At 64.1% G+C, this 57,671-nt stretch carries 51 protein-coding genes (1 of these 51 running past the window's edge); 32 read left to right on the forward strand and 19 right to left on the reverse strand.

What is annotated here, in order from left to right:
- Positions 1–122: 122 nt before the first annotated feature.
- Positions 123–1,769, reverse strand: a complete 1,647-nt coding sequence (locus tag ABFE16_04315) for a thiamine pyrophosphate-binding protein (protein MEN6344504.1) — start codon at positions 1,767–1,769, stop codon at positions 123–125.
- A gap of 276 nt (positions 1,770–2,045) precedes the next feature.
- On the opposite strand from ABFE16_04315, the gene ABFE16_04320 reads away from it, so the two are divergent.
- Together ABFE16_04320 and ABFE16_04325 are read left to right on the forward strand one after the other, a co-directional pair.
- On the forward strand, positions 2,046–3,038 hold the full coding sequence (locus tag ABFE16_04320; GenBank protein MEN6344505.1) for a zinc-binding dehydrogenase: 993 nt from the start codon (positions 2,046–2,048) through the stop codon (positions 3,036–3,038).
- 97 nt (positions 3,039–3,135) lie between these two features.
- Positions 3,136–4,101, forward strand: a complete 966-nt coding sequence (locus tag ABFE16_04325; protein MEN6344506.1) for an FAD-dependent oxidoreductase — start codon at positions 3,136–3,138, stop codon at positions 4,099–4,101.
- A gap of 84 nt (positions 4,102–4,185) precedes the next feature.
- Here the strand turns inward: ABFE16_04325 and ABFE16_04330 are convergent, their stop codons facing one another.
- On the reverse strand, positions 4,186–5,004 hold the full coding sequence (locus tag ABFE16_04330) for a sugar phosphate isomerase/epimerase family protein (GenBank protein MEN6344507.1): 819 nt from the start codon (positions 5,002–5,004) through the stop codon (positions 4,186–4,188).
- 485 nt (positions 5,005–5,489) lie between these two features.
- Between ABFE16_04330 and ABFE16_04335 the strand changes: the two genes are divergently transcribed.
- Positions 5,490–7,928: a right-handed parallel beta-helix repeat-containing protein gene (locus ABFE16_04335; GenBank protein ID MEN6344508.1), complete on the forward strand. Its 2,439-nt coding sequence runs from the start codon at positions 5,490–5,492 to the stop codon at positions 7,926–7,928.
- 94 nt (positions 7,929–8,022) lie between these two features.
- On the opposite strand, the gene ABFE16_04340 is transcribed toward ABFE16_04335, so the two are convergent.
- Positions 8,023–8,667 (reverse strand): DUF1559 domain-containing protein, encoded by a 645-nt coding sequence (locus ABFE16_04340; protein ID MEN6344509.1) that lies wholly within the window; start codon positions 8,665–8,667, stop codon positions 8,023–8,025.
- A 250-nt stretch (positions 8,668–8,917) separates the two neighbouring features.
- Between ABFE16_04340 and ABFE16_04345 the strand changes: the two genes are divergently transcribed.
- Positions 8,918–10,852 carry a DUF6785 family protein gene (locus ABFE16_04345; protein ID MEN6344510.1) on the forward strand — a complete coding sequence of 645 codons (1,935 nt, stop codon included), beginning with the start codon at positions 8,918–8,920 and terminating at the stop codon, positions 10,850–10,852.
- A gap of 77 nt (positions 10,853–10,929) precedes the next feature.
- Here the strand turns inward: ABFE16_04345 and mscL are convergent, their stop codons facing one another.
- The 4 genes from mscL to ABFE16_04365 form a co-directional block, all read right to left on the reverse strand.
- Positions 10,930–11,370: a large conductance mechanosensitive channel protein MscL gene (gene mscL / locus ABFE16_04350; protein MEN6344511.1), complete on the reverse strand. Its 441-nt coding sequence runs from the start codon at positions 11,368–11,370 to the stop codon at positions 10,930–10,932.
- A 73-nt stretch (positions 11,371–11,443) separates the two neighbouring features.
- Positions 11,444–12,511 carry a Gfo/Idh/MocA family oxidoreductase gene (locus ABFE16_04355; protein MEN6344512.1) on the reverse strand — a complete coding sequence of 356 codons (1,068 nt, stop codon included), beginning with the start codon at positions 12,509–12,511 and terminating at the stop codon, positions 11,444–11,446.
- Between the two features lie 435 nt (positions 12,512–12,946).
- Positions 12,947–14,815, reverse strand: coding sequence for a right-handed parallel beta-helix repeat-containing protein (locus tag ABFE16_04360; protein ID MEN6344513.1), 1,869 nt, complete (start codon positions 14,813–14,815; stop codon positions 12,947–12,949).
- A gap of 239 nt (positions 14,816–15,054) precedes the next feature.
- Positions 15,055–16,506, reverse strand: a complete 1,452-nt coding sequence (locus ABFE16_04365; protein ID MEN6344514.1) for a serine protease — start codon at positions 16,504–16,506, stop codon at positions 15,055–15,057.
- 257 nt (positions 16,507–16,763) lie between these two features.
- Between ABFE16_04365 and ABFE16_04370 the strand changes: the two genes are divergently transcribed.
- From ABFE16_04370 to ABFE16_04385, 4 genes are all read left to right on the forward strand, one after another.
- On the forward strand, positions 16,764–17,639 hold the full coding sequence (locus ABFE16_04370; protein MEN6344515.1) for a homocysteine S-methyltransferase family protein: 876 nt from the start codon (positions 16,764–16,766) through the stop codon (positions 17,637–17,639).
- 162 nt (positions 17,640–17,801) lie between these two features.
- A complete protein-coding gene (gene gcvH / locus ABFE16_04375) occupies positions 17,802–18,257 on the forward strand; it encodes a glycine cleavage system protein GcvH (GenBank protein ID MEN6344516.1) in 456 nt (151 codons plus the stop codon).
- A gap of 102 nt (positions 18,258–18,359) precedes the next feature.
- Positions 18,360–19,217 (forward strand): biotin/lipoate A/B protein ligase family protein, encoded by an 858-nt coding sequence (locus ABFE16_04380; GenBank protein MEN6344517.1) that lies wholly within the window; start codon positions 18,360–18,362, stop codon positions 19,215–19,217.
- A gap of 36 nt (positions 19,218–19,253) precedes the next feature.
- Positions 19,254–19,841: a thioredoxin family protein gene (locus tag ABFE16_04385; protein ID MEN6344518.1), complete on the forward strand. Its 588-nt coding sequence runs from the start codon at positions 19,254–19,256 to the stop codon at positions 19,839–19,841.
- 3 nt (positions 19,842–19,844) lie between these two features.
- Here ABFE16_04385 and ABFE16_04390 read toward each other — a convergent pair whose 3' ends face one another.
- Positions 19,845–21,203, reverse strand: a complete 1,359-nt coding sequence (locus tag ABFE16_04390) for a sn-glycerol-1-phosphate dehydrogenase (protein ID MEN6344519.1) — start codon at positions 21,201–21,203, stop codon at positions 19,845–19,847.
- A complete protein-coding gene (locus tag ABFE16_04395) occupies positions 21,200–22,294 on the reverse strand; it encodes a hypothetical protein (protein ID MEN6344520.1) in 1,095 nt (364 codons plus the stop codon). Before ABFE16_04395 ends, ABFE16_04390 begins: the two co-directional genes overlap by 4 nt.
- Before the next feature lie 114 nt (positions 22,295–22,408).
- Between ABFE16_04395 and ABFE16_04400 the strand changes: the two genes are divergently transcribed.
- Positions 22,409–22,930 (forward strand): nitroreductase family protein, encoded by a 522-nt coding sequence (locus ABFE16_04400; protein ID MEN6344521.1) that lies wholly within the window; start codon positions 22,409–22,411, stop codon positions 22,928–22,930.
- A 34-nt stretch (positions 22,931–22,964) separates the two neighbouring features.
- Here the strand turns inward: ABFE16_04400 and ABFE16_04405 are convergent, their stop codons facing one another.
- Positions 22,965–24,284: an ABC transporter substrate-binding protein gene (locus tag ABFE16_04405; protein MEN6344522.1), complete on the reverse strand. Its 1,320-nt coding sequence runs from the start codon at positions 24,282–24,284 to the stop codon at positions 22,965–22,967.
- A 234-nt stretch (positions 24,285–24,518) separates the two neighbouring features.
- On the opposite strand from ABFE16_04405, the gene ABFE16_04410 reads away from it, so the two are divergent.
- Positions 24,519–25,166: a cyclase family protein gene (locus ABFE16_04410; GenBank protein MEN6344523.1), complete on the forward strand. Its 648-nt coding sequence runs from the start codon at positions 24,519–24,521 to the stop codon at positions 25,164–25,166.
- A gap of 6 nt (positions 25,167–25,172) precedes the next feature.
- A complete protein-coding gene (locus ABFE16_04415) occupies positions 25,173–25,904 on the forward strand; it encodes a hypothetical protein (protein ID MEN6344524.1) in 732 nt (243 codons plus the stop codon).
- A gap of 19 nt (positions 25,905–25,923) precedes the next feature.
- On the opposite strand, the gene ABFE16_04420 is transcribed toward ABFE16_04415, so the two are convergent.
- The 4 genes from ABFE16_04420 to msrA all read right to left on the reverse strand — a co-directional run bounded on the left by ABFE16_04420 (position 25,924) and on the right by msrA (position 30,193).
- A complete protein-coding gene (locus ABFE16_04420) occupies positions 25,924–27,147 on the reverse strand; it encodes a hypothetical protein (protein MEN6344525.1) in 1,224 nt (407 codons plus the stop codon).
- Between the two features lie 40 nt (positions 27,148–27,187).
- Entirely contained in the window at positions 27,188–28,372 is a 1,185-nt protein-coding gene (locus ABFE16_04425; protein MEN6344526.1) for an enolase C-terminal domain-like protein, read from the reverse strand.
- Between the two features lie 46 nt (positions 28,373–28,418).
- Positions 28,419–29,618 carry a Gfo/Idh/MocA family oxidoreductase gene (locus ABFE16_04430; protein ID MEN6344527.1) on the reverse strand — a complete coding sequence of 400 codons (1,200 nt, stop codon included), beginning with the start codon at positions 29,616–29,618 and terminating at the stop codon, positions 28,419–28,421.
- Between the two features lie 104 nt (positions 29,619–29,722).
- Entirely contained in the window at positions 29,723–30,193 is a 471-nt protein-coding gene (gene msrA, locus ABFE16_04435; GenBank protein MEN6344528.1) for a peptide-methionine (S)-S-oxide reductase MsrA, read from the reverse strand.
- 188 nt (positions 30,194–30,381) lie between these two features.
- Between msrA and ABFE16_04440 the strand changes: the two genes are divergently transcribed.
- The 8 genes from ABFE16_04440 (at position 30,382) to ABFE16_04475 (ending at position 37,296) form a co-directional block, all read left to right on the forward strand.
- Positions 30,382–31,083, forward strand: coding sequence for a DUF1559 domain-containing protein (locus ABFE16_04440; protein MEN6344529.1), 702 nt, complete (start codon positions 30,382–30,384; stop codon positions 31,081–31,083).
- Positions 31,084–31,262: 179 nt separating this feature from the next.
- Positions 31,263–31,964, forward strand: a complete 702-nt coding sequence (locus ABFE16_04445) for a prepilin-type N-terminal cleavage/methylation domain-containing protein (protein MEN6344530.1) — start codon at positions 31,263–31,265, stop codon at positions 31,962–31,964.
- 171 nt (positions 31,965–32,135) lie between these two features.
- Positions 32,136–32,846 (forward strand): DUF1559 domain-containing protein, encoded by a 711-nt coding sequence (locus ABFE16_04450; protein MEN6344531.1) that lies wholly within the window; start codon positions 32,136–32,138, stop codon positions 32,844–32,846.
- A 168-nt stretch (positions 32,847–33,014) separates the two neighbouring features.
- Positions 33,015–33,719, forward strand: coding sequence for a DUF1559 domain-containing protein (locus tag ABFE16_04455; GenBank protein MEN6344532.1), 705 nt, complete (start codon positions 33,015–33,017; stop codon positions 33,717–33,719).
- A 200-nt stretch (positions 33,720–33,919) separates the two neighbouring features.
- Entirely contained in the window at positions 33,920–34,627 is a 708-nt protein-coding gene (locus ABFE16_04460) for a DUF1559 domain-containing protein (GenBank protein ID MEN6344533.1), read from the forward strand.
- A gap of 187 nt (positions 34,628–34,814) precedes the next feature.
- A complete protein-coding gene (locus ABFE16_04465) occupies positions 34,815–35,522 on the forward strand; it encodes a DUF1559 domain-containing protein (GenBank protein ID MEN6344534.1) in 708 nt (235 codons plus the stop codon).
- Between the two features lie 186 nt (positions 35,523–35,708).
- Positions 35,709–36,413, forward strand: a complete 705-nt coding sequence (locus ABFE16_04470) for a DUF1559 domain-containing protein (protein MEN6344535.1) — start codon at positions 35,709–35,711, stop codon at positions 36,411–36,413.
- Between the two features lie 181 nt (positions 36,414–36,594).
- Positions 36,595–37,296 carry a DUF1559 domain-containing protein gene (locus ABFE16_04475; protein ID MEN6344536.1) on the forward strand — a complete coding sequence of 234 codons (702 nt, stop codon included), beginning with the start codon at positions 36,595–36,597 and terminating at the stop codon, positions 37,294–37,296.
- A 113-nt stretch (positions 37,297–37,409) separates the two neighbouring features.
- Here ABFE16_04475 and ABFE16_04480 read toward each other — a convergent pair whose 3' ends face one another.
- From ABFE16_04480 to ABFE16_04490, 3 genes are all read right to left on the reverse strand, one after another.
- Positions 37,410–38,264, reverse strand: a complete 855-nt coding sequence (locus ABFE16_04480; protein ID MEN6344537.1) for a carbohydrate ABC transporter permease — start codon at positions 38,262–38,264, stop codon at positions 37,410–37,412.
- Between the two features lie 88 nt (positions 38,265–38,352).
- On the reverse strand, positions 38,353–39,255 hold the full coding sequence (locus tag ABFE16_04485) for a sugar ABC transporter permease (protein ID MEN6344538.1): 903 nt from the start codon (positions 39,253–39,255) through the stop codon (positions 38,353–38,355).
- A 60-nt stretch (positions 39,256–39,315) separates the two neighbouring features.
- Positions 39,316–39,831 carry a hypothetical protein gene (locus ABFE16_04490; protein ID MEN6344539.1) on the reverse strand — a complete coding sequence of 172 codons (516 nt, stop codon included), beginning with the start codon at positions 39,829–39,831 and terminating at the stop codon, positions 39,316–39,318.
- Between the two features lie 274 nt (positions 39,832–40,105).
- On the opposite strand from ABFE16_04490, the gene ABFE16_04495 reads away from it, so the two are divergent.
- The 11 genes from ABFE16_04495 (at position 40,106) to ABFE16_04545 (ending at position 53,251) form a co-directional block, all read left to right on the forward strand.
- Positions 40,106–40,864, forward strand: a complete 759-nt coding sequence (locus tag ABFE16_04495) for an enoyl-ACP reductase (GenBank protein ID MEN6344540.1) — start codon at positions 40,106–40,108, stop codon at positions 40,862–40,864.
- A gap of 176 nt (positions 40,865–41,040) precedes the next feature.
- A complete protein-coding gene (locus tag ABFE16_04500; protein ID MEN6344541.1) occupies positions 41,041–42,111 on the forward strand; it encodes an AAA family ATPase in 1,071 nt (356 codons plus the stop codon).
- A gap of 36 nt (positions 42,112–42,147) precedes the next feature.
- Positions 42,148–43,032 (forward strand): DUF58 domain-containing protein, encoded by an 885-nt coding sequence (locus tag ABFE16_04505; GenBank protein ID MEN6344542.1) that lies wholly within the window; start codon positions 42,148–42,150, stop codon positions 43,030–43,032.
- 193 nt (positions 43,033–43,225) lie between these two features.
- Positions 43,226–44,143, forward strand: coding sequence for a hypothetical protein (locus tag ABFE16_04510; GenBank protein MEN6344543.1), 918 nt, complete (start codon positions 43,226–43,228; stop codon positions 44,141–44,143).
- Positions 44,144–44,168: 25 nt separating this feature from the next.
- Positions 44,169–45,155: a VWA domain-containing protein gene (locus tag ABFE16_04515; protein ID MEN6344544.1), complete on the forward strand. Its 987-nt coding sequence runs from the start codon at positions 44,169–44,171 to the stop codon at positions 45,153–45,155.
- A 64-nt stretch (positions 45,156–45,219) separates the two neighbouring features.
- Entirely contained in the window at positions 45,220–46,341 is a 1,122-nt protein-coding gene (locus ABFE16_04520; protein MEN6344545.1) for a VWA domain-containing protein, read from the forward strand.
- Entirely contained in the window at positions 46,316–47,089 is a 774-nt protein-coding gene (locus tag ABFE16_04525; protein ID MEN6344546.1) for a tetratricopeptide repeat protein, read from the forward strand. Before ABFE16_04520 ends, ABFE16_04525 begins: the two co-directional genes overlap by 26 nt.
- 2 nt (positions 47,090–47,091) lie before the next feature.
- Positions 47,092–48,867, forward strand: coding sequence for a BatD family protein (locus ABFE16_04530; GenBank protein ID MEN6344547.1), 1,776 nt, complete (start codon positions 47,092–47,094; stop codon positions 48,865–48,867).
- The gene (locus tag ABFE16_04535; protein ID MEN6344548.1) at positions 48,864–49,649 is read left to right on the forward strand and encodes a tetratricopeptide repeat protein; all 786 of its coding nucleotides are present in this window, start codon (positions 48,864–48,866) and stop codon (positions 49,647–49,649) included. Before ABFE16_04530 ends, ABFE16_04535 begins: the two co-directional genes overlap by 4 nt.
- A gap of 84 nt (positions 49,650–49,733) precedes the next feature.
- Positions 49,734–52,055: an EamA family transporter gene (locus tag ABFE16_04540; GenBank protein MEN6344549.1), complete on the forward strand. Its 2,322-nt coding sequence runs from the start codon at positions 49,734–49,736 to the stop codon at positions 52,053–52,055.
- 83 nt (positions 52,056–52,138) lie between these two features.
- Complete coding sequence (locus tag ABFE16_04545) at positions 52,139–53,251, forward strand: extracellular solute-binding protein (GenBank protein ID MEN6344550.1); 1,113 nt, start codon at positions 52,139–52,141, stop codon at positions 53,249–53,251.
- A gap of 1,155 nt (positions 53,252–54,406) precedes the next feature.
- Here the strand turns inward: ABFE16_04545 and nifU are convergent.
- On the reverse strand, positions 54,407–54,862 hold the full coding sequence (gene nifU, locus ABFE16_04550; protein ID MEN6344551.1) for a Fe-S cluster assembly scaffold protein NifU: 456 nt from the start codon (positions 54,860–54,862) through the stop codon (positions 54,407–54,409).
- An 86-nt stretch (positions 54,863–54,948) separates the two neighbouring features.
- Complete coding sequence (locus ABFE16_04555; protein ID MEN6344552.1) at positions 54,949–55,878, reverse strand: sugar phosphate isomerase/epimerase family protein; 930 nt, start codon at positions 55,876–55,878, stop codon at positions 54,949–54,951.
- Between the two features lie 181 nt (positions 55,879–56,059).
- On the opposite strand from ABFE16_04555, the gene ABFE16_04560 reads away from it, so the two are divergent.
- Together ABFE16_04560 and ABFE16_04565 are read left to right on the forward strand one after the other, a co-directional pair.
- Entirely contained in the window at positions 56,060–57,166 is a 1,107-nt protein-coding gene (locus ABFE16_04560) for a hypothetical protein (GenBank protein MEN6344553.1), read from the forward strand.
- Positions 57,167–57,271: 105 nt separating this feature from the next.
- Positions 57,272–57,671, forward strand: the 5' portion of a protein-coding gene (locus ABFE16_04565; protein ID MEN6344554.1) for a Gfo/Idh/MocA family oxidoreductase. The gene runs 674 nt beyond the window's last position; the window shows 400 of its 1,074 coding nt (coding positions 1–400); its start codon is at positions 57,272–57,274; the stop codon falls past the right edge of the window.

The raw sequence follows: 57,671 nt of genomic DNA on the forward strand, positions 1-57,671 counted from the left end.
GCAGTTGGCCAAGACACTGTGTCATACCGGAGAGACCTCCCGAAAGGGCCTTCTGTTGGCGCAGAACCCCATTTCGACGTCTCTCCGGTTTCACTTCCTCAGTAACTCATGAATAATGCGGGCTAGAGCTCGAGGGCCTTGGCCCAGTAGTCGATTCCGCCCAGCCTGACGGGGACATGGAGGAAGGTCACCGTGTCCGAGGCCAGTCCCTCCTCGATCGCCGGGCCAAGCTGCGAGCCGTTCTCGATGTAGATTCCACGAGCGCCGAGTGACTCAGCGACCTTGTCGAAGCGGATCTGTCCCAGGGCGCTTCCGCTGCGGCACTCCTCCGGGAAGCACTCCGCGACAATTCCCCAGGCGCAGTCGCTGGCCACCACGGCGACATAGGGCGTGCCGAAGCGCAGGGCGGTCTCGATGTCGCCGAGGGTGAACCCGGCTGAGCCGTCGCCGCTGAGAAGAAGGAGCGGCTGATCGGGCCGAGCGAGCTTTGCGGAGACGGCCCCCGGAATGCCCCAGCCAACTACACCGCTGGTCCCGCAGGTGTGCCAGAAAGAGGGATGGCGGTCCCACATCATCATGTGCGCCCACCGGCCGATGTTGCCGCCATCGAGCAGGAAGGTGATGTCGCGTTCGAGGAAGGGCTTGATCGTGCGCATGATGCACGGAGCCGGGAGCGGTGCGTCCAGCTCGCAGAGCTTGTCGTCCCAGCGGGTCACGAAGTCCGCGCGTGCCAACTGCAGCTCTCCCAGCCAGTCGGCCCACTGGACATCCGTGCCGGCCATGAGCACCGATAGGGTGCTGACGAAGGACCGCGGATCGGCCGCGATTCGCAGGTCTCCAGGGCCGCGATAGGCCTCCTGAGGCTCCACGTCGACGCGGAGGAAGGTCGCGTTGGGTGAGCAGACGGGCGGGCGACCATAGCCCAGGCGGAAGTCGACCCTCGCACCCAGGGTCAGGACCACATCGGCCTCCGCCAGCAGCGGGAAGGCACCGTTGCACTCCGCGGTGGTTGGTCCAACGTACTGGGGCCAGTACTCGTTGATGCAGCCGCGGTCCCACATGAGCGAGAACACCGGCAGGTCGGTCGCGGCGGCGAAGTCGCGCAGGACGTCACCGGCTCCCGCATAGAAGCAGCCACTTCCGGTCACTACCACCGGCCGCTGCGCTTTGGCCAGGATCTCGGCTGCCTGCAGCACCAGTTCTGCGTCGGCTGCCGACCGTGCTTCGACCCGACCAACAGGTGCACGGTCTGCCGACAGCGGAAGGTCGGGGACCGGCCCGGCCATCACATCACCGGTGATCGTCAGATGCGTCGGCCCTGGGCGGCCGCTCAGCGCCAGGTGGATCGCCTTCTGCACCTCAGAGCCCAGTTGTTCGGGGCGCTCCACCAGACGGGCATACTTGGCGGCCGGAGCTGCCATGGCCACCTGGTCCAGTTCCTGGAAGTGCCCCAGTCCACGGTCGGAGCCCTCGCTGCAGCCACTGAGGAGAAGCAGCGGACGCCCGTCCCACCAGGCGTTCGCGAGACCGGTGAGCGCGTTCGTGTGTCCCGGCCCGGCGCTCACGGCCACAACTCCCAGACGCCCGGTCATCGCTCCCCAGGTGTCGGCCATGTAGGAGGCCGCCTGCTCGTTACGGACATCGACAAGGCGCAGACCGGCCTCATTGCAGGCCAGCAGGAAGGGGTTCAGTCCATTCCCGCACAGCACGAAGACCTGCTCCACACCGTGTCGCTTCAGCATCTGCACAAGCTGCTCGGCACCGTTCATCGTCGTGACTCCTCAGTTCGGGGTCGCCTGCTCTGCAGACCATCGTTCCACGTGCGGGTGCCTTTGGCCTTCCAGTCCGGCGGGTCGGCCACCGAAGCCTGATCGCGTGGAGTGACGGCAAGAGCGAAGGATTCGTGAGGGCGTGAAGGGAAGACTCGCGCATCGCCTCTGGTGTGTCGTGGAGGTCTTGCGTGCGAAGGCGGCTGGACACAACCAAAGAAGGCCGAGGGGCACACCCCTCTATCCCGCAGGATAGCGAAAGGAAGTTAGGTGCACATGAAAGCCGTTCATCTGGCTGGCAAGGGCAAGATTGAGATAGTCGAATTCCCGATGCCGGAGTTGAAGGAAGACCAGGTGCTCGTCAAAGTGACCGCCAGTGGCGTCTGTGGCAGTGAGATGGGCGCGGTACGCAGCGACTCAGGACATCCCATGAACCCCGGGCACGAGGTCACGGGCATCATTGCCGACCCGAACGGTCACCCACAGTGGCAGGAGGGCGACCGGGTCATCATCTTCACCCTTCAGGGCTGCGGGGACTGCGCCTGGTGCCGGTCCGGTAGGGACACCTTCTGCGCACAGCTCAAGAACCCGTCCGCTGCCCATTCCGAGTACTGCTCCTCGCGAGCGCACGCCATGGTGAAGGTTCCCGAGGACATCTCCGACGGGATGGCCGTGCTCCTCGGCGGCGATGGTCTCGGCGTTCCCTATGGCGCCTCCACCAGGGCGGGCGTCAAGGCCGGCGACATCACCTGCGTCTTCGGCTGCGGGCCGGTTGGTCTGGGCAACGTCCTCGTCCACGCTTATCTGGGCGCCTTCGTGATTGCCGTCGAACCCAGTGAGGCGCGCCGCAAACTCGCGCTGAAGATGGGTGCCTGGAAGGCCATCGACCCGACGGCTTGCGATGACCTGCGCGGCACCCTCAGGGCGCTGGCTGATGGCCTTGGTCCGGACAAGTGCTTTGAGTGCTCCGGTCGCCAGGACACTCTGGACACCGCCATGGACGTAACGCGCCCCGAGGGCACGATCATGCTGATCGGCCACGGCAAGCAGAGCATCGACCCGCAGAAGCTCATCATCAAGCACAACCACACCATGATGGGCAACTGGGTCGCGCATCCGGGCTGGTATCCCGGAATGCTGCAGATGGTGCGCGACGGCCTTGACCTCGGGCGTCTCATCACCGCGGTCTACCCCTACCAGGAGGCCCAGAAGGCCTACGACGAGATGCTCGCAGGCACCTGCGGCAAGATCATCCTCAAGTGGGCGTAGGCAAGGGTGGTCCTGAACCGGACTGAGCTGTGGGCACCGCCTGCGGGCGGTGCCCAGCCGCCTGAATCCCAGCACGACGAGATCTAGGAGGCCGACAATGGACGGAGAAGACCTGAGCTGTGAGGTGCTGATCCTCGGAGCCGGTCCTGCGGGATGCACTGCAGCGCTGTATGCGGCCCGGGCCGGACTCAGGACGGTCATCCTTAGCCCCAGCGAAGTGGGCGGGATGATGGCGAGTGCGCCCATCGTCGGCAACTTTCCGGGCCAGATCGAGCCAGTGCCCGGCCGCGAGATACTGACGAGGATCCGGCAGCAGGCTCTGAAGGCCGGCGCGGAACACGTGCTTGAAGCCGTCGTCGGCGCGAACCTCGGTGGGGAGATGAAGGAAGTCTACGCGGGTCCGAAGGTTCGCACAGCACCGGTGGTGATCATCGCGACGGGCGCCATGGCTCCCGCCAAGAAGGCGCCGGGCGAGCAGGAACTCCTCGGGCGTGGCGTCTGCTACTGCGCCGCCTGCGACGGTCCCCTGTACCGAGACCAGCGCATCCTTGTCATCGGCCAAGATGACCAGGCTGCCGAGGAGGCGCTGGGGCTCTCCGCCGTGGGTGCCACCGTGTGTCTGGCGACTCCTGCCCCCGAGCTGGCCGTTTCTGAGAGCCTGCGTGAGGCGGTCGAGGCCCGCAGCAATCTCACGGTTCGCGGTGGGTTGCGCCTTGAGCAGATCCTTGGCGAGGACTGCGTGACGGGTGCCCGCTTCCGAACTCGTGATGGAGGGGAAGAGGTGATCGAGGCCGACGGGATCTTCATGTACCTGCGTGGCACGGCACCGGTCACCGAGTTCCTCTACGGCCAGCTTGAGACGGACGAGAAGGGCTTCCTCAAGACGGATGAGATGTGCCAGACGAGCCTTCCCGGTGTCTTCGCTGTGGGTGACGTGCGCAGCAAACAGGTGCGGCAGATGGTTGTTGCCTGTGCCGAAGGCTGCACGGCCGCCCTGACCGCCGAACGGCTGGTCCGCAAGCGCACCTCGGTCAAACTCGACAGGGGAGAGGGCAGGTCCTGACGGCCCCTGTTTTGGCAGCGCAGAAAGAGACGGCGCCCCAAAGATCGGGGCGCCGTCTTTGGCAAAGGAACTCGGACTGGCGGTCTAGCGTGTAGCCGCTGCCCGGTACTCGCGCATGACTCGGGCGTCGTGGGGCAAGACCTCGTCCGGAGGCAGGAAGTTGATCCACTCGCCGGAGAGCGCACCGGTGTAGCCAATCCCAGCCAGCAGCTTGAAGGGCTCCTGGTGCGGGATGTCGCCCTCGCCCATCAGCGCCATCTCCCAGCCACCCGCGCCACCGTCAGCCGGCTTCACGCCATCATGAACGTGGCAATGGCGAACGTAGTCCTTGACGTTGGCGAAGGTCTCCTCGAAGCTCTCTCCCACCCGGAAGGGGTGCATGACGTCCCAGCAGATCGCGGCCTGGGGGTGATCTGCGCCGCGAACAACCTCCAGGGCATCCGCTGAGTGGCAGTAGGAGTCGTGGGTCTCAAAGCACAGCGAGACCCCGCTCTTGGCGGCGTGCTCGCAGCACTCTCGGAAGGCCTCGGTCACGTACTTCTTGACCTCGGCGAAGTCGGCGTCCTTCGGGGTCGGGCCACCGAAGACCCGCAGGTTCGGGCAGTCGATGTCCCTGGCAAGGTCCACGTAGCGCTTCGTGAGCTCGACGCTCTCGCGCCGCTTCTCAGGGTCTTCCATGGAGAAGGTGCGTGAGGTCGCGAGGCAGCAGCATCGGACACCCGTGTCGGCGAAGCTGGCCTTGATCTCCTTGCGCACCTTCTTGGTGGTGTCCAGATCGATGCCGTGCTTCTGCTTGGCCTCAACACGCGGCTCGACGCTGTCATAGCCATACTTGATGGCTCCGGTCAGCACTTCTGTGAGCGTCCAATCCGGACAAGCCCAGGTCATGAAACTGATCTGCATTGGCGGGACTCCTTTCGGCGCCGTCGAAGGTCGCAGCGGAGACATGCCCAAGGCTGCGGACCTCAAGCCGGCGGTTACGACGCTTGTATGGGAGTTCCCCGGCTGCGGGCCCTCCACCTGCGAGGGCCGATGACTATGTCGCTGCGCCGGCGTGGGCACTATTCGTTCTGAGGTGAAGATTCTGCAGGCGCTTCCTTGTTTGACGCCAGTGCCCTGGGTATACTGATAGTGCGTGGATGTCCTCACCGGTGTCATGCACGCACAGATAGTTCCGATTCAGTAAGCGTCCCCGGGGTCTGTTCCCGGAGGACATCCGCGCCCGAGCTTTTCCCCTGGGACCGAGGTGACCCTCGGTCCCGCTGCGTTCTGCATTACCCCCGGCCGCTCACACACTGTCAGACGCCTCGCGCTCCGGTAGCCCAGGAAGGGGTTCTCTTCCCGGCGCAGAAGGGGGCGTTACCATCAACACACGGAGGAGCTAGCACATGCATGGCGCAACCAGATTGTTTCTAGGCATCCTGGCGACGGCGATGGCCTGCGCCGTCGGGCTCTGCGAGCCGGTTTCGATCCCGATCATCAACGGGGACTTCGAGCAGGGCTTGCAGGGATGGACACTGGCAGCGGGGGAGAAGATCTCCTCGCTCTCACAAGATCAGGCCGCGAGCGGCAAGTTCTCGCTGCATATCCGCGACGTGGACCCCAAAAGCGGCTCGGACATCAAGGCGACCAGGGTTCACGTTGCGAAGGCCGGTGAGTACGAGATCCGGGGCAACCATTTCCCGGTTTCCGGTGACGGCCTCGGCATCTACGTGCGGGTCATCGACCGCGCCGGCCAGACAATCAGCAGTGATGACAGCCACGTGGTAGGGCTTTCGGGGTCAAGTCGCAAGTGGACGCCCTTCGCCAACAGCTTCCTGGTCACCGCTGACGACGTCGACCTCGAGCTGTGGATCCATAGCTATGCGGCTGCCCAGGTGGAGGCCTACCTCGACGACTTCAGCTTCGTCTCTCTTGGTCCCGTCAGGACAGACCCCCTGTGGGAGCCTCAATACAAGATCAGGCCCGGTGAGACCAGCCGCCTGACTGCAGCGGACGTGGTCGGCCCCGACGGCATCGTCTACCCGAACTGGACCAAGTGCGGTGTCCAGGGCGGCATCCCCACGGTCAAGGCGGTCTGCACCGTGGAGCAGTTCGGCGCCAAGGCCGATGACGAGGGCGACGACAGCGCCGCCATCGCCGCTGCCTGCGAGAGTGCGGGCAAGGCCGGAGGAGGCGCCGTGATGCTGGGCGCCGGCACCTACTACCTGGACCGCCAGATCCTGGTGCCCTACAGTGGAGTGGTTCTCCGCGGCCAGGGGGCAGACAAGACCCGCGTCATCTTCCGCTACGCCTTGCCCGAGTCCGGCGTCACCTTCTTCAGCCCTGCGCCGGGGGCGAAGGTCGGCCGGAACACACGGGTGGAGATGCACGCGAAGCCGACCGATCTGATGAAGATGCGCATCCTGGTCGACGGGACGCTGATCACGGCCTGGGAGCGGAGCCTTCACTCTGGGAACACCTTCAACTTCGGGTTCTCGGGCAGTTCCGTGATCTCCAAAGCCAAGGATGGGCCGCACAAGCTTACCGCAGTGGCCGAATACAAGGACGGCTCGCTGCGCCAGACTGAGATTAGCGTCGTCGTGGACTCCACCTATGATGACAAGACCGTGCTGCCCCTGCCGACCGCAGCGATCTGCTTCACCGGCCAGGGAAACGTCGGTCAGAGGCTGCTGCTGGCCAAGGACGGGAAGCGCGGGGATATGACCCTCACCTTGCAGAGCGTTGAGGGTCTGAAGGTGGGTGACGCCGTCTTCATCGACGGCCCGGCGACAGAGCGGTGGAAGACCCTCACCAAGAACAAGTGCCTGTGGGGCAACTACCGCAACTACATTACCTACATCGAGGGCCTTGAGGGTAACGTGGTCCGCCTCAACCAGCCGCTGCGGATCGAGTTCCCCGTGATCGACGGCTCCTATGCCCAGCGGTTCCTCGCCACCGAGCGCTGCGGTGCAGAGGACTTCTACTTCGAGCAGACTCAGGACCTGTGGATCACCAGCATCCAGTTCCGGAACGCCGTCAACTGCTGGGGTCGGGGAATCCGCATCTACAAGCACGGCCGGTTCCCCGTCTACGGCTCACGTGCGAAGTGGTGCGAGGTTCGCGACTGCGTCTTTGATGACGCCTGGTTCAAGGGTGGTGGCGGGACTGCCTACTCCGGCTGGGAGAACAGCTGGGACTGCCTCATGGACAACGTGGAGACCTACAAGCTGCGCCATGGCCCGCTCTTCCAGTGGGCTGCGAGCGGTTGCGTAATCCGCAACAGTCGCTTCCATGAGAGCGACGGTCAGTGGCACTCCGGGTGGACGAACGAGAACCTGATGGAGAACTGCCTCATCGAGTCCACGACGCAGGCGAACGGCGGCTACGGATATGGCCTCTGGGCCTCGCCGCCGGAAGACGCTGCGCATGGTCCGAATGGCCCGCGTAATGTGGTCTACAACTGCGATGTGGTCTCGCTGAGGGCCGGCCTGTGGATGGGTGGCATGAACGAGAACTGGCTCATCCTCTACAACCGGTTTGTGGTCGGAAGTGGTCCCGGCGTGTTCGCCAAGACCTTCAGCTTCGACCACCTCCTCAAGGGGAATGTCTTCACCCTCAAGGACGGCAAGTCGCCGATGGTTCAGCTTGCTACGGCCGACTGCATCGGGGTCGAGATCACCGGTAACCAGCTCTTCGGCGGGAATGGGCAGTTCGTCGGCGGTGCTGCGAAGCCGGCTGAGCTCGAGGGCAACACTGCTGCTGCGGTCCCGGCGACACCGGCAGACCGCCCGAAGCCGCCGGTAGCCTCCATCTACGAATGGGAGCTGGCCCACGTCGGCAAGTAAGCCGGACCACTGAGGAGCAGAGCTAACGCAAGCGGCCACCGGGATTCCGGTGGCCGCTCTGTTGGTGGCTGTGTGTCAGAGACGAAGCGATAGCCTACGGATGGTAGGACAGGTGCATGTAGGCGTCGCGGGTGGCGAACTGGGTGGCCGGGTTGATCTTCATCCACTTGACGTGGCCATCGACGAAGGCGTAGTTGCAGCCGTCGTTGTGCCGGTTCCAGGACCAACCGTAGTTGCTGCCCTCGGAGGCCTTGCACCAAAGGCGCATGTAGTTGTTGACACCGTCGGCCATGATGATGCAGTTCGCGGGCTCGATGATGTCGGCCATGGCGGTGCGGTCGATGAAGAGGTTCCGGGAGTAGGCCACACCATACCCCAGAGCGGTGCTGTCGACGCCACCGGTCTGGAAGGCAGTGCGTGCTGCCGACGGGCAGTTGAAGATCTGGGTGTTCTTGATGTAGGGGGCAAGTTCCAGGAACCACTCGGCATAGTTGCCCGGGGAGAGGAGAGTGGTCGGGGCTACGTAGCCGGAGCCACGCGGCATCTTCTCATCGTAGTCCTGCGCGTACATGGTGAAGGCGAGACCGATCTGCTTGAGGTTGCTCTGGCAACTGGACTGACGAGCCTTCTCCCGAGCTCGCGCGAAGACCGGGAACAGGATCGCAGCCAGGATCGCAATGATTGCGATAACAACCAACAACTCAATGAGGGTAAAACCACGTCGCGACCTCTTACTCATGGTGAACCGAGTCCCTCCGTTCAGGATATGGTCCGGCACAACAGGTGGCATTCTGCCCCACCAGGCATCGCATGTCAAGGCATTGGGGGGTAAAAGCTGATTGCGTTATCAGAGCCTGACGCCCACATCTTCTGGAGGCAGGGAGGGAACTGGGCACAAAGCGGGGAAAAGACCCGACAGCGGCATCTGCGCTCCGGAGCACGGCTGGTGTTCTTCCTTTACAGCGATCTTGCACTACGGGAACCACGCAATGACGCGACGCGCCCTTGTGATCGGTTTTGTGCTTGTGCTCGTGATCGGCCTCGGGACCCCCTACAGTGACCTCGTCATGCAGGGCACGTGGGTGGGTCTCACGTCTTTCCCCATCAGCTCGTTCTTCCTGCTCTTGGTACTGGTCACGGTGGTCAACGTCGTGCCTCGGCGGTTGGGGAAGGGCCTGGAGCGGTCCGAGCTGTTGGTGATCTACTGCATGATGCTGGTCGCGGCCGGCATCCCCTCCTTTGGGCTGACGGGGCTGCTGATTCCCTACCTGGCGGGTCCCTTCTACTTCGCCCGACCCGAGAACAAGTGGGAGGACGTCCTGTGGCCCAATCTCCCCGACTGGCTGCACGTTCCCGCGGGGCCGGTCTCGACCGGTCTGTATGAGGGGCTGAAGCCGGGAGCGCCGATCCCCTGGGGCGCATGGGTAGGGCCTCTTCTTGCGTGGACCGTCCTGGCTTTCAGCGTGTACGTGGTGTTTTTCGGTCTCTCCGCGCTGCTACGCCGGCGTTGGGTGGATGACGAGAAGCTCGTGTTTCCTCTCGTGCATCTGCCGCTGGCGGTGACCCACTACGAGGACCCGGCGGAACTCCTCCCGGCCTTCTTCCGCAACACAACGATGTGGGTTTTCTTCGCGATCCCCTTCCTGCTCCATGCGGTCAACGGGCTGCATCACTACTACCCGGCCATCCCCGGCATCAACGTCCATCGTATCCCCCTGGACCCGTACATAACGGAGCGTCCCTGGACGGCACTGTCGCCCTTGTGGCTGCGCTTCCTGTTCAGCATCATTGGACTGGCCTATCTGCTGCCTTCCGAGTTGAGCTTCAGTCTGTGGTTCTTCTACTTCTTCTTCCTGATCCAGCAGGTGATCGGCTCGGCCGCAGGCTTCCCCATGCCTGCGGTTCAGGCCTACGGCACCCGACGATTCGTGGCCCATCAGATGATCGGCGGGATCCTGCTCAGCTTTGTTCTGGGGATGGTCGCAGCCAGGCCACGGCTGAAGGAGATCTGGCAGCGTGTCAGCGGCTCCGCACGGCAGGATCCACCTGTTGACGCCGGCGAGGCGATGCCGTACCCCGTGGCCTGCTGGGGTGGCCTGATCGGCCTCCTGGCCGTCTGCATCTGGGGCGCGGCGGCAGGTGCGGGCTTCGGCTCGACGCTTCTCCTATTCGTGCTCTACTTCGCGGTGCACATCGTCGCTGTGCGCTTGGTATGTGAGGGCGGGATGCTGTACGTCCAGCACCCCTTCCGTCCGCTGAACCTGATTCTCGCAGCGGTCGGCAGCAGACCCCTCGGCGGCCCTCGTATCGCCGTTCTTGCTCTCTTCGATCACCTGTTCATGGTCGATAACCGCAGTCCCCTCATGCCTGGCCTGATGCAGAGTCTGCGCATTGCCGATGAGGGCGCGATCCCGCGCGGACGGCTCTTCGGTGCCTTGGCGCTGGCTGTTCTTGCGGCCACCTTCACCTCCTACGGCTCCTACCTATCTCTGATGTACCTCCACGGCGGCACGAAGCTCAACACCTGGTTCACCACGCACTACAGCCGTAACCTGTATGGCACCTGGACGAGCTACCTGATCAGCGCCGGAGAGCCGGCCAGTCCGGCCTCCTTCCTGACCATCGGGGCAGGTGCGCTGACCATGTGGGCGCTCACCTTCCTGCACCGCACCTACCTGTGGTGGCCACTACATCCCATCGGGTACCTGATGGGCGCCTCGTGGCCGATGATCAACTTTTGGTTCCCAATCTTCCTGGGCTGGCTCATCAAGACAGCGGTCATGAACCTGGGCGGTCACAAGGCCTACCAGAAGCTGCTGCCGGGATTCCTGGGGCTGATCCTCGGGGAGTTCACCAGTGCGGGAGTGTGGATCATCATCGACCTGCTGGCCGGCGCACGGGGTCACGAGATCTTCTCCTTCTAGCAACAGTGATGCCCCCTCAAGACGCGCGAGGGGGCATCACTGTGCCTGGTGAGTACTGGTTGTCCTGGACCCTGACCTTAGGGGACGGGCTCCACGGTGGAGGTGCAGTGCGCGCACCGTGTGGCCTTGACCGGGATGGTGCTCAGGCAGTAGGGGCACTCCCGAGTGTCCGGCTCAGCCGGAGCGGGCTCACGCTTGAGGCGGTTGACCTGCTTCACGATCAGGAACATGACGAAGGCCACGATCACGAAGGTAATCACGGCATTCAGGAACAGCCCATAGCGGATCACGGCAGCCCCCGCCTTCTTGGCGGCGTCCAGGGACTCCCACTGCTGACCGGAGAGGTTGATATACAGGTTGGCGAAGTCGACCTTCCCGAGCAGCAGACCGATTGGCGGCATGAGGACGTCGTCAACCAGCGAGGTCACGATCTTGCCGAAGGCCCCGCCGATGATGACGGCGATGGCCAAGTCCAGTACGCTGCCTTTGAGCGCGAACTCCTTGAACTCTTTGATCACTTGTACACCTCCCAAGTTGTGTATGAGGCCCCTCTGCGGGATCCGTGCTGCACTCCGAAGGCCTTCTGCGGGCTTAGGCGCGTGGCTTGAGTTCCTTGTGCTGAGCGGCGGACTTGTACATCATCTCGGTGATCTGAGCGACCTTGACACCGATCAGGTCTGTCCTGATCTGCGGGACCCTCCCGAGCACCGCCCATACCCAGTGGTGCTGCGAGCTGGAGTAGCCGATCCAGTTCGGGTCATAGGCGTTCTGGCGGTATTCGAAGCCGTCCAGTTGGAAGGTGGTGTCCGCGTCGATGCCGTGCAGGTGGCTGAAGAGCGCGAAGGGCTCCAGTCGCAGGCCGCCTTGCGAGCCCATGATGCGGTCGCCGGTTCCCTGGTCCATGTGAGCTGCCCAGCTCTCCTCAAAGAACAGGGTCAGGTCGCCCTTGAAGCGCACCAGGCCGACAGCCATCTCCTCCACGTCGTAGTTGCTCGACTTGCGGCGCTGCTCGTTCATGTCCAGCTCCTGGAAGGTGCTGGCGGTGACCGTCTCAATGTCGGGGTTGCCCAGCAGGTGGACCATGAGCCCGAGGTGGTACACGCCCATGTCCGGCAAGGCGCCACCGCCGGCGTGCTTCTTCTGGACAAAGATCGGCGTGGCGTAGCCGTCGACGAAGGGCCGCCCACGGCGCCGGTAGTGACTGGTCTTGGCGTAGTAGAGGCGGCCGAGCATCCCCTTGTCGATCAGGTGCTTCGCGGCGCGTGCTTCCTTGGAGAAGAGCGTACCCAACTGCATGGCCAGCTTCAGCCCGCAGTCCTGGGCGGTCTTCAGCATCTTCTGGGCCTCGGCGGCGTTGTTTGCGAAGGGTTTCTCGCAGTACACGTGCTTGCCCGCCTTGAGAGCATCGCAGGTGACGGGGCAGTGGAGGACGTTCGGCAGGCACACATCCACCGCCTGGATCTCCTCCATCGCCAGAAGCTTGTGGTAGTCGGTCAGAACCTGCGGGACCTCGTACTCCTGGGCGACTCGCTGGGCCTCGGCCTCGTTGATGTCGCAGACGGCGACGACCTCAGCGTCAGCGATCTCACGGTACTTGCGCAGGTGGGACTTGCCGATGAGCCCGGTGCCTATGATGCCGATCTTGAGCTTGCCTGACATGGATTGCCTCCTGGACTGTGCTGGGATGTTGGTGCAGAGAGCGGAGGGAAGGGCGGTCCGACCCCGGCGCGTCCACCTTCTCCAATACACAAATATACCATCATCTACTGACGGCAGGATGGGCTACAGAGATCATTTGGCTTCTGACATATCCATTGACAGCACACAACACCGTGCTATTATTGGTTGACGCTAAGTCGCGTCCCGGGGAGAAGGGCCGCCCGTTCGTGCGACCACCAGCCGGCGGGCCATCAGGTCCGCCGGTTGTTTTTGCTCGCCCCTCTGACGGCCGGCGCACCCAAGCTCGAGGGCCAAGGTCGCCACTCGTTCCCTTCCGCCACACCAGCCTGCAACAGACCCTGTCCGACCAGCCTGGTTCTGGACGCCTCAGCCGCAAGTTCTCTCCTCTCAGCTTGCTCCCGTCGACCAGCTGGATCACCGATACGGGGGCAGGAAGCCGTCGAGCCATGCCGCGATGCTCGTCGGTGGCGTCAACCAACCGGCCTGGGCAGCCCAGGCGGCGCCCTCACGCTTCAGGGAGTAGTCGCCGCCCGCCGCGTCGACAAAGCCCGGGTCGGCGACCTGGCTGCGGGCATCGAAGCCAGTGGCCTCCGTGAAGGCCTTCAGGTCGGAGTACTGGGAGTGCTTGGGCCGCCACTCACAGCCGTACAGGGCCACCTTCTGCCCGGCAGCGGGGTCGAGCCAGTAGAGGTTCCGATCGATGACCAGTCCCTGCTGCGTGGGATCATAGAAAGGCCTGCCACTGGCCTTGACCGCCTCGAGCCAGCCCTGCACGTCCTTGTACTTGGCCTGATCCGCCGGGTGCCAGCCAAAGAACCCATTGTCATACCAGAGGCCGAGCTGATAGCCCCGGTTGAGAGCGCACAGGTTGCCGACCACAACATCGCCGGTGCAGTGATAGGGGATAGGGCCGAAGTCGTCGGTGTCCAGTGTCCGGGGGCCCTGCTCGCGGAAGGTGATCCCGTCCTTGTTGCCCACGCAGGTGTTGTGCGCCACGACGCAGTCCATGCTCTCGGCGATCTTGATGCCCGCTTCGCTCCAGGTGGCTCCCCTGGCTCGAAGGCCGTTGCGCAGGCACAGGTTCCGCAGGAGTGTGATGTTGCGGCTGATCTCGACGAAGACCCCGGAGCCCTCGTTGTCGTCAAAAACGCACTCGGTGACCAGCACGTTCTCTACGTGGATGTCGAACCACAGCCCCGGACCGCCGTTGTGAAGGAAGGCACAGCGCCGGAAGACCCCGCCCTTTGTGCGTGCCATCTTGAAGCCGCCGGCGTCCCAGCCGCGGTTGATAGGCTTCCAGCAGTTGCCCTCCCACAGGGACTCCTCGTTCAGAAAGCCCTCACCCGTCGCGCCGCCACCTGTCTGCCCATTGTAGCGGACCACGCAGTGTCGGACCGTGCCACGCACCGAGAGCCCGCTGCCGGCCATGTGCTCGATGATGCAACCTTCCACGAGGTTGTCTTCTCCCTGGAGCCACACCGCCGCTCGCTGGGGGAAGGTTGCGCCGTAGCGGAACACCAGCCCGTACAGGTGGACGTCGTGCACCCCTGCCGGATTCTGCCATGGGCTCAGCCCGAACAACGACGGCCTCGTCGCCGCCTCCACCTGGTGCGTGTTCGGATCGGAGCCGTCCTGGAGCCACAGGTACAGCTCCTTCTTCGTCGTGTCTACCGCGAACATCCCGTGCCACGTGGCCGGGTCAGCGGGATCAGGGACTGCAGCAGAGGATCGCCCGGGCTCGCCAGGGCGGTCACGGTTCTCGGACCAACCCTTCGTGAGAGCCTCGAGCGTACCGGCGGGTAGAAGCTGCTTGCCGTCGACGATGACCTGCTCGGCACGTCCCCACACCGGCTCGCCCTCCGGGTGATGCTCGACGGGAAGACCTTCCTTCGTGTGGTTGATGATGAACTGGTAGGGCCAGGGCACGCGGTAGATCGGAGCGTCTCCGGAGAGGCGTGTCCAGTTGGCGACCGGATCTGCACCGGTGATGACCACGGTCCCGGGTGTCTCGGCCACGAAGCTGATCGGGGCACCCGGTGCGCCACTACGCTTCAGAGGGATGCTCTCGCGGTACAGGCCCGGTTTGATGATGACACGGTCGCCCGGCTGCACCAGTTCAGCCGACCTGGCGATGGTCTTGAGGGGTGATTCGGGGGAGCCGGAGTTGCTGTCGGAGGACTGAGGGTGACCAGGGTCAACGATCAGGTCGCGAGCACAGGCCGGGAGCGAGACCAGCGTCAGAGCCAGCGCAAGAATGAGGAGCCGGCCGTCGGTGAAGAGCACGGCGCGTCACACTCCCGTCCGTACATATCATGGGCCAGCCTGCTTCGGTCGCTTTGTTCGCGCTCCCGGGTCGACGCACCTCCTGCCGCGCGGGCAGCACTGCTGTTGGCGGCCTTGGTCGCAATACCCTCCGTCGTCGTCGGCACACGGGTCAGGATGCTGTGGTACGTGAACGACCACGTGCGCCTCCAGGACCTCCAGCCGGTTCCGTGAGCGGGGTCTGGTGGCTGTCGGGCAAGCTATCCCGGCATCACAGGCGGAGGCGGCATCGACTTCATTACCGGGTGTCGCCATCTGGGAAGGAAGATCGTCAGAGCGACTATCACTGCCAGGAGGATCACGATCCCAACGATGAGCATGGGGACGCTGGCCCGATCCTTGCCTTCGACGATCGCCTGCTGCGACTTGGAGATGAAGCTTTGCACGTAGGGGTGCGCAGGAGAGATGGTGTTGATCTGCTGGAAGATGGCCAGAGCCTTGCGGTAGTGGTGCGCGTCGAAAGCGTCGAGGGCTTGGGCGTACAGCTTCGAGACGGTGCCCTCCTCCGGCTTGATGTTGTGCCGCTGCAGGAACTCCATGACAATGCCGACGGGAATCAGCCAGTTCATCCCGGCGACCGCGGTGACGTCCTGACCGCTGGCTGTGGGTTCCAGGCTGCCAGAGGTCGCGATACCGATGACCCGGCCCGCGCTGTCCAGGGCCGGACCGCCACTGTTACCGTGAGTGAAGTCGGCGTCGGTCTGCATCACTTCCCAGTCGCCGGGCATGGCCTTCTTCGCGCTCACGACGCCCGCTGTGAGGGTCGGATCGTGAGGCACGTCCTGCTTCAGGTAGGGGTGGAAGGTCGCTGCGGCCGGGTAGCCCACGACATAGACCCGATCGCCGGGGTTGATCGCCTTGTCGTCACCCAGCGGGAGAGTCTGCATGTTGTTTCCTGCGACTTTGAGGATGGCCACGTCCTTGCCGGGTGCTGGTTCGCCGACGGCGACGATCTCCGCCGGTGACCCCTTGTATTCGCTCGCAACGCCCGGGACCGCAACCCCCGCGGCGATGAGGGCTGTGACCTCCTTCTTGTCGATCTTGATGTGCTGCGAACACCAGCTCTGGAGGGCCTCCTCAACCTTCGCCATCGCCTCCTCGGAGCCACCGGCGAAGTCCTCGTCGTTGGCCAGAACCTCCATGGAGGCTGCCACGCGCTTCTTGTTCAGCTCTTCGATCACAGGCTCCAGGTCCTCGTCAGTCCACACCACCACATGGGCGTTGGTCACCACATAGCCGTCGGGGGTGATCACGAATCCAGAGCCCTGGGCAGAGGAAGACTCCGTCTCGCTGCGCCGGTCATCCTGCGGAGCCAGGTAGTCGTTGAAGTTCTCGAGCAGCTCCTCGGAGCGCGCCAGGATCATGTCATCTGTGCCAGAGCTCTCCGCGCGCCGAGCGGCCCTCTCATGGAACAGCCGGACGTTCTCGCCGGTCCAGTGCCATATGGGCCATGACGCCGTGACCTCACAGGTAGACTCGATCAGGACGGTCGCAGGCTTGGCCAACTCGAACAGTCGGCTCGCCTTCACGTCCTGCGGTTGGGCATGGCCGGCGCACGCTGCAACCGATAGCATGCCCAGTGGCATGAGCAGGGAGAGGAGTGTAGAGCGAAGGAGACCACTGTGGAAGTCCAGCCGGCGTCGCGTGCGCACGTCAGATCACCCCCACGGGAATCGGACGGCAACTTCACCACGAGTCTGGCGGCAGATACGGACACAACCAGCAATAACTTAGCACAGAAGGCACGTTTCCTCCAAGAGAGCTTCTTTGACGCCACAGCCTTGCAGGCCTGCACCTCGGGAGATGGCTGCCGACTTGTCCACTGACGCTGCTGCATGTAAGATGAGTGCCAGTCGGCTCCTGTGCGCTCCCTGGGCGTTCCTACGGTACCTACGGAAGGACGTGGAAGATGCGGAGTTCGATCCTCGAACGTCTGGCTACGGAAGTGCTCGTAGGCGATGGTGCGATGGGGACCGCGCTCATGGCAGCCGGGGCCGTCTCGCGCAACACCAGCGAGGCCAACCTCACGCACCCCGACCTCGTGAGCTCCGCGCATCGGGCCTACCGACGCGCCGGGGCACAGATACTCCAGACTAACACCTTCGCCGCGAACCCAATCATGCTGAAGACAGCCGGCCTTGCAGAGCAGGGGCCCCAGATCTGGTCGAGTGCAGTGCAGTTGTGCCGTGAGGCTGCGGGCGACGACCTCTATGTGGCGGCTGACCTGGGACCAACTGGAGCGTTGCTGGAGCCCCTGGGTGACCTCTCCGTCGAGGAGGCGCGCAGCTCCTTCCTGCGGCAGTGCGAAGCGATGCTCGGGCCCTCAGTGGACATGGTGTTGCTGGAGAGCTTCGAGGCGATAGAGGAGGTTGAGCTGGCGGTCAGTGCCGTACGTGAGCTGCACCCGCGCATACCGCTGGCAGTGACGATGGCCTTTTCTGTCGGCCAGGGACGCACCTCGATGGGTGTCGATGGTGGCACTGCAGCGCAGCGTCTGTCAGAGCTTCCGGTGGACATCCTGGGCGCGAACTGCGGGACACCTCAGGCCCTGGAGATCGCCTTCGCGCAGATGAGCGAGCATACCGATCGGCCGCTGATGGCCCAGCCTAACGCCGGACTCCCCATGGTCACCGGAGGCCGAACTGTGTGGTCGGGTACGCCCCTGGAGGCCGGACAACTGGCTGCGCGGCTCATTGCTTGTGGAGCGCGCATCGTCGGAGGATGCTGCGGCACCACTCCAGACCACCTTCTCCAGATGGCCCGTGCGGCGTCTGCAAGGGCCTAAAAGGGCCCCTGTAAGGCTCCGGTTGAGACGCCCAAAATGCCCCTTGCAGGGAAGGGGGCTTCGTATTACACTCTGTGGCGCCACACCCGCGATATCTGGAGCTTACACCCGCGCTGCGCGTGTGGTGCAGAGCCGCCGAGTTTTGTGAAGGAGGTCCGACCAATGGACTTGTCCGAGTTGAGATTCGATGAAGGACATGCTTGGGTCCGCGACGAGGGCAAAGAGCTCATCATCGGAATCAGCGAATATGCCCAGGAACAGTTGGGCGACGTTATCTTCGTAGAGCTGCCTGAACCGGGTACCAAGATCGTCCGTGACGATCCCTTCGGGAGCATCGAGTCGGCCAAGGCCATCGAGGACCTTGTCGCTCCGGTGAACGCTGTTGTCACGCGGCGCAACGATGACCTCATGGACGAGCCGGAAGCCATCAACAGTGATCCCTACGGTGATGGCTGGCTGATCGCAGTCAAGCCGGACGAAGACACCGACCTCAGCAAGCTGCTGAACTGGGACCAGTACCAGAAGCACCTCGAACTCCTGGAGAGCGAGGAAGAGGACGAGGACTACGAGAGCGACGATCTCGAGGACGACTTCCTCTCCGACGACGAAGAGGAATAGCCGCTCTCCCGCCAAGGCATGACACCTTGAGACTATCTGCTGCCCGGGCCGCGCACACGCACTTGTCGGCCCGGGCACTTTTGCGATTCAGGACACTCCGCTATGAAGGACACCGGCTGCATCTCGTCTACCGATACCTGGCGCCTGATCTGGAGCGACCCTCTCCCGGCCGCCGACAACATGGCAGTCGACCAGGCCATCTTCGAGCAGGTTGCTGCGGGGCTTCAGCCGCCGACTCTGCGCATCTACGCCTGGGTTCCTCCCGGCGTCTCGGTCGGCTTCTTCCAGTCGCTGGACCGTGGGATCAACCTCGAGGCCGTGGCACGATACGGGTACGGACTCGTGCGGCGCCCAACCGGCGGTCGCGCCATCATCCACCATTACGAGGTCACTTACAGCTTCTGCCTTCCCATCGCGCAGGTGGGGGCAGGCAGCTCCGTCATCGCGTCCTATCGGACGATCTCTCGCGGCGTCGAGGCCGGGCTGACGCTGCTCGGCGTGCCGGCCTCCATTCCGGGTGAGCGCCATGCCACCGCCAAAGGCCGGGATCTGCCGACGGTGTGCTTCGCCAAGGCCGCCGGAGGAGACATGCTGGTGGAGGGGCGCAAGATCGTGGGCAGTGCTCAGATGCGCCGCGACGGCTGCATCCTGCAGCATGGCTCGATTCCGATTCGCATTGATCTGGCCGAGCACCTCGACCTTCTTGGCGCGGCCGGAGCGGACAGCGAACGAGAGCAGGCTGCGCTGCGACAGGCCGCCGTCGGAGTAGCCGAGGTTCTTGGACGTGACGTCTCCTTCGAGGAACTGGGAGAGGCCGTAGTGCGCGGGTTCTCGGAGGCCTTCGGCAAGTCACTGCCCTCCTGCGAGCTGACGCAGGAGGAGCAAGCTCGGGCAGCGCAACTCGTCGAGACCGTCTATGGCACGGAGGAGTGGAACCGAACCCCGGGCAAGCGTCGTTGAGATGAGTGAAGGCGCACAAGGAGAGGATCCACCCATATGCGAGTGACCTGTCCAAGATGCTACGTCGTCGCCGCCCTTGCCCTTGTTGCTCTGGCTACCCTTCCTCTGGTGGGCTGTCCGCCGCAGCCCCCACAAGGCGCATCTCCCACTGAGCCGTCCCTTCCGTCACCGCCGACAACCATCAGCAACGAGACGGTCGCCGAAGCGGGACAGCCCGCACCGGTCAGCGAGGCCGCTCCGACCGCGAACCGGGAAGAGACCGCACCAAGCCCCGGAAGCAAGGCAGACAAGATCGTGTGGGTGGAATCCTACGCGAAGGGGATGGAGCAGGCGAAGAAAGCCGGCAAGCCCATGATGATCGACCTCTACGCCGACTGGTGTGGGCCCTGCCGGATGCTGGACGAGCAGGTCTGGACAGACGCGAGGGTCATCGAGGCAGCCACAAAGTACGTGTGCGTCAAGGTCAATGTCGACAAGGATGCCGCCACTGCAGACAAGTACAAGGCGACCGCCATTCCCCTGGTCGTCTTCGCCCACAGCGACGGCACCGTGATGAACCGCAGCGTCGGACTGGTTCCGGCCGACAAGATGCTGGCCTTGATGAAGAACACGTCCGGCAAGTAGCGTCTAGACCGGGCAGAGGAGGTCGGCGGCTTCCTCCAGGAGTCCCAACTCCGAGGCCAGGTCCAGGATCGTGTAGCGGTTGCGGATGTGCCGCCCGTACAGGAAGGCCCCGCGGGCGTGCTCCGGGCTGAGGCCGAGGTCGGCCGGTTTCGTCGGCACCCCGGCCAGCAGATAGGCGTGCTCGGTGCTTTCGGTGGGGCGCATCAGTCGCCCGACCTCCTGCCAGAACCCCTGCGGGTCGGCGGCAAGGCGCTCGACGACCGACGGGCCGTCATCTTGCGGCTTGGCCTTCGTCAGCATGATCTGCGCGACTTCCTCGGCCACCTTCGCCCCGAGAAGGGGCTCGAAGTGGGCGAGACTGCCCTGCCGGGCCTGCTCCGGATCGATGGCCCTGGCACGGGCCGCCTCGACATCGACGCCTCCCAGGGTCCGCTCACGTACGAACTCATATAGTCTCCCCGTCATGAGCGTCGCCACCGCGACCTGGCGCCCGTGCAGGTCACTTTCCCATCCCCAGCCCTCGTGCGTCATGTCCAGGTAGTGCGAGATGAGATGCTCGCCGCCAGAGGCAGGCGAGGACGCGCCCGCCATGGCCATCGAGATTCCCGACTGGATCAGACCGATCATCAGCGTCTCGACTGCCTGCGGCTCCGAGCGGCCCAGCGCTGCAGCCTGCTCACGGCAGAGGCGCTCCGCTTCCTCCACGACGGCCACCGGTTTCTCGCAGTAGTACTCGTCACGCAGCAGGTGTCCCATGAGCCAGTCGGTCGAACTGGTGGCCTTCGAGAGCAGGTCGCCCAGCCCGGCCTGAGCCATCTCCGCCGGAGCCTTCGCGAGGATCTCCGTGTCACACACGATGGCGACGGGAGGGATGCACGGCTCGGTGCACTTGATGCCGGCGCGGGACATTGCGGAGATCGCAGAGGGATACCCATTCATGGAGGCCGCCGTCCCCACGCAGATCTCGGGGATCTTGCGTGCGGTCGAGGCCATCTTCGCAAGGTCATTCAGCGTCCCGCTACCGACGCAGACCAGGAAGTCGCAGTCGCCGGGGAGTTGCTCGGCCAGTTCGCGCTCCGACCAGTCGTCGGCTTTGAGGCTGTGTCCCGGCTTCTCCGGCTTGAGGATCGTCGGCTTCAGCGAGAAGCCCGTGAGGCTGTCGGCGACGGTTCTCCCAGCGACCTCCCACGTCGTCTCATCGGCGATCAGCGCGCCCTTCCGGCCCGTCACATGCCGGCGCACGACCTCCTCGACACGCCCCAGCGCGCCGGACTCAGCGATGACCTCGCGCGTCGGTACCGTATGTGTATGCCCGCACTCGCAGGCCTCGTCCATTCCGAGTAGCTCGTGCCAGTCGCTCATCGTCGTGCCTCACTAGTCATCTGTTCGAGTCCTGCCAGCAGTTGGGAGTGCAAGTGCCGGAGACGCTCCACCAGCGCGATGTCCTCCCGACGGGCTGAGCCCTGCGGGTCGCGCAGAGACGCCAAGCGTTCTTTCCATGCGTCGGGTGCCCAGGGCCACCGGCCAGTCTCGATCTCGAGGCGGCTTGTCCGGCTGTACAGTCGATCCGGCTCGGTGGCCAGCAGCATTGAGGCAGCTTCACCCGTCGCTGTCAGCGCCTGCCGATAGCCGGTGAGTCGCGACACCGGCACAACCTTGGCAGCCCGCCGGAAGCACCGGTGCATGGCCTCGAACTGGCAGCGCAGTGCAACCATGAAGGGATAGGGATACACACGGGCCTGCGGCATGTCTGCCGTCAGCTCCGCCGTGTTCAGCCAGTCGAGCAGGCGCTCAAAGCGCTCCCCGGGTACCTCCTCATCTCCCTGCAGCAGGGCTTGTCCACGTGTCAGGGCACGCCGCATCAGCCTTCCGGGCCGGAAGGGAGGGTCTTCCCGGTGATCCACCAGGTACAGGGCCGTCACGTGCCCCAGGGGATGTGGCCACAGTACACCTCGCGCCGGGAGCCTGTCCAGAAGCACATCGCGCATCGTGCTGGCCTGGAACATCCCCTTGTGGTCGGCATCGCCATTGATCACGCCCCAGAAACCGTCTCTTTCGCCTCCTTGCAGAGGCTGCCAGCCGCCGCAGGCGATGCACACCCGTCCTGAGCGCAGGGCAGCATTCAGGACCGCACTCAGCCTCATCATCTGTTCCGGGTTGCCCGAATCCGTTATGTAGCGCACGGCTACCCCCAGGTCCGCAAAGGCCTCGGGCACAAGAGCATGCGCACCTGCCAGGCCCACCTGCCGCTTCTCAACGTCCAGGTTGAGGGCGAAGCAGTCACCCATGCGAACCGCGACGTCGTCAGGATGCACCTTCATCCCGTAGATAGAGAGCAGCGACATCGCCACGTGTGTCAGACTGGCGAAGCAGTTCTCGGTCTGCACCATGGGCGTGATGCGCCGTGGGTCGGGCTCAACGATCTTGTGGGAGTCCCCAAACAGGGGCGCCATAGCCATAACCTCAGAGATCGACATACTTCCGGCTACCCGGCAACAACTCAAACACAAGGATTCCCGCACCGGCCCCCGAAGTAAACACCGACTACAACGGGGAGCGTGATGACCGTGACGGTATTTGAGGCGATCTCGGCACGCTACAGCGTACGGCGTTACCTCGTGCAGGCGCCGGAACGCGAAAATCTCGACCGCATTCTGGAGGCTGCGAGGCTTGCGCCCTCCGCCGGTAATCGTCAAGAGTGGCGCTTCGTCGTCGTGTCTGACCACGGCAAACGCCAGAAGCTGATGGACGCCGCCGGTGGTCAGGCCTTCGTCGGGCAGGCTCCGGTAGTGATTGCTGCCTGTGCGGTGACCGACGGTTCAGTGATGCGCTGCGGCCAGCTTCGCTATCCCATCGATGTTGCCATCGCGCTCGAGCACATCGCGCTGCAAGCCGTTGAAGAGGGACTGGGGACCTGCTGGGTTGGCGCCTTCGATGAAGCGGCAGTGAAGCAGGTGCTGGGCATCCCCGCGGACGAGGAGATCAGAGTCGTCCAGCTCATGGCGCTGGGCTACCCGGCCGACGAGCCGAAGCCCAAGAGCCGCTTGCCCCTCAACGCCATCATCATGCATGACTCCTGGCGCAGCTAGCCCGGACCGTTTGCCCCCGGTCGGCCGTGGCGGGTTACCCCTCGTCACGGCTCTCCGCCTTGACGACCCAGTCGACGCGCTTCTGCACCCGCTCGCGAGTGTGGGAGAGTGCCTTCTCGGGCGTCTCTCGGCAGAGCCAGATTTCGTCGAAGGCCTCGTTAAGCTCGTCCTGGTACTCGTTCCAGATGCTAAGGTGCGGAACTGAGACGGCGTTCTTGCCGTGGGCAAGGTTGATGAAGACCTCGATAGCCGGGTTCGGGTGCTTGCGCAGGAACTCGGGCGTGACGTCGATCAGGGGCGTGAACTTGCGCTGGCCCATGTTGAGTATCTCGGAGCCCCTGGTCGTTGCGAGGAAGGCCAGGAACTCGAAAGCCTCGCGCGGATGCCTGGCTCCCCGCGGAAGGATGACCACGTCCTCCTCCACCACAGTAGTGTTCGCGAGGTCGGGCCGGTCGGCGGGGTAGGGGAAGGGCGCTGCGCCCCACTGAAGGCTGGGCATGTACTTGTCGATGAAGTTGTACAGCCATACACCCTGGAGTTCCATGGCGACCTTCTCCGCCATGAAGGCGTTCTGCGGTGAGGAGAAGTTGCCGAAGCCGCTGCGGAAGGTCTGGAGCGCCTCCACGCCATACTTCCTCGCGTACTTCTGCACCCACTCGTAAGCTCTCACGTTCTCCGGTGAGTCGCAGGTCAGGCGAGACTTACCGTCCCAGAGCCGGCCGCCGAAGAAGCATCCCCAGGACCAGTTCCACCAGCCCGGCTCGGGGGGCAGGAACCCCATCTGCACGATCTTGCCGTTCTCGACCCGAGTGAGCTTGTCCGCCATGGCGTCCAGCTCTTCGATCGTCCGTGGCGGCTTGTTCGGGTCAAGGCCTGCCTCGCGGAACAGCCGCTTGTTCCAGTGGAGCGCGACTGAGGCCGGGGTGGTGGGGATTGCGTAGGTATGCCCGCGGTACTGGCACATGTCCCAGAAGACCGGCACGAAGCGGTCTTTGGTGATGCCCTTGTCGCGGAAGAAGTCATCCAGGGGGAGCGCAGCGCGCTTCTGCGCATAGGGGATGACGGTCGGGGACCACACCCCGGCGATGTCCGGCGGAATTCCGCCCGCAGTCGCCATGAGAGTCTTCTGGTCGATCTGGCTCACGGTCAGGAGGTCCACGCAGATACGGCTCTGCGAGCGGTTGAAGGCCTCGACGGTGTCACGCATCGCGTCGCCCTCGAAGCCGGTCCACTTCTCCCAGTAGGTCACGTGCACACGACCGTCCGCCGATGGTGGCTCGGACGGCTGGGGACACCCGCTGCAGAAAAGGCTCAGGACCGCGAGGAGAAGGACGGCGATCACTCGACGCTTCATGGTGGGGCCACCTCGTGCTATAATTCGGCGGCGGGCCTTGGCTGCCCTTCCAAAGCCCCGACGAAAGGTGTACCCCGGTTTGCCCCACGTTGACGACCATCCTGCGCTCGGGCCCGGGAAGCCTGGGCACGCAGTCACGATTCACCTCGCAGGGATCGAGGAAGCCTCCACGACCACGGAGGATCCCCACCGCTTAGGAACTAGCCGAGACTCGCGCCTTCAGGAGGGTCTGACGTGAAGATCACCGACATCAGCGGCCCGGTATTCAGCGGAATGTGGACCTACGGAGGCCCCTACGGCGAGGTCGAGGTGGCCCCGATTCCACCGCCGGACTTCGTGGAGCACACCACCTACTCGTGGCACATGAACATGAGCGTGCAGTCCGGAACGTACCTGGAGACCTCGCGTCACTTGCGTCTGGATGGCCCGGCTCTGATCGAGGTGCCCCTGGAGGAGGTGTGGATGCGCGAGTGTGCGATCCTGCGCGTGCCCAAGGAGCCCAACGAGGCGGTCACACGGAAGGAACTGGAGGATTGCGGCGTCGAGGTGCGTCCGGGGGATGCCGTCATCGTCGCCACCGGCTGGGATGCGCACTGGCGGGAGTCTGACTTCGTCTCTGATTGCCCGTGGTTCCTGCGCGAGGCCATGGACTGGATTCTCGACCGCGAACCCTCCATCGTCTGCGGCGACACCCCGCGCTTCGACAGTTGGGAGCAGCCTCAGGGATTCTGGGATCGCTTCTTCTCGGGGGATACGCTACTGCTGGCGCCGGTGGTCAACCTCAGCCAAGTCAAGGCCAACCGAGTGCGCCTGTGTGCCCTGCCCATGAAGCTCGAAGACAGTTGCGCGGCTCCCTGCCGCGCCATCGTGATCGAGGACTGAACCCACATGGCTTGCAGGACCGCGCTGCGTGCCTCGGTGTTGGTCGCGCTATTGTGCACGACTGCCACCTGGGCTGATCCGGTAGAGTGGCTGGCCCTCTCGCAACCTGCGACGCCAGCTGCGCAGGCTGATGCACTATCGCAAGAGTCCAAGCCGAAGCCAACCGCTGCGCCGACACCGAAGCCTGAAGGACCGTGGGCCGGCGACCCGTCGCGGTTCTTCCAGGGCGCCCTCCTTGGCTTCCTGGGGCACGAGATGGGGCATGTGGTCGCGAACTACGCCGTGGGGTCGGATCCCTACCTCATGCGTGTCGACTTCGGCTTCATCCCCTTCTTCACCATCCAGCCCGACAGGCTCCTGACCCACCGTGAGCACTACCTCACGGCCTCGGCCGGGTTCAATGCCGAGAACCTGATCAACGAGTGGTTGTTGGTGAAGCACCCGAACCTCGCCGACGAGGACGAACCTCTCCTGAAGGGCATGGCGACCTTCAACTTCTGTCTGACCGTCGGCTATGCACTGGACGCCTTCACGGGGTTTGGGCCTGACGAGCGCGACACCAAGGGGATGGCGGACTCTCTGGGGTGGAGCGAGGAGGCAGTTGGGGTCCTCATCCTGGGCCCGGCTCTTCTCGACGGCTACCGGTTCCGTCACCCGGACTGCAAATGGGCCAGGGACACCAGCCGCGTGCTGAAGCTCCTGATGCTCGGGCTCGCGCTCAGCGCCGACTCTGATTGATCGACGCGGAGGAGCCACTTCAGGCCCAGCGTGCGGCCAACTCCTTTGCGAGATTCGCCCATTCTCTCAGGCGGTTCGGATGGCCCTGAAGGGTCTCCAGCTCTCGGAGCACGACCTGGTAGGAGTGGCCCTGCAGCTTTCGCAGGCCCTCGTCGAGGTGGCGTCGGATCGGCTCCAGATCGTCGGGGAAGACCACAGCCGCAGCCGACTGCCGCCACATGATCGTGTGCCTCCCGTCGCACGCCTCGATCACGCGGTCCAGGTCCGTCCAGGCTGAGCAGACGAACACCCGCAGGTTCGGGATGCGCAGCACGGCCGCGATCTTGTGGGTGAGGTTCTCGCAGCAGCCGTACCAGACCGCGCCGAACTGCTGGAAAAGCGGCTTCTGGTAGTTGAGCAGGAACTCCTCGGTCATGGCCGGGGAGACCTGGTCGAACTCCTGGCTGTTGGCGCCCGACCACAGGTTCCGCAGGGCAACCCGCCCGTCGGTCTCGCCGCCCTCCACCGGGTCACTGCAGATCATCGGCTCGGTGTGGTTGGTGGTGAGCAGGCCACTGTCTTCGGCGACCCGTAGGCCGTCCAGCACACCCTCGGTCAGCTTCGCCATGAGCCGGTGGATCAGGTGCGGGCGGAAGGCCAAGTCCTCCATCAGCGGCCCCATCCCGCGCAGCTTCTCCAGGTACGTCCCCAGAGTCGGCGCCAGCGGTGGCGCACAGGTGACTCGCACCGGCATGGCTTCGCCCAGAAGGTCGGCCATCTGCGAGGCCTGGCGCTCCGTGGCCTCCATGTCCGGCCAGAACTGCGGCACTGTCACCGCCTCGAAGTCCTCGGGCGTCTTCAGGGGAGGGTCGTAGCGGAACCCACCCAGGCTCGTGGAGGCAACCTGCGGACCGAGGTGCACACCCCAGGGGTCGGGCGGATCCGACCGCCAGCGCACCGGGACCGACCACCAGGGGTCGAAGATGTGGTCGTCGCCGACCCCCTCCTTATATAGGTGTTGGCGAAGCACCACCTCCACCTGCCGGCAACCCGCGTCTGTGCACGCAAGTGACTCGGGAGGCACAAGCTCGCGCCACACTCCTGCCGGGCGACACCAGACCGGGGCACGGTCAGGCTTGCGACGCTCGTTGACGTCGCGCCACCGTCGCCGCCGGGCTTCGTACTCCTCGCTGGTAGCCAGCTCAAAGCACCGTGCGGCAAGGTCCCGCACGACGCCAAGGTCTGAGGTGGGGAAGGGGCTCATCAACAGCGCCTCCGCGGAAGCGTGCCTGACTCGTCGCCTCCTAGCTCAGCGGGCGACGGTCCTTGACCTTGGCGGGATCGATCTCGATCCCCAGTCCCGGAGCCTGGGGCACCGGCACCGCCCCGTTCACCGGCTCCAGGTATCCCTTCATGAACCGCTGCTTGTTGCGCTGATGCAGGAACAGGAACTCCACCATCGGCAGCACGGTCGGCGGGCAGGCTGCAGCCACATGCAGCGCGGCATGGAGTGAGTGCCCGTGAGGGTAGAGCGGAACATCGAAGGCAGAGCAGACCGCTGCGATCTTGACCAGTTCGCTGATACCGCCGCACCAGTCCGGGTCGGCCTGCACAACGTCCGCAGCCTCCGCGGCGAGAAGCTGCTTTACCTGCCACCGCGTGTACAGGTGCTCGCCGGTCGCGACGGGTACACCGCCACGAAGGCGAATCTGCCGCAGCCCCTCCAGACGGTCCACCGGCACCGGCTCCTCCAGCCACAAAGGACGCAAAGGCGCGATCCGCCTCGCCATATCCACTGCGTAGGGCACATCCCAGGAGTTGAAGGCGTCGAACATGAGGTTCACGTCGCCCGCGACAGCCTCCCGCAGAGCGACAGCCATGGACAGGTTCCGGGCTGCTCCCTCGGGACCGTCGCCAGGCCCCCAACGAAAGAACCACTTCTGGGCATGGAAGCCCGCCTCTTTGTACTCAAGGGCCTTCCTCTGCAGCGGCTCGCGCTCCAGCGAGTACCCTAACATGCTCGCATAGGCCGGGACCTTGTCTCGTGTCGGACCGCCCAGGAGTCGGTACACGGGCTGCCCAAACACCTTGCCCTTGAGGTCCCACAGGGCGCAGTCCAGCGCGCTCATCGCCATCATATAGTAGCCGCTGCGCCCATGACGATTGCGCCGCAGGAGTTGGTCCCAGAGGGTCTCGATCGCCAGCGGATCGCGCCCGACCACGAAGTCGCGAATCTCATGGCCAAGCAGGTAGGCGTGGGCTCCGTCGACAGGCCCGAACAGACCCGTGACACCTTCGTCGGTGCAGACCTCGAGGTACGTCGCCCGATGGGTGACGAGTTCCCCGGGACGCCGATCCCTCGTCGCCACTCCGCGTCCGGCGAACTCCGGGTAGACATCCAGCGGCTGAGCCTGGCGCTCCTGCGACACTTCCTCCTCAGCCGCGAACTCGCCGGTCAGCTCGAACAGGACAAGGTCGGTGATCTTCATGCTGTCCCCTTGCCTCGCAGCGGTTGATACTCCGGTGTTGGCGCACCTACTCCTCCAGCAGGAAGTTGCCGGCCTTGTATGGGATACCTTCGGGCTCGGAATCGGGCAGGCCCACGTAGTCCCAGAAGGTCGTCCCAGCATAGGGCTGAGTGCGCAACTCCGGCATCGCCAGCGGCATGCCGCCCATTTCCGCCGAGCGGTTGGCTATGATCCCCGGCAGCGTGTAGTCGATCATCCGGAAGACGTCGATGGGTGCCGGCTTACCCTCAAGCAACGCAAGGACGAAGTGGCGGGCCATCTTGAGGTCGGCGCCACCGTGCCCCGTGCTGGTGTCCTGGTCACGGGCTGCGACGCCGATGTCCTTGACCTCCCAGCCCTGCGCCTCCTCACGGTCGCGGTCGAAGAGGCGTGCAAAGCCTTCGTACAGCGACCACTCCGCAGCTCCGAGGGTTCCGAACAACCGGTAGCGATGCTCCGAGGGTCGCCGCGTATTGAGCGTGACCATCACCCGCAGAACCAGACCCCGGGCAGTGCGGAAGAGCGCGAACTGGGCGTCCGACCGCAGGGGTGCCTCCAGTGACTGCCAGGGCGCGCCCATGCAGGTGACGCTGACCACTCGGTCGTCCAGCATCTCGAGCAGTGGCCCGAGGTCGTGGGTCAGGTACTGGATCGGCGGCTGATCGGCCCGCCAGGTAGGCTTGCCGTCGGTACGTCCCTGCTCTTTGGCCTGACTCGGGGTCAGCCGCGCACCGTCAGGGCACTCGAGGGTGGCGGGCAGGTAGTGCAGATACTCGGCCTCCGCCGCAGACATGTGGCCGAGGCGACCGTTGGCGACCCACTTGCGGAAGTAGCGCAGGAAGTCCCAGAAGCAGGCGTTCTCTCCCAGCATGTAGGTCATGCCGGTGCGCAGGACGCAGTCGCGCAGCTCGATGCACTCCAGCTCCGTGAAGGCCCCGGGCACCTCGGAGAGCACATTGACACCGGCCTCCATGGCCTGGATCGCGTGGCGTGTCTGACACCGGCCATTGCTGGCGATCACCACCGCGTCCGGCTTCATCTCCAGCATCTCATCGAACTCGGACACGAGCTTGACCGGTGCGTCACCGATCACGCCCCGGGCGTGCTCGCGCCGAGACTCCATGCGGTCGGCAGCGACAAGGACTTCGGCCTCCGGTACGTGCAGCATGTTTCGCAGATGGGTGATGCCTCGCTGCAGCCCGAGGATCCCGACTTTCAGCTTCTCCATGGCAAAGCCTCCGTGCTAGTCTCCAAGCTAATCGCGCGACGTATGCGCCCTTCCCCAAAAGGGTGTCCGGGAGTTCTGTGCACTGTCGTGGCCCTGCTAGCCGATCACAGAGGGCACCCGCCCAGACCACGCTTCTCCAGGTAGCGCTGGTGGTATTCCTCGGCGCGCCAGAAGGTGCCTGCCGGGGCGATCTCGGTGGCAAGGGGCTCCGTGTAGGCTCCTGAAGCCTCAAGTTCGCGCAAGGCTGCCTCCGCGGCGGTTCTCTGCTGCTCGCCGTGGTAGAAGATCACCGACCGATACTGCGTCCCGACGTCCGGTCCCTGACGGTTCGACTGCGTGGGATCGTGCACCTCCCAGAAGACCTTCAGGAGTTGCTCGTAGGTGACCTTCGCCGGGTCAAAGGCGACTTGTACCACCTCCGCATGGCCGGTCCGGTCGGTGCAGACCTCCTGGTACGAGGGGTTGTCCTTGCTGCCTCCCATGAACCCCACGGCCGTGTCAAGGACGCCGGGCACCTGACGGAACCGTGCCTCAACGCCCCAGAAGCATCCAGCCCCAAAGGTTGCGGTCTCCATTGTCCTGCCTCCTGTCGCCGAGTGTGCCCGTCCTCGCCGGTCTTCGACGAGGTGAGAGGCGACTTCGGGGTCCGAAGCAACGATTCCTCCTGCGCGGTTGACAGCCGCGGCCCGATGGGATATAAACACTCGTCCATTGCATGTGATGGTTAACGTTGCGGCTCGATACTGATGAGGAGATGAATGTCTTGAGAGCAAGGCGCACCGGTTTCACGCTCATCGAGTTGCTGGTTGTTATCGCGATCATCGCCATTCTTGCGGCAATCCTCTTCCCGGTCTTCGCCCGGGCACGAGAGAAAGCCCGCCAGTCTGCCTGCCAGAGTAACCTCAAGCAGCTTGGCATCGCGGCACAGATGTACGCGCAGGACTACGACGAGTTCATGGTTACCGGCTGGCTCATGAGCAACAACCAGAACGGCACCACCTGGGCTGACCTGCTCATGCCCTACAACAAGAGCATCCAGATCCTGGACTGCCCGTCAAGCGGCATGAAGGTCAACCTCATCAGCGCCACCTGGGGCGGCCAGACACTGAACCGTGAAGGCCTCTCCTACGCAATCAACACCGTCTACTGGGGCGGCCACGCAGGCAGCGCCACCGGCCCGATCGCTAACCGGCCGACCGGCCTCAACATGGCTCGGATCATGGCCCCGGCAGAGACCGTTCTGCTCAACGACTTCTACGGGCACTACGAGACCAGCGGGCAGTACGATCCGCCGAGTTACTACACCGCAGTGCCGATCAACGCTGCTGTGTACCGGCACAACGAGCAGTCCAACGTCCTGTTCTGCGACGGTCACGTCAAGTCGATGAACCAGGGCACTCTCGTTGCGACGCACAACGTTAGCGGCACCAACGTCAAGTACCTGTTCTCGATCGAAGACGACTAGGTCTTCACAATCAGTGCAACCAAAGGCCGGACGAGTCAGCTCTCGTCCGGCCTTTTCTTTTGTGCCCTCTGGAGGGGTAGCCCGGGATGTCCGTGGATTTCGTTGACAGCGGGCAACTCCGCCGCTATATTGAATCAGCTTTGTTGGGCAAGCAATCCCTTACTCAGGAGATGAGGGCATTGCTGCGAAAGCACCGCGGGTTCACCTTGATCGAGCTCCTCGTCGTCATTGCTATCATCGCCATCCTGGCGGCGATCCTGTTCCCGGTTTTCGCCAGGGCACGCGAGAAGGCCCGTCAGTCGGGCTGTCAGAGCAACCTCAAGCAGATCGGCATCGCCTCACTGATGTATGCCCAGGACTACGACGAGACGATGGTCACCGCCTGGCGTATGACCAACGACCAGAACGGCACCACCTGGGGCGACATGCTCATGCCCTACATCAAGAATCTGCAACTTCTCGACTGTCCGTCCAGTGGCATGAAAGTCAGCCTGATCGCAACCACCTGGGGAGGGAGGACGGTCAATCGAGGCGCCTTGTCCTACGGTATCAACTCCACCTACTGGGGCGGCACCGCCGGTAGTGCCTCGGGACCCGCTGCATCCCGGCCCACCGGCTATGCGCTGGCACGGATCCTCGTTCCGGCTGAGACTGTACTCCTGACAGACTACTCGGGGTTCTTCGAGACCGGTGGTCAGTATGACGTCCCGACCGGCTACACGCAGACGCCGATCAGCACCTCGATCTACCGCCACAACGACCAGAGCAACGTGCTCTTCTGCGATGGTCACGTCAAATCGATGAACCGGGGGGCACTCACCGCTACTCACACCGTGAGCGGCGTCGCCGTCAAGTACCTGTTCACCATCCAGGCGGACTAGAATGTGGCTTGCCCAGCAAAGCGTTGGCCGGATAGGGGAGACCCCGTCCGGCCCTTCTCTTTGCGTGTAGGTTTGTCTGCCCAAGGGTCGCGCCCGCGGTGTTGACACCGGGAGGCGCAGGGAGTATACGTTTGGGGCTTTGCTGGGCAACAGGCTACACCTGAAAGGGAGATGACAGTATTGCGTTCGAGGCACCACGGGTTTACCCTCATTGAGCTCCTCGTAGTCATTGCCATCATCGCTATCCTGGCGGCGATCCTGTTCCCCGTCTTTGCCAGAGCACGCGAGAAGGCCCGTCAGTCAGGCTGTCAGAGCAACCTCAAGCAGATCGGTATCGCAGCCACGATGTACGCCCAGGACTATGACGAGACCATGGTCACTGCCTGGCGCATCAGCAATGACCAGAACGGTACCACCTGGGCCGACATGCTCATGCCCTACATGAAGAACCTGCAGATCCTTGACTGCCCGTCCAGCGGTCTCAAGGCCAGCCTCATGAACACCACCTGGGGTGGCAAGACCGTGAGCCGCGAGGCCATCTCCTACGGTCTCAACGCCTGCTACTATGGTGGGCGTGCCGGCAGCGCCAGTGGACCTGCGGCCGATCGACCGAGCGGCCTCAACATGGCCCGCATCATGGCACCGGCAGAGACCATTCTGGCCACCGACCACTACGGCAAGTACGAGGCGGCTGCTCAGTATGACGTCCACGCCAACTACACGGCGACGCCTCTCAACACCGCGACCTACCGCCACAACGATCAGAGCGACGTGCTCTTCTGCGATGGTCACGTGAAGTCCATGAACCAGGGCGCCCTTACCGCTACCCACAGTGTGAGTGGCGTAGCCGTCAAGTATCTGTTCACGATCCAGGCCGACTAGAAGGCAGTTGATGGACCTGGCAAAGCACCGGCCGGACGGAGCTACTCCGTCCGGTCTTTTCTTTTCCCGGAGCCACGAAGTCGTGACGTTGACTTCGAGCAGGCTTCCCGACTATAGTGACGGTGCTTTGTTGGGCAGTGGACCTCATCTCTCGAGGAGATGACAGCATTGCTGCGAAGGCACCGCGGGTTTACCCTCATTGAGCTCCTCGTCGTAATCGCCATCATCGCCATCCTGGCCGCGATCCTTTTCCCGGTCTTTGCCAGGGCACGCGAGAAGGCACGCCAGTCAGGCTGTCAAAGCAACCTCAAGCAGATCGGCATCGCAGCCACGATGTACGCGCAAGACTATGACGAGACCATGGTTACCGCCTGGCGCATGACGAACAACCAGGACGGCACTACCTGGGCCGACATGCTCATGCCCTACATGAAGAACCTGCAGTTGCTCGACTGCCCCTCCAGCGGCTTGAAGGCCACGCTACTGGGCCCGACCACCTGGGGCGGCTACACCGTGAACCGCACTGCCCTTTCCTACGGTGCTAACGCTAACTACTATGGTGGCTATGCCGGAAGCGCCAGCGGTCCCACCGCCAATCGCCCGACGGGCATGAACATGTCCCGCATCCAGGCGCCGGCGGAGACCGTGCTGCACACCGACCACTACGGCAACTACGAAGCGGCCAGCCAGTACGATATCCAGGCCGCCTACACAGCGGTCCCCCTCAACACCTCAGATTACCGCCACAACGATCAGTCCAACGTGCTCTTCTGTGATGGGCACGTCAAGTCCATGAATCAGGGCTCCCTGACCGCTACCCACACCATCAGCGGCGTTGCCGTAAAGTACCTGTTCACGATCGAAGCCGACTAGAAGACCCTGACCCAACAAAGCAAGGCCGGACGGAGCTACTCCGTCCGGTCTTTTCTTTGCCTGGGTGTCCGGCTGCAGGCGTAAGGCAATCGTGACGGCACTACATTTCCGTTGACACGGGGCGGTCTGACGGGTATACATATAATGCTTTGTTGGGCATCCGATGACTCGTTCCCAGAAAGCAAAAGGAGATGACGGTAATGCACAGAAGTCGCGCGGGCTTTACCCTTATCGAACTGCTTGTGGTCATCGCCATCATCGCCATCCTCGCCGCAATCCTCTTCCCGGTCTTCGCCAGGGCTCGGGAGAAGGCCCGGCAATCGGCCTGCCAAAGCAACCTCAAGCAGCTCGGCGTCGCCTGCATGATGTACTTCCAGGACTACGACGAGACCACGTTCACCAGTTGGAGAATCAGCAACGACCAGAACGGCACGACCTGGGCCGACATGATCATGCCCTACGTCAAGAACCTCCAGCTCTTCGACTGCCCCTCCAGTGGCTTGAAGGTCGTCCTTTACACCAGCGCCACCTTCGGCGGGCAGACCGTCAGCCGCACCCTTCTGTCCTACGGCGCCAATGCCGCCTACTGGGGCAACTACGCCGGCAGCGCCAGCGGCCCTGCTGCGTGGCGCCCGTCGGGCGGTCGCTCCATGGCCACGATCATCGCTCCGGCAGAGACAATCCTGCTTACCGACTACACCGGTTCCTTCGAGGCGGCCGCCCAGTATGACGTCCCAGCCGCCTACACCGCGCAGCCTCTGAACGCTGCGGTCTACCGGCACAACGACCAGTCAGACGTGCTGTTCTGCGACGGGCACGTCAAGTCCATGAACCAGGGCTCGATCACGGCTACCCACAACATCAGCGGCGTCGACGTTAAGTTCCTGTTCACCTCTCAGGCCGACTAGTTCAGCCTCTCCGATACCCCCAACAGAGCAGAAGCCGGGCAGGGATATCCTGCCCGGCTCCTTCACACCCGGCAAGCGCTGCCTCTATCGATGACATGTGGTCTGCGGATGTTCGGGTCTAGCGCATCTACCAGCACGGGGGTGTGCAGACCAAAGAGCAACATCAGCCAGTGAGGGAGATGAGCACATGCGACGCAGAGGTACCGGTTTCACCCTGATCGAGCTGCTCGTTGTCATTGCCATCATCGCCATCCTCGCAGCCATTCTGTTCCCCGTCTTCGCGAGGGCTCGGGAGAAGGCCCGCCAGTCCGCGTGCCAGAGCAACCTCAAACAGATCGGCGTCGCCGTCATGATGTACAACCAGGACTACGATGAGACCACCTTCACGACCTGGAGGATCAGCAACGACCAGAACGGCACCACGTGGGCGGATATGTGCATGCCCTACGTCAAGAACCTCCAGCTCTTCGACTGCCCCTCTAGTGGCATGAAGGTCGTCCTCTACACCAGCGCCACCTTTGGCGGCCAGACCGTTAGCCGCACGATCATGTCCTACGGTGCCAACGCCTGCTACTGGGGCAACACCGCCGGCAGCGCAACCGGCCCTGCGGCGTGGCGCCCGACGGGCGGTCGCTCAATGGCCACGATCCTGGCCCCCGCAGAGACGGTTCTGGCCACCGACTACAGCGGTTCCTTCGAGGCCGCCGCCCAGTACGACATCCCGGCCACCTACCTCGTGCAGCCCGTGAACGCCGCGGCCTACCGCCACAACGATCAGTCCAACGTGCTGTTCTGTGATGGGCACGTCAAGTCCATGAACCAGGGCTCTCTCACGGCTACCCACAACATCAGCGGCGTCGACGTGAAGTTCCTGTTCACCTCTCAGGCCGACTAGCTACTCCTTCCAGTACCACCGAGCCTAGCAAGAGCCGGGCGGGTCCATCCCGCTCGGCTCTTCTGTATGCCTGGCAAGGCCCACGAAGGTACTCGGTGCTTTACTCCGCTGGAATTCTGGTGTATGGTATGCGCTCGGGTCGGTCAGGCCCAAGCGCTTCAGCAACCTGAGAGGACGATGTGGAGTATGCGACAGAGACGGTCCGGCTTTACCCTTATTGAACTGCTCGTGGTCATCGCCATCATCGCCATCCTTGCAGCGATCCTCTTTCCTGTCTTTGCCAGGGCACGCGAGAAGGCACGCCAGTCAGGCTGCCAGAGCAACCTGAAGCAGATCGGCCTTGCCGCTATCATGTACGCACAAGACTACGATGAGACCATGGTAACCTCCTGGCGCATCTCCAACGACCAGAATGGCACCACCTGGGCAGACATGCTCATGCCCTACATCAAGAACCTGCAGATGCTCGACTGCCCCTCCAGCGGATTGAAGGTCACCCTCTACACCAGTTCCATCTTCGGCGGCCAGACCATCAGCCGGGCCGCCATGTCCTACGGGATCAACGCTTGCTACTGGGGAGGCACTGCCGGCAGCGCCGGCGGTCCCGCAGCATCCCGGCCGAGCGGTTATAACATGGCCCAGATCAAGGCACCAGCCGAGACGGTCCTGCACACCGACTACAACGGCTACTGGGAGGCGGCTGCCCAGTATGACGTTCCGACTGTCTACACCGCACAGCCTCTGAGCACCTCAGCGTACCGGCACAACGACCAGTCCAACGTTCTGTTTGTCGACGGGCACGTCAAGTCCATGAATCAGGGCGCACTGACTGCGACCCATACCGTCAGCGGCGTTGCCGTGAAGTACCTCTTCACGATCCAGGACGACTAGACCAACAAGCCAGCCACTGGCATCACGAGCCGGACGGGAGACCTCCCGTCCGGCTCTTTCGTGTGCGCTCGTGGCTTGCCGGAGCGGTTTTGTGGTTTACAGGGGCCGCTTCGTGGTGTATTGTGTATTATAGGACAAGCAGGTGAGACGGCTTGTCACATCCACGAAGGAGATGGTGACTATGCTGGGCAGGCGTCAGGGGTTCACCCTCATCGAGTTGCTTGTGGTTATTGCCATCATCGCTATCCTCGCAGCTATTCTCTTCCCTGTCTTCGCTCGTGCGCGTGAGAAGGCACGACAGGCAGCGTGCCAGAGCAACCTCAAGCAGATCGGTATCGCCTCCACGATGTATGCACAGGACTATGATGAGACACTGGTGCGCGCGTGGCGCATGGTCAACGGCCAGGACGGCACCACTTGGGCCGACATGCTCATGCCGTACATCAAGAACACCCAGCTTCTTGACTGCCCCTCCAGTGGGAGAAAGGCCAACCTCCTTGGCCCCACCACCTGGGGCGGCTACACCTTCAACCGCACCAACCTGGCCTACGGCATCAACTCTGCTTACTATGGCGGCACGGCCGGGGCCGGCGGGCCGGCAGCGACCTATCCCAACGGCAGGAACCTGGCTCAGGTTCTTGCACCGGCGGAGACCGTCGAATTCACGGACTATTCCGGCACCTTCGAGGCCGCCAGCCAGTATGACATTCCGGCCGGCTACACACAGGTGCCGATCAGCACCTCCATCTACCTCCACAACGAGCAGGCCAACATCCTCTTCTGCGACGGCCATGTCAAGTCGATGAACCAGGGCTCACTGACCGCGACGCACACTGTCTCGGGCGTCGCCGTGAAGTACCTGTTCACCATCCAGGCCGACTAACCCAAACTCACCGACCAAGCAGAAGCCGGACGGGACCAGTCCCGTCCGGCTTTCTTGTTCCCCGTTACAGCTACCCGCCCTCAGACCACACCGTATCCTCTGCGGCTCTTGGGCTACCCCTTAATCCCCGTGAGTGTGATCCCCTGGATGAACTGCCGCTGCGTGAAGAAGAACAGCAGGATCATCGGCAGCACCACGATGGCCGAGGCGGCCATCAGCATGTGCCACTCCGTTCCCCCATGCTGACTCTGGTAGAACTGCAGTCCCAGGGACAGCGTGAACATCTTCTGGTCGGTGAGGTAGATCAGGGGCCCAAGGAAGTCGTTCCACACATAGAGGACGTGGAACAACGCCACCACGGCCAGCGCGGGCTTCGACAGCGGCAGAATCACATGCCGGAAGATCCCCAACTCTGAGCACCCGTCGATGCGGGCCGCATCCGAAAGCTCCTGAGGGATCGTCAGGAAGAACTGGCGCAGCAGGAAGATGTTGAAGGCGCTGCCGAAGAACGCCGGGACCCACAACGGCCGGAAGGTCCCGATCCAGTGCAGCTCGCGGAAGATCGCAAACACCGCGACCATCGTGACCGGGAAGGGCACCATCATGGTTGCCAGGGTCAGGGCAAACAGGAAGTCGCGTCCCTTCCATTGGATGCGCGCGAACCCGTAGGCAACAAAGGCGTTGGACACAACGCAGCCGATGACGCCCAGCACTGCAAGGTAGATCGTGTTGAGCGCATAGCGCAGGAAGGGGACGTAGCCGAGCTTGTCGCTGCCGTACTTGACGGCGTCCCAGTAGTTGTGCCACTCGATGGTCGACGGAATCCACACCGGCGGCATCCGCATGGTTTCCTCGATGGGCTTCAGCGAGGTGGACAGCATCCACAGCAGCGGGAACATGAAGACAAGTGATCCCGCTGCGAGGATCAGGTAGGTGAGGAGCCTTCCGGTTCGTGAGGTAACGGTCATCTGTGCGCCCACCGTGAGGGCAAAGGGTTAGTGTGGCGGTCCCTGGGCAAGGTCGCTCTTGCGCTGTTGTGTTGCGCGGTGCAGGGCGCTACATGCCGCCATAGTGCACGTGCCGCGACGAGACCTTCAGCGCGAGTAGGGTCAGCAACAGGATAAGGATGAACAGTATCCAGGCCATCGCACACGCATACCCCATGCGAAGGTAGGGGAAAGCGTTGTCGTACAGGTACATCGCCAGGAAGTAGATCGACCGCGCCGGCGCTCCGCTGGGCGATATGACATAGGGCACGGCGAAGGTCTGCAGCGTGCCGATGATCCCCATGATGAGGTTGAACAGGATCACCGGAGAGATGCTTGGGATGGTGACGTAGCGCAGCCTCTGGAGGTAGCTCGCACCGTCAAGCTCGGCGGCTTCATACAGGTGTACGGGGACGTCCTGGAGGCTGGCCAGGTAGATGACGATGGCATGCCCGACGGTCCACGCGCTCATCATCACGAGGGCTGGCTTGGACCATGCCGGGTCGGTCAACCATCCTGGCGGCGTGACCTTCAGGCCCAGCAGGCCGAAGGCGCTGGTGACAAAGTAGTTCAGCACCCCGTTCTCACCATTGAAGATCCACAGCCAGATGATCGCGAGCGCCACCATGGGGACCAGCGACGGCAGGAAGAAAATCGTGCGGAACACCGTCATCCCGCGAACGCCGGTGTTGAGGAGGAAGGCGAGTCCCAGAGAGACGACCAGACCGATGGGGATGCTCAGGGACGCGAAGACGAGGGTGTTGGCGAGGGCCTTCCAGAAAACCTCGTCGCTCATGAGGTCCGTGTAGTTCGAGAGCCCGATCCACTCCGGCCGCCGCAAGACCGAGTAGTCGCAGAAGCTTGCATAGAGGGAGAACAGGATCGGACCCACCAGGAACACCGTCGCGCCCAGGATCCAGGGCGAGGTGAACAGTAGCCCATTGCGGAGGTCACGGCGCTCGGAGGCAGTCATGACTGCACTAGATACGACATCGCAGGCCAATAATCCTCCATGATCTCGGCGCGGTTTGCTCTACCCGTGTGCGAGAACCTGAGCTTCCTCGGGTGCAGGGCTTGCAGAGGTCGACCCGCGGGTGAGCACCAGAATCGAGAGGACAGCCACGGCAAGCTGCGTCGATGATCCCAGGAGCCACCGCGAGCCCGGTAGGCCGTTGCTGAACCAGTCGTGCACCGGAGTGATCCAGGAGGTCGCTGGACAGGCATGCACCCACCCGTTGAGGGGAGGAACGTAGTCCATGAGGTCGGGCAAGGTCGCGAAGATGGCGGCGATGAAGGCCAGCCGGAACCCCGGCCGTCCACGCAGCAGCCACAGCACCAGCCCCAGGCCGACGAGAGTGTCGAACACTCCAAGTGCCATCATCGGCGCGTTGGGCTGACCGCCGGCAACGCCGAAGAAACCGCCACCATCCACATGGGGGATAGCGTCGAGGACGAAGTGGCTCACGAAGGCGACAGGCCAGGCCGCCCAGGGGCGTTTGAGGATCTTTCCCACAGCGGCGCCAGCCAGCATATGAGCGGTGACAAACAAGTCGTGTTCCTCCGGCAATAGGAGGGCGGGGCCAATCCTCGCCTTACCTGCGACGCTCTGTACGGTAGCACAGGTCGCGCCTTGGCACCAGTGTCTCGGCGCTATTTGACGCTGTATGGAGCCTTCGGTTAGAATATCGGATACGCTCCGCATACTCATGCGCGGAGCGCCTTTGTTTGGTTGGCGGGAGACCCAGATGCCCGCTGCATCACAGCAAGGGCCGCGCTACCCGGCCGTCCAGGGGTGGCCGACCTCCGAGGAGAACGAACACCCTATGCTACTGAGTGGAAAGAAAGGCGTCATCTTCGGCATCCGCAGCCACCGCACCATCGGCTACGCCATTGCACAGGCGGCCCTTGAGAACGGTGCTCAGCTCTGCCTCAGCTACCGGGGCGAGCGCGAGAGAGAGCGGGCCGAAGAGGCGGGCAGCGAGCTCGGTGGAGCCCTGGTACTGCCCTGTGATGTCACCAAGGACGAGGAGATCGAGGCCCTCTTCCAGACCCTCCAGAAGGAGTGGGGCAGCGTCGACTTCGTTGTCCACAGTGTGGCCTTCGCTCCTGGCGAGGATATGCAGGCAGGAATGGTCGGGACCTCACGCGAGGGCTTCAAGCTGATGAATGACATCAGCGCCTACTCCCTCGCAGCCGTCTCCCGCTATGCCGCGCCCCTGATGCCCAAAGGTGGCAGCATCCTCACCATGACCTACGTCGCCAGCCAGCGCATCGTCCCCTCGTACGGGCCGATGGGCGTCGCCAAGGCCGCCCTGGAGTGCGTCGTTCGCTACCTGGCCTCTGAGCTGGGACCGCAGGGCATCCGCGTCAACGCGCTCTCGCCTGGCCCAATCAGCACCCCGGCCGCTCGTGGTATCCCGCAGTTCACCAGCCTGCTTCGCGGTGTGGAGGCCTGCTCGCCCATGCACCGCAACGTGGAACTGCGTGAGGTCGGCAACGCCGCAGCCTTCATGCTCAGTGACATGGCCAGTGCCATCACGGCCGAGATCCTGCACGTGGACTGCGGAATGCACGTCTCCTAGTCGTCCGTCTCGGGAGACTCCCGGGCGTGGAAGGTGTTTACATCGGTACGGTCCTCGAGGAGCGGCTCTCCAGCACGACCGCCGGGTCAAGGGCCCGAGGTCCCAGCTTGAGGCCGCTCCGATGGTGCTGGGGCCACTGACCGCCTGCCCCCATGCCCTTGCGAAAGGTTCATGACATGGAACCCGCCCTTGCCGAGCTGAACCAGCGAATCGCGGAAGCCTCGGAGTTCGTCCCCGCCCTGCGGGAGCAGATGTCCCGCGTCATCGTCGGCCAGGACTACCTGGTGGAGAGACTGTTAGTGGCGCTGCTGGCCAACGGACACGTGCTCCTGGAAGGCGTGCCCGGTCTGGCCAAGACTCTCGCCGTCAAGACCCTGGCGCAGACCATCGACACCGGCTTCCAGCGCTTGCAGTTCACTCCTGACCTGCTGCCGGCCGATATCGTCGGGACGATGGTCTATGACGAACGCTCCCGCGAGTTCTTCGTCAAGAAGGGCCCGATCTTCTCCAACCTTATTCTTGCCGACGAGATCAACCGGGCGCCTGCGAAGGTGCAGAGCGCACTCCTGGAGGCCATGCAGGAGCGGCAGGTGACCATCGGCGGCGAGACCTTCCACCTGGAGGAGCCCTTTCTCGTTCTGGCCACCCAGAACCCCATCGAGCAGGAGGGCACATACCCCCTGCCGGAGGCCCAGGTTGACCGCTTCATGCTCAAGCTCAAGGTCAGCTACCCTTCCAAGGAGGAGGAGCTGGGCATCCTGCGCCGCTGGGCAACCCGCGAGGGTCCTCAGCCCCAGGCCGTCTGCACGGGCCAGGATATCCTTCGAGCCCGCGGGGTCGTCCACGACGTGTACATGGACGAGAAGCTGGAGCGCTACATCGTTGAGTTGGTCTGCGCCACCCGCGACCCGGCAGAAGCGGCGGCCGCCTCACGAGAGCGACTGCGCGACCGCCAGGATCTCACCAGGGAGCAGCGCTCGGCCTGGGAGCAGAGCGCGAGTAGTCTCGAGGCCTGCAAGGCGCTCATCGACTACGGCTCCTCGCCGCGTGGCAGCATCTACCTGACCCTGGCCTCGAAGGCCCTGGCTTTCGTGCAGGGCCGTGGCTACGTCATCCCGGATGATGTCGTTGCGTTGGCGCCGGACGTCCTGCGGCACCGAATCCTCCTCTCCTACGAGGCCGAGGCCGAGGGGCTCACTACCGACGACATCGTTGAGAGAACCCTGCGTACTGTCGCGATTCCCTGATCGCCGCACTAAGCGAAACCTGGGTAGCCCTGGCACATGCTTGATCAGCAGTCTCTTCTGAGAAGTGTGCGGCACATCGAGATCCGCACCGACCGCATGTCCGACGATTTCTTCGCCGGCGGCTATCACTCTGTCTTCAAGGGTCTGGGGCTGGAGTTCAGCGAGGTGCGTCCCTACACGGTCGGTGACGACGTCCGCAGCATCGACTGGAACGTCACCGCCCGAACCGGCACGCCCCATGTGAAGAGCTTCGTCGAAGAGCGCGAGCTCACCGTCGTCCTGATCGTCGATGCCAGTGGGAGCCTGGACTTCGGCTCACAGGAGCGCACGAAGGCCGAGTCGGCCGCGGAAGTCTGCGCGCTCCTGGCCTTCTCAGCGATCAAGAACAACGACAAGGTCGGCCTGATCACCTTCACCGACGAGGTGGAGCTCTTCCTGCCGCCGCGCAAGGGCCGTCACCAGGTTCTGCGCGTGATCCGCGAGGTCCTGGGTCCACAGCGGCGACACCGTCACACCGACATCTCTGCCGCCGTGGAATTCGCGACACGGACGCTGACCCGCCGCTCGGTGATGTTCGTGATCTCCGACTTCCGGGACAGCGGCTACCTGGACGCTCTCACCATCGCTCACAGGCGGCATGATGTGATCGCGGTCGACCTGTATGACCCGCGGGAGCACGACCTGGGATCTGCGGGCCTGATTGACCTCGAGGATGCGGAGACAGGCCGCCGGGTGCTGGTGGACACCGCGACCGGCACCTTCAAGCATGTTCACAAGATGATTGAGCAGCGACGGGCGGAGGAACGGCGAGCGAAGTTCCTCTCGCAGGGCATCGACCTGGTCTCGATCAGCACCGCCACCTCGCCCGTTGACCCGCTCGTGCAGTTTTTTGAGAAGCGTAGGCGACGCCTCCGTCGCTAGCCGATGCAGGCCCGCCCTGACTGTGGTACCGTCGCAGGGGCAGGCACACTGACCGACTTCCCAGGGGCTCGACACGTACAAAGCCTTCTACCAGACCTCCTCCAGGCCCTGGCTCTGACCTTCTATGCGCGCATACCCATCTCGGTTAGTGGCTGTTGCCTTCGCAGTGGGCGCCCTGTTGGCGGCCCAGGGCTTGGCCTGTGCCCAGACGAACGCCCCTCTGACCGCGACCGCCTCGACCGACAAACAGCGGATCACTGTTGGCGAAGTGCTGACCCTCAAGCTCCAGGTCACCTGCCCGACGGGAACGACGGTGTCCCTGGTCGAGCCGGCCCAGCATCTGGCGCCCTTCGAGATCCGCGACAGTTCCACCAGCTCACAACCTTCTGGGGACCAGACCGCCGTCACGCTCACCTACAAGCTGGCGATCTTCGAGGTAGGGGAGAGGGAGCTGTCCGGTCTGGAGCTCTCCTGCCGAGTCCCCAACAGCCAGTCGCCGCAGACGGTGAAGGTGCCCTCGGTCAAGGTCGCCGTCGTGAGCGTACTGACGGCCGATTCCCGGGAGATCAAGGACATCCGCGACCCGGTTCCGATCAAGATGGACACCGAGCAGTGGTTCCTACTGGTGCTCAAGATCCTGCTGGCGCTTGCTGTTCTGGTGGCGCTGGTCTGGTACCTGCGCAAGCGTCTCAGGCGAAGGCAGAGGGTCGCAGCCGCCACGCAGGAAGCCCTGACGGCCCATGCGAGGGCTCTGCGTGAGTTGGCGGCGCTCGAGGAAGACAGGCTCCTGGAGGCCGGCGCAGTCGTTGACTTCTACACGCGCCTGAGCACGATTGTGCGCGAGTACCTCGAGGCACGCTACGACGTCCCGGCGATGGAGCAGACCACCTGGATGATCCTGCGCGACCTGCAGCGCCGGCATGTGCCCTCCGAGGTGTGCGGGCGCTTCAAGGCCTTGCTGCAGGCCGCCGATCTGACCAAGTTCGCCCACCATCACCGCCTGGCGGGCGAGGCCGAAGCTGACCTGGACGAAACCCGAAGCCTGGTACAAGACACGAGCCTGGCTGCTGAGCCTGCCGGGCAGGAGGTCTCGGCGCCGGCGGAAATCTGAGGCCGACACCGGCACGCCAAACGCAATGATCCAATTCGCCTTTCCCTGGGCCTTTCTGGCCCTTCTGGTGGTCCCCTTCCTGGCATGGCGCATCCTGCGAGGGAACCATCGTCCTGCGGCGGCGGTCGTGTATACCGAGACGGATGGCCTGCCCATCCGCCGGGCTCAGGTGAGACCGATGGTGGCGGCCTGTGTGCCCTGGCTCCGCCTCTTCGGCCTAGTGCTGCTGATCGTTGCGCTGGCTCGTCCCCAGGGCCAGGGCTCAGTCGAGAAGGATACCAGCGAGGGCATCGACATCGTCCTGACCTATGACATCTCCGGCAGCATGTCGGCAGAGGACTTCCAGCCGAAGAACCGTTTCACCGTGGCCAAGGAGACCCTCAGCCGCTTCGCCCTGGAGAGTGAGAACGATCGGCTCGCGCTGGTGATCTTCGCCAGTCGTGCCTTCACCCAGTGCCCACTCACCCTGGACCACGAGATGGTCGCACAACTCCTGGAGCAGGTGCAGCAGGGGATGATCCAGGACGGGACGGCCATCGGCATGGCCATCGCCACCTCCGCCCAGCGGCTACGTGAGTCCAAGGGCAAGAGCCGGGTCATCATCCTCATGACCGACGGCGTCAACAACCGGGGCAAGATCGGCCCGGTCACCGCTGCCCGCGCCGCGGCAGCCCTGGGGATCAAGATCTACGCCGTGGGTGTGGGCAAGCCGGATGGCGGTCCTGTGCCGGTCAGCGACGGGCTCTTCGGCAAGCGCTACGTCCAGATCCCGATGGACGAGAAGACCCTCCAGAGGGTCGCTGAGACCACGGGCGGCAAGTACTTCCGTGCCACCGACGCCCAGGCCCTGGCGGGCATCTACAAGGACATCCGCTCGCTGGAGAAGAGCCAGTTCGAGCTCAGCAAGCGCCGGCCTGTCGTCGAGGAGTTCGCTCGTTACCTGTGGCCGGGGCTGCTCCTGGTGCTGATCGCCCTGGTGCTGGACTGCACCTATGCACGACGCACTCCCTGAGGGCCCCGGCTTGGTACGGCGGCCCCTCTGCAATGCCTGACTTGGGTAGGTCGACCTGATTTCGATGCCCGGTTATTTCTCGTGGCAAAACCCGTCTCTCCTGCGCTGGTTGTGGCTACTGCCACCGCTGGCTGCCCTCGTGTGGTTCGCCGTCGTCCAGCGCGAGTGGACCCTGCGAACCTTCCTGGGCGCCCGCTACGTGCCGGCCGACTGGCGCTGGCATCGTCGCCGACGACTCCTCAAGGGTGCGCTGGTGGTCTGCGCGATCGGCCTCCTGATCGTCGCCATAGCACGCCCGCGCATCGGCTCCGAGGTCCAGAAGGTCAAGCGCGTCGGCGCCGACGTGGTGTTCGTCATCGACACCAGCGATAGCATGTTGGCGCAGGACGTGAGCCCGAGCCGCCTCGAAGCGGCCAAGGAAGCTGCGCTCGCCCTGGTGGGACGTCTCGAAGGTGACCGGATTGGGGTCGTCGTCTTTGCGGGCAGCGCCTACATGTACTCTCCGCTAACCCTTGACCACGACGCCGTGAGCATGTTCGTCTCGAGCATCGAACGCGGTTCGGCGCCGGCGCCCGGGACCGCCCTTGATGGCGCCCTGGGCTCGGCGGTGCGCCTCCTGAGCAAGGCCGAGGCGAAGTACCGCGCCATCGTGCTTTTCACCGATGGGGAAGACCAGGACGAGAATGATCGGATTCCCTCGCTACAGAAGGCTCACTCTGAGGGGATTCGGGTCCATGTGGTCGGCCTGGGAGGCACCCAGGGCGAACCCATCCACCTCCCGGCGGAGGAAGCTGCGACCCCGGACGCGAACTCGCCCGAGGGAATGCTGGACCAGCTCTTCGGTACCGCGAAACCGTCCCAGTCTTCCTCGGCCTTCAAGCGCGACGCCGAGGGCAAGGTCGTCATGACCAAACTCAACGAGAAGCTCCTCGCCCGAATCGCCAGGGAGGGCGACGGGGTTTTAGTCCGCAGCTCGGCCAGTGGCACCAACATCGACCGCATCTATCAGGCCATCGGGGGGATGGAGGGCGCTGTGGCCGGCACCTACCAGTTCACGCAGTATGCCGAGCGCTTCCAGTGGCCGCTGGGGATCGCCCTGGTGCTGCTGATCCTGGAGATGCTCATCTCGCATGCCCCCGCCAACGGAGGAGGTCAGAGCAATGGCACGAGCAAACCGTCCGAGTAGGACGCGTCGGCTGGTCCTCGCGTTGGCGGTCGTCCTGAGCCTACCTCTGGTGCTGGGCTTCAGCCTTCCCGGCGAGTTCGCGCGCCTCATGAACGCCGGCGACCACTCCTACGCAAAGGGCAAGTTCAAGGAAGCCCTTGCCCGGTACACTCAGGCCTCCCAGCTTCGCCCTGAGGATCCGCAGGCGCTGTTCAACCGTGCAGCAGGCCAGTTCCGGGTCTCGAGCTACCAGAAGGCGCTGGCCGACAACGACCAGGCCGCCCAACGAGCGCAGGGGAAACTTCGCGAGTACGCCGAGTACAATGCAGGGAACTGCCTCTACAAGATGCAGCGCCTGGACGACGCCATCGAGCGGTACAAGCGGGCCCTCACCCTCGATCCGGACGACCTGTGGGCCAAGCACAACCTTGAGATGGCGATGCGCCAGAAGAACCAGCAGAAGGACAAACAGCAGCAACAGCAGCAGAACCAGAATCAGCAGAAGTCGTCCCAGAAACAGGACCAGAACCAGCAGGACAAGCCGCAGAACAACCCGTCCCAGGACCAGCAGAACCAGCAGCAACAACCCGAGCAGAAGCCGCAGGACCAGCCCAAACAGCAGCAACCCTCGCAGGCAGATCAGCAGCCGCTGAACGAGCAGGAGGCTGCACAGCTCCTGAGCTCGCTGTCCCGCGACGACGCCGAGCTTCAGAAGTCCATCCGCCGTGCGCCACTCACGCCTGAGCGCCCGACCAGCAAGGACTGGTAGCCGTGAATGCCGTTCCCGGCCGCGACAATCCGGCTCCCGGAACCTGTCGGCACCTTGCCACTCCGGTGTTGCTGAGCCTTCTTGTGCTGGTCCTTTCGCTGCCGGCCCTAGCCGAGCCGAGCTTCCAGGCGGAGGTCGATCGCAACAGCCTGTCCACCGATGATGTGCTGTTTCTCTCTGTCACCCTCACCCTCTCGGGCGGCGACGATGGGGGAGAGCCGGAGCTTTCGCCCACCAAAGACTTCGCCGTCCTCGGCACACCGCAGCGTCAGGACGGCTACAGCATGGTGAACACGCAGATCACCCGCTACTCCCAGCGCGTCTTCACCCTTCAGCCACGACGAACCGGAATGCTGACCGTTCCTTCCGCGACCGTGACCGTCAACGGCAAGACACTCCACACCGCGCCGATTCGCGTCGAGGTCACCAAGGGCAGTGCGGCCTCCGTCGCGCCTGCGTCTCCCTCTTCCTCCTCGGGTCGCGCACCTTTCGAGGGGAACCCGGACTTCGCCATCCAGGTCCGTGCGGACCGGCGTGAGCTCTACGTGAACGAGCAGCTTCTCCTGAGCGTGGACTACTACACGGGAGTGCCGGTGCCCGAGGACCTGGGACAACGGACGCCGATCGCCGAAGGGTTCGTCGCGGAGTCCCTTACCAGTCCCCGTCCGGAGCATGTCGTGGTCAACAATATGGATTACGGGCGACTGACCCGGCGCTGGGCGCTCTTCGCAGCCTCCCCGGGGAAGAAGACGGTCAGTGCGGCTCCGGAGACCATCGCCACCACGATGAGCTCGGCCACCCGCGAATACCGCAGCAACACCCTTGAGATCAGCGTGAAACCGCTCCCGACGCCGCCCGAAGGAACCCACTTCAGCGGAGCCGTCGGCTCCTTCACCGTCCAGCTTCAGGCCGAGAAGCAGCAGGTGAAGGCCGGCGAGGGTCTCACTGTGCGCGTCATCGTCGATGGTGTGGGCAACCTGCGATCGGTCAGTGCGCCGCCCCTCGACCTGGGAGACGCCTGCAAGGTGTACGCCTCGGGCGAGAATCGCAAGGTTGAGCCCCGCTCGCTGGGGTCGCGCGAGGCAATCGGCGGCCGAGCGGAGTTCGAGTACCTGGTCGTCCCGCGACGCTCGGGAACTCTGGAGATCCCTGCGCTGAGCTTCGCTTACTTCAACCCTGACTCGGGGCGCTATGAGACCACGCGCAGCGATCCGGCGCGGGTCAACGTCACTCCCGGTGAGGTCCTCCAAGAGCCCGCCGCGACCTCGCAGGAGGCGACGCTTCGCCATATCCATGCCGAGCACCCGCGGCTCGTGTCGCGCTCACCACGCGCGGTCATACCCTTCGTCCTACTGGTGGCCCTGATCTGTGTGGGCAGCGTAGTGTGGGCGGGCTGGCGGCGGATCGACACCGATCGACGCCTCGCGGATCCGCTCAGGGCAAGGTCGCTCGTAGCTGGAAGGGCTGCACGGAAGGCCCTGGCGGCTGCGGAGGCAGCCTCCGGCGAGAGCTTCTACGAGGAACTCGGCGACGGCGTCTACCGCTATCTGGCCGACAAGTTCGGGCTACCAACGGCCGGCGTCTATGGAGAGGCACTTCGTGAAGCCCTCCTGCAGCACGGTGTTGATGCTTCGCTTGCGGAGGCCGCCCGTGATCTTGTCGCCACCTGCCATCGGTGTCGGTATGCCCCGGCCGGGATGGCCGACACGCCTCGAGAGCAGGCTCTGGCGCAGGCACGGCAGCTCCTTGACGCCCTGGAACAGGGGGTGCGCTCATGAGGCGGGTGCGCCCTTGCGTACGGCCAAGCGCTTTCGCGATTCTGCTGACCCTTGGTGTCTGCCTGTCATACTCAGCCCCGGCCCTGGCCGCAGACCCGTCCGCGCAGTTCCAGGAGGCCAACCGCCTTTACAACGCTGCAGACTTCGCCGGTGCTGCCGCGGTCTATCAGCAGCTTGCAGAATCGGGTCAGGCGGGCGCCGACGTCTGGTACAACCTCGGTAACTGCTATGCCCAGGAGCAGCAGTATGGCCGTGCGCTGGCTGCGTACCAGGCTGGTTGCCGTGTTGCTCCACGCGATCCAGACCTGCTCAACAACATCGCTCAGGTCCAGACGCTACGCGGCGATGTTCCGCCCGTGGTCCCTGCCTCGTGGCTCGGGGCGCTGTCTTCGGGAGTGTTGTCCCGTTTCACCCTCAACGAGACGATTGTGGGGACGCTTCTGCTCCTGATGCTCTGCGCGGCGCTCGCTCTGGCCTACCTTCTGCGCATCGGGCGGCCACGACGCGTCCTGGTGGCCCTTGGCGGCTGTGGCCTTCTGCTGGTACTCGCCGTGAGCGCCTGCACGGGGAAGTACCTGCGCGAGTACGTTCACCCCATCGGGTTCGTCGCGGTTTCGCAAGCCGGCCTGCGCTCTGGTCCCGGCGAGCACTTCGAGAGTGCCGGTTCGCTGGCCGACGGTACCCAACTGGACATCACAGGCGAGTCCGGCCAGTGGTTTGAGGTCAGAAGGCCGGAAGGACATCGTGCGTGGATCACGAAAGCCGAGGTAGCCAGGTACTAGGCCCCTGATCGCCAGTGGGGCCGTGACCGCTGCACCCGTCGAGACCGACGGGATCGCCGGGAGGCGTGCCCCACGAGCCGCCGTCTGGAGCCCTACTACTACGTCGTTGCGGGTGTCTTGCTGCAGGGCCTCTCACCGGTCCTGACCAAGATGCTCTTGCAGCACGGCCTCTCCAGCGAGACGGTGGTCACCGCTCGCTATCTTCTAGCCGTTCTCGTGCTGCTCCCCTTCGGCGTTCCGAGCATGGGGTGGCGTACGCCTGCAGGACCACCTAGACCCCGCGACTGGGCAGCTCTCATTCTGGTCGGCGCACTCGGGTCCGGCGTCGGTGCGCTGCTCTTTACGGCGGCCCTGAGGTACTCCTCTGCCGGCATCGTCAACTCCATCTCCAAGACCGCGCCGATCTTCGTCGCCTTCCTCGGCTACCTGACCTTGCGTGAACGCATCAGCACTTCGCGCCTCCTGCTTGTGGGCGCGATGGTCGGGGCCGACCTACTGATCGGCGTCGGTGAGCTGGCCTACGGACAGGCCGAGGTCCGGACGCGACTCCTGGGCGACCTGCTCGCCTTGCTGGCCGGGATCACCCGCGCCACCTCGGAGATACTCGCCAAGGGTGCACTCCGGCGCTTTGCTCCCTCTACCGTGACCTTGTGGCGTTTCCTCAGCGGCCTACTCGTCACCGGCGGCGTTGCCCTCTACACGAACACCTGGCGCGGTCTTCTGCAGCTTGGCCTGTCTGACTTCGGCTTGCTGCTCCTCCTGGGAGTCGTCTGCACTGCGGTCTCCATGTACCTATACTACCGCGGGACGGCGGCGATCCCGGTGCACGTGGCCGTCAGTCTGCGAATCCTCGGCGCCATCGTCACCGTGGTGCTGTCCTGGGTCCTCCTCGGCGAAACCCTCAACCTGTACCACGTGATGGGGATGGGCCTGCTCATCTCCGGGGCGTACCTGCTGGTCCTTCGCACAGCGCGCGAAGAGCCGGCACCAGCAGCCGAGGCGGGGGAGACAACTGCTGCGCCGCCGACAATGGCTCGTCCCGAGCGCATCAGGGTCCGCCTAACTCTGCTCGTCTCGGCCTTTCTCGTCGCCACCGTTGCCCTCTCGACGGGTCTCTCTGTGCGCCACGCAAACCAGATGGTTCAGGAGCAGACCAGGCTGACCATGGGCAAGGTCGCGTCAGTCCTCGTGCAGCTTGCGAACCTGGAGGACCCGCCGTCGCGCCAGGCCATCCAGCAGTACCTGAGCCGAGTAGTCCGCCACCGTATAGAGAATGAGGCCTATTCGGTCGAGATCGTCTATATCGCCATGATCGGGCCGACCGGAGGCCTGGTCGCCTTCGCCCTCAACGAAGACTTGGCCCTGGTCGATGCAAATGGGAACCCCTACCGTGTCGGGGATGCCGACGCGGTGCGCCGTCTGCTCGCTATGGCCGACAACGGTCAGCTCGCGCTCAGCAACGACATCATCCCGGTATCGGCGGTCCTTACCCGCCCGGGCGACGACACCGGCCCTCTCGCGACGGTGGAGATCGGGTGCAAACGCAGCATCGCCAACCGCGTGATCGCCGAAAGTGTGGCACGAAGCACCGTGATGGTGCTCCTTCTCACCGCCCTTGGAGTGCTTCTCGCAGCACGGAGCGTCAGACGCTTCACGCACCCAATCGAGCGCATCGCGGCGGCCATGCAGAGGATGTCCGGCGGCGAACTAGACCTGCCGCTGTACTCTGAGGGGCACGGGGAGATCCGCCAGATCGGCGACTCCCTTCAGACCATGCGCGACAACCTGCAGATGGGTGGCGCAGTAAGGCACGCCCTGGTGCGCTACATAACCAACCAGATCACCGCCGGGGGCGCGCCGGTGCAGGCGCAGGCGACCGACGCCCCCTTTGGAGCCGCTCTGCTCTTTGTCGAGGTTCCGCGGGTGCCTGCTTCCGGCCAGCCGCTGGGCCTCAAGGCGCTTTCCGACTTCGTCGACCGCACCGTTGCCGTCGTCCTTCGCAACGACGGCCAGATACTCACCTACGCCGACGGCTTCCTCGTGATCCGCTGGCCGACGGAGGGGGAAGAGGACCTGCTCTGGGCTGTCCTGGCTTCCCAGTCCATCAAGGAGGCACTCTCGCCGTCTCTGGCCGCCCTGGGAGCCGTCTCCCGGCTTGGCCTGGCGGTCGCCACGACCGAGGACCAGAACGAGAGCACCTCGCTGCTTGAGGCGGTCCGCAAGCGCACCCTTGGGCAGCAGCCGGTGACGCAGCCGGGCGCCCACGTGCTGCTGAGCGAGCGTGTCGCCCTCCTGGTGGACCCCTACGTCGTCGCCCGGCGGCGCGGTGAGGAGCCGGTGTGGCAGCTAATCGGCATCGCCGAAGAGCCGGCTCTCGAAGATCTGGGCGATCTTGAGGGCACCTGAGCACATTCCTGGGCCGGCACGAAGGTCCCATACGTCCCGACGCGGAAGCTATACCCGAGAAGGAATCTCCTAGTGGTGTGAGCATGCCCAGACTGCGCGTGGTCAGTCTCGCCGCGATTCTCGGTCTCCTCTGTCTGGTCCTCTTGCTGACCGGCTGCCCCAAGCCGACTGAGCAAGAGCCGATCCGCGTTGTCGTGAGCGATGACAGCCAGTCGCGGGACGAGCGTCCCTCCGGGGCCAGTGTCGCCGAACTGGCCAAGCGCGAGGGCGAACTGGCGTGGTACACGTCTCTGCCCGACGAGCCGGCCCAGAAGTTCCTCGAGCAGTTTGAACGCAAGTACCCGGGCATCACCGCGCGATGCGTGCGCGAATCCACCTTCGACATCATCCAGCGCATCCAGTCTGAGATCGACAACGGCAAGGTGCTGGCTGACGTTGTGCACGTTCTTGACGTCGCGCCCTTCGTCAAGCTCAAAAAGCAGGGACAGCTACTGCGCTACGAGTCCCCCGAGGAGCGCTCCATCCCGCCCCAGTACAAGGACCCCGGGATCTGGTCCGCCTTGCGCTGCGTAGCCCTCTGCATGGCTTACGATCCGAACCGCGTCCCTGATTCGGAGGCGCCGCGGACCTGGACCTCCTTGCTCGATGACCGATGGCGGGGCAAGATCGCGCTCAAAGACGCGCAGACGGCCGGCTCGGCCTACGCGCACTACTACTTCCTGCGCGAGCTCTACGGCGTTTCCTACTGGCGGTCGATGGCAGCGCGTAGCCCCAAAATCTTCAAAACTGCCGAAGAAAGTATGAAAGCTCTCAAGAGCGGTGACGTCGCCATCGTCGCCGGTGCCATGGACTACACCATCCATGACGAGAACGCGCCGGACACACCAATAAGAGCGGCCTGGCCGACCGATGGGGTGCCGCTCATGCCTGGACCGGTGGCCATTCTACGGTCCGCGCCGCACCCGAACGCCGCTCGACTGTTCATGGACTTCGCACTCTCGGAGGAGGGCCAGAGGGCCCTGCGGGACCTCCTGGGAGCCTATTCGGTGCGGTCCGACGTGCCGCCGCCTGAGGGATCCCCGAACCTCAAGGACCTGCATATCCTGGCCCCGGCCGGTGGGTGGGACCAGTACGCGCTCAGCCAGGATACCTTGAAGGCCGAGTACACCGGCCTGTTCCATCCAGGCTCTGAGTAGGGCAGGCCTCGCGCTGCGTTCCGCCAAGGCCCGGTCTGGTTCATCGAGCGCACGGGGGCGCTGGATCGCATCCCCGGTCTCCGCAGTATCTGCCCTTGGTCGGTAGTCCTCTGGCGCTCCGGATGCCGATCGTCGCACCCCTCGGAGCCATCAACTGCGGGGAGCGAGGCATGGAGCCCCTCTTGCGTTGAGCCCGGCATCAGGAGGCTGGGTGAGAGGCCCTGAACCCGGCAGGCTTGCCAGGCGTCATGTGTCGTATAATCGCAGTTATGTAAACTCCGCAGCCCGAGAACACCATCCAGCCGCGCAGAGCTCATGGTCCTGCTTCCCGCTGCCTCAGCATCCCCAGACACGCACTTTCCGGCGCCAATCACAGAGCAAGCGCCAGTGACGCCTAGTCCTGACGCCCCTCAGCCGACCACCTGCGCACCGCGACAAGAACCCGACCGGTAGGCCCGCGGCCTCGAGCGGTCGCACGCCGCCGTTTCCGGCACACGCCGGCGCTCTCACAATCACCGGCGCTCTCGCGCTCCACTAGCTATCACTGGAGCCCACAGCGCTTCCAGTATATTGAGCGGTCCGACAGCCGCCGGCAATCGCGGCGCCTTCAGCGCTCTCGTACCTGCCGCGGGCGCTTCTGAAGACTCGTTCGGTCTGGTACCAGCACCAGAGCCCACACGGGCCGTCGTGACGCATCAAGGTGGCGCTCCTGACCCAAGCAGCTTTGGTTACGTCGCGCCCAGTTCGGCCGGGCTCGGTCCTGGTTCTTCTGCAAGGGTCCTGGTACGCGCCGGACGTCCCGTCCATGACCACTTGAGCGCTTCGGGGCCTTCGTCGGCCCACCCCACTGACAGAACGGGCGCTTGACCACGCCTCCTGGGGTCACGGTGCCTTTCTCGGCCCTGGGTTCGGGCCCTACGGGAGCTCCCCGCAGTCTTTCTCAAGGCCATTGACCAGCACTCAAGACCTTCCTCGACCTTGATGAAGGCTCAAGGCGTCTTGATATCTGCTCACGCCTCAATTCTACCCTACATTATGGTGGTCATGTAGATATGGCCGTTGCGTCACAACTGATGCAGCAAAAGGGGCGGCAACGCCGTACTGCCGTTGCCGCCCCTTAGTTCTCTGGGCCGGGATAGGGGGTGCTCTCCCCTACTAGATCTCGTCGGGCCAACCGTGCGGATCCAGCTTCTCAAGCCGCGCAGCCTTCTCCAACAGCCCTGGCGGCGGCGTGTGCTCGGGATGCCGCTTGAAGTAGTCGATCATGGCTGCCGCGATGCCCTGTTCAGCCAACACCGAGCAGTGCATCTTGACCGGCGGCAGCCCTCCGAGGGCCTCCACGACGGTCTTGTTGCTGACTCGCAGGGCCTCGTCAAGGGTCTTGCCCTTCACGAGCTCAGTGATCATCGAACTGGTCGCAATCGCTGCGCCGCAGCCGAAGGTTTTGAACTTGATGTCCGTTATGGTCTGGGTTCCCGGGTCGATCTTCAGCGTCAGGCGCATCATGTCCCCACACTTGGGGTTACCGACGTCGCCCACGCCGTCCGGGTCCTCGATCTCGCCCATGTTGCGCGGATTCTGGAAGTGCTCCATGACCTTTTCTGAATACATGCCGATCACCTCTGGTGGTGCGTAACCTGACTATATGATAACGGGAACCGGCTGTCAACCGTCTTGGTGGCCCGCGGCGGCAGGCTCTAGGACGACCGAGTCTCCGGCCACCACTTGCGGCAGACCCTCTCGATCCACTCGAGCCCCGCACGCGTGACCTCGCGGTCTACATCCAGTGAGAAGTACACCTCGAAGGTCACCAGCGCCTCGGGATTCGTCGCGAGAACCGCCCCAAGGACGCGCTCCAGGTCGATCCAGCCGGCCTCTGCGTCGTGGTCCGGGTGCGCTGGGTACTTCCGCAGCCGCCCCTCCTCACGTAGCGTCGCGAAATCGAAGTCTGAGGCCACCTGGTTGTTGTACACATGCAGGGAGCCGATGCGTGGTGCCAAAGCCCTGGCGAACTCCTCGACCTCGAACCCGTACTTCGCCCCATCGAAGGCGGCATGGCCCACATCGAGGCAGATGCTCGTCAGGTCGGCCGGCAGGGCCTCCATCAGGGCCCTATAGTGCTCAGGCCGGCACAGAAGCGGCTGCCCCATCATGTTCTCGAAGTGAAGCGGCACCCCGACCTGCCTGGCTACCTCGACCAGCCGCAATGCGCCCTCGGTCGCCACCTCAAGAGCCCGCTGCTCGGTCCATCCCGGCGGCACAGGCTCATCCAGGACACCGACAGCCCGCTGCAGGTGCACAACCAGGTGTCGTGCGCCTAGCTCCGCGGCCTGAACAAGTTCGCGCTCCATCAGCGCCAGCGACCGTTGGCGTCGCTCCTCATCGGTGTCAAAGACCGAGGCATGCAGGGGGTAGTCATCCAGGCCGCAGTCGCGGAACAGTGGGCAGTGAACGCTGATCTCCGCACCCATTCGCTTCAGCGCCTCGCGGGTCGCCTGCTCCTCCTCGCGGTGCAGGATGACCAACTCGATCCGCTGGAGCCCGTAGCTCTCGATGCGGAGGAGGTGCTCAAGTCTGGCGGAGACCATTCCGATGCGGCGGTCCAGTTTGTGCTCTGCTTGCGTCATGTTCATCCGATCCATGTATGCTCACGGGGTGTCAGACCCACAACCCGAGGAGGTCAGAGCCCACAGCGTGAAGGTGAGCTGCATGACCTTGGCGAATTCACCGCCTGTTGCTTTACCTCCTCCCCCTTCTGAAGGGGCTGGGAGGCATTCATCCTGGCTCACTTCGGGAGCAGAACCCGCCATGACCACATCGACCCGACGTGTACTGCCGCTGGCGTGCTTGCTCATCCTCCCGGTCTTGGCAAGCGCCGGGGAACCGGCACACCTCGCTGCCACTCAGCTACCTTCCGGGCCCGTCCTCTGCCTGCCGGTGAGCGGTGACGCCCTCTTGCACCAGCGTCTGGACCTCGATCTAGCTGCCGGAGCCAACATTCTTGCCTATCCCTTCGGCCGTCTCGAGGTGGCCCTTGATGCCCTCGAGGTGCAGCCCGTATCGCCCGCGACGGGCCTGACTCTCTCCGAGGTGTCCCTTGCTCCGGATGCCCGTGATACGGCAGTCTGGCAACTCACGGCCGACAAGGCCTGCCATGCCACGCTCCAGCTTCGCCATCCGCTCAAGGGCCTTGAATGGCGCCTTGAGTACGCGGTCACCTTCAGCCGCGACGCCCGGACCTGCTCTGTGGCCGCGAACCTCGTGGTCACCAACCGCAGCAAGCTGGTCTTCGACAACGTCGTGCTCCGCCTGCCCGGGGGCCAGCAACTCCAGACGGCGCTGGCCCAGAACGAGACCTTCCAGAAGCAGCTCTTCGTGGCCGAGAAGGTCGCCTGCGAGCCCATGACCGTCTACGACACGGCGCGCTATGGTGCCGCTGTCGCTGCCGTCGTGCGTCTGCCGCGCACCGGTGACGATCCCTTCAGCGCCGGGCTGCTGACGGCGGGCAAGGTGCGCTTCTACTCCGGCGACGACACCCATTCGTACTTGGGCGAGGACAACCTGCCTCTGGTCGCACCCCATGAGCGCGTGGACCTCAAGGTCGGGGTCGTGCCCGAGATCACCGCAACGCGCAAGGTCGCGAAGACCTCCCAGCTCGATGTGAAGACCGATATCCGCGACAAGCTCGCCCTCTACAACCAGGAGGACGACATCGAGGTGGAGCTTCGCAATCAGCGCAAGACCCCGGTCTCACTGATCCTGCGCGACAAGCTGGATGGTGACTGGAGCCTCCTGCGCCCGTCGGTTCCCGGGACGCGCCTTGATGCCGATGTGGTTGAGTTCGCCATCAGCCTGGAGCCCGGTGAGGTCCGCAAAGTCACCTACACGGTTCGCCGAGCGAACCAGCAGCCTTAGCAACCAGCAACTCGTGGCAACCCAGCAGAGACGGGCTCAGCGTCGGTTACCCCTGGCGCCCGCTCGCTTGCGCTCTTGCCGCCAGTCAAACCTTGGAGGGTATCTATGTCCGCTGTACGTGTTGGTTTCGTTGGCGCTGGGATGATGGCCCAGGTCGCCCACATCCCAGGCTTCCAGCAAGCTTCGGGGAGCGAGGTCGTCGCTATCGCCTCAACGCGCCCGCAGCTCCTGGCCCAAGTCGCAGACCGCTTCGCAATCCCGCGGCGTTACGAGTCGCATCGGGAACTTGCCGCAGACCCTGACATCGATCTTGCCGCCGTGATCGCGCCCCCGGAGCTGAACGTCGCCTACTGTCTTGACCTACTTGAGGCCGGCAAGCACGTGTTCTGTGAGAAGCCCGTCGCCCTGTGCGTAGCGGATGCGCAGCGCCTCGCGGACGCAGCCAAGGCCAATGGCCGACAGTTGATGGTCGGGTTCATGAAGCGCAGCGATGCCGGCGTCCAGG

The organism is Armatimonadia bacterium (assembly GCA_039679385.1).
Classification (GTDB): domain Bacteria; phylum Armatimonadota; class Zipacnadia; order Zipacnadales; family JABUFB01; genus JAJFTQ01.

Bases quoted from the DNA above. Each gene is read 5' to 3' on its own strand.
- ABFE16_04385 (MEN6344518.1), top strand. From the start codon at position 19,254: ATGCGAGTGACCTGTCCAAGATGCTACGTCGTCGCCGCCCTTGCCCTT.
- ABFE16_04325 (MEN6344506.1), top strand. From the start codon at position 3,136: ATGGACGGAGAAGACCTGAGCTGTGAGGTGCTGATCCTCGGAGCCGGT.
- ABFE16_04405 (MEN6344522.1), bottom strand. From the start codon at position 24,284: ATGAAGCGTCGAGTGATCGCCGTCCTTCTCCTCGCGGTCCTGAGCCTT.
- ABFE16_04335 (MEN6344508.1), top strand. From the start codon at position 5,490: ATGCATGGCGCAACCAGATTGTTTCTAGGCATCCTGGCGACGGCGATG.
- ABFE16_04460 (MEN6344533.1), top strand. From the start codon at position 33,920: ATGCACAGAAGTCGCGCGGGCTTTACCCTTATCGAACTGCTTGTGGTC.
- ABFE16_04340 (MEN6344509.1), bottom strand. From the start codon at position 8,667: ATGAGTAAGAGGTCGCGACGTGGTTTTACCCTCATTGAGTTGTTGGTT.
- ABFE16_04525 (MEN6344546.1), top strand. From the start codon at position 46,316: ATGGCACGAGCAAACCGTCCGAGTAGGACGCGTCGGCTGGTCCTCGCG.
- ABFE16_04535 (MEN6344548.1), top strand. From the start codon at position 48,864: ATGAGGCGGGTGCGCCCTTGCGTACGGCCAAGCGCTTTCGCGATTCTG.
- ABFE16_04330 (MEN6344507.1), bottom strand. From the start codon at position 5,004: ATGCAGATCAGTTTCATGACCTGGGCTTGTCCGGATTGGACGCTCACA.
- ABFE16_04315 (MEN6344504.1), bottom strand. From the start codon at position 1,769: ATGAACGGTGCCGAGCAGCTTGTGCAGATGCTGAAGCGACACGGTGTG.
- ABFE16_04505 (MEN6344542.1), top strand. From the start codon at position 42,148: ATGCTTGATCAGCAGTCTCTTCTGAGAAGTGTGCGGCACATCGAGATC.
- ABFE16_04395 (MEN6344520.1), bottom strand. From the start codon at position 22,294: ATGGCGCCCCTGTTTGGGGACTCCCACAAGATCGTTGAGCCCGACCCA.
- ABFE16_04320 (MEN6344505.1), top strand. From the start codon at position 2,046: ATGAAAGCCGTTCATCTGGCTGGCAAGGGCAAGATTGAGATAGTCGAA.
- ABFE16_04545 (MEN6344550.1), top strand. From the start codon at position 52,139: ATGCCCAGACTGCGCGTGGTCAGTCTCGCCGCGATTCTCGGTCTCCTC.
- ABFE16_04520 (MEN6344545.1), top strand. From the start codon at position 45,220: ATGCCCGGTTATTTCTCGTGGCAAAACCCGTCTCTCCTGCGCTGGTTG.
- ABFE16_04345 (MEN6344510.1), top strand. From the start codon at position 8,918: ATGACGCGACGCGCCCTTGTGATCGGTTTTGTGCTTGTGCTCGTGATC.
- ABFE16_04380 (MEN6344517.1), top strand. From the start codon at position 18,360: ATGAAGGACACCGGCTGCATCTCGTCTACCGATACCTGGCGCCTGATC.
- ABFE16_04370 (MEN6344515.1), top strand. From the start codon at position 16,764: ATGCGGAGTTCGATCCTCGAACGTCTGGCTACGGAAGTGCTCGTAGGC.
- ABFE16_04560 (MEN6344553.1), top strand. From the start codon at position 56,060: ATGACCACATCGACCCGACGTGTACTGCCGCTGGCGTGCTTGCTCATC.
- ABFE16_04355 (MEN6344512.1), bottom strand. From the start codon at position 12,511: ATGTCAGGCAAGCTCAAGATCGGCATCATAGGCACCGGGCTCATCGGC.
- ABFE16_04430 (MEN6344527.1), bottom strand. From the start codon at position 29,618: ATGGAGAAGCTGAAAGTCGGGATCCTCGGGCTGCAGCGAGGCATCACC.
- ABFE16_04500 (MEN6344541.1), top strand. From the start codon at position 41,041: ATGGAACCCGCCCTTGCCGAGCTGAACCAGCGAATCGCGGAAGCCTCG.
- ABFE16_04485 (MEN6344538.1), bottom strand. From the start codon at position 39,255: ATGACTGCCTCCGAGCGCCGTGACCTCCGCAATGGGCTACTGTTCACC.
- ABFE16_04415 (MEN6344524.1), top strand. From the start codon at position 25,173: ATGGCTTGCAGGACCGCGCTGCGTGCCTCGGTGTTGGTCGCGCTATTG.
- ABFE16_04515 (MEN6344544.1), top strand. From the start codon at position 44,169: ATGATCCAATTCGCCTTTCCCTGGGCCTTTCTGGCCCTTCTGGTGGTC.
- msrA (MEN6344528.1), bottom strand. From the start codon at position 30,193: ATGGAGACCGCAACCTTTGGGGCTGGATGCTTCTGGGGCGTTGAGGCA.
- ABFE16_04555 (MEN6344552.1), bottom strand. From the start codon at position 55,878: ATGACGCAAGCAGAGCACAAACTGGACCGCCGCATCGGAATGGTCTCC.
- ABFE16_04425 (MEN6344526.1), bottom strand. From the start codon at position 28,372: ATGAAGATCACCGACCTTGTCCTGTTCGAGCTGACCGGCGAGTTCGCG.
- ABFE16_04495 (MEN6344540.1), top strand. From the start codon at position 40,106: ATGCTACTGAGTGGAAAGAAAGGCGTCATCTTCGGCATCCGCAGCCAC.
- ABFE16_04470 (MEN6344535.1), top strand. From the start codon at position 35,709: ATGCGACAGAGACGGTCCGGCTTTACCCTTATTGAACTGCTCGTGGTC.
- ABFE16_04480 (MEN6344537.1), bottom strand. From the start codon at position 38,264: ATGACCGTTACCTCACGAACCGGAAGGCTCCTCACCTACCTGATCCTC.
- nifU (MEN6344551.1), bottom strand. From the start codon at position 54,862: ATGTATTCAGAAAAGGTCATGGAGCACTTCCAGAATCCGCGCAACATG.
- ABFE16_04475 (MEN6344536.1), top strand. From the start codon at position 36,595: ATGCTGGGCAGGCGTCAGGGGTTCACCCTCATCGAGTTGCTTGTGGTT.
- gcvH (MEN6344516.1), top strand. From the start codon at position 17,802: ATGGACTTGTCCGAGTTGAGATTCGATGAAGGACATGCTTGGGTCCGC.
- ABFE16_04450 (MEN6344531.1), top strand. From the start codon at position 32,136: ATGACAGTATTGCGTTCGAGGCACCACGGGTTTACCCTCATTGAGCTC.
- ABFE16_04420 (MEN6344525.1), bottom strand. From the start codon at position 27,147: ATGAGCCCCTTCCCCACCTCAGACCTTGGCGTCGTGCGGGACCTTGCC.
- ABFE16_04465 (MEN6344534.1), top strand. From the start codon at position 34,815: ATGCGACGCAGAGGTACCGGTTTCACCCTGATCGAGCTGCTCGTTGTC.
- ABFE16_04390 (MEN6344519.1), bottom strand. From the start codon at position 21,203: ATGAGCGACTGGCACGAGCTACTCGGAATGGACGAGGCCTGCGAGTGC.